The sequence below is a fragment of the Pseudomonas entomophila genome (assembly GCF_013523165.1).
In the GTDB taxonomy this organism is placed as follows: Bacteria; Pseudomonadota; Gammaproteobacteria; order Pseudomonadales; family Pseudomonadaceae; genus Aquipseudomonas; species Aquipseudomonas entomophila_A.
Window position 1 is genome coordinate 114,173 of the sequence record NZ_JAAMQI010000005.1, and the last position, 55,889, is coordinate 170,061.

General features: G+C 65.5%; 56 protein-coding genes and 1 tRNA gene (2 of these 57 running past the window's edge). 36 read left to right on the plus strand and 21 right to left on the minus strand.

Annotation, left to right across the window (positions count from 1 at the left end):
- Positions 1 to 463 carry the 5' portion of a sensor histidine kinase gene (locus tag G7Z99_RS05565; protein ID WP_181092588.1) on the minus strand. The gene continues 917 nt to the left of window position 1, outside the view, so 463 of the gene's 1,380 nt are visible here — the first part of the coding sequence; the start codon lies at positions 461 to 463; its stop codon lies off the left edge, out of view.
- On the minus strand, positions 456 to 1,127 hold the full coding sequence (locus tag G7Z99_RS05570; RefSeq protein ID WP_181092589.1) for a response regulator: 672 nt from the start codon (positions 1,125 to 1,127) through the stop codon (positions 456 to 458). The genes G7Z99_RS05565 and G7Z99_RS05570 overlap by 8 nt, the downstream gene beginning before the upstream one ends.
- 198 nt (positions 1,128 to 1,325) lie before the next feature.
- Here G7Z99_RS05570 and G7Z99_RS05575 point away from each other — a divergent pair, with 198 nt between their 5' ends.
- From G7Z99_RS05575 to G7Z99_RS05595, 5 genes are all read left to right on the plus strand, one after another.
- Positions 1,326 to 2,615 carry an OprD family porin gene (locus tag G7Z99_RS05575; protein ID WP_181092590.1) on the plus strand — a complete coding sequence of 430 codons (1,290 nt, stop codon included), beginning with the start codon at positions 1,326 to 1,328 and terminating at the stop codon, positions 2,613 to 2,615.
- A 32-nt stretch (positions 2,616 to 2,647) separates the two neighbouring features.
- A complete protein-coding gene (locus tag G7Z99_RS05580; protein WP_181092591.1) occupies positions 2,648 to 3,628 on the plus strand; it encodes a Bug family tripartite tricarboxylate transporter substrate binding protein in 981 nt (326 codons plus the stop codon).
- A 93-nt stretch (positions 3,629 to 3,721) separates the two neighbouring features.
- Entirely contained in the window at positions 3,722 to 4,180 is a 459-nt protein-coding gene (locus tag G7Z99_RS05585; protein ID WP_181092592.1) for a tripartite tricarboxylate transporter TctB family protein, read from the plus strand.
- A 3-nt stretch (positions 4,181 to 4,183) separates the two neighbouring features.
- Entirely contained in the window at positions 4,184 to 5,698 is a 1,515-nt protein-coding gene (locus G7Z99_RS05590) for a tripartite tricarboxylate transporter permease (protein ID WP_181092593.1), read from the plus strand.
- A complete protein-coding gene (locus G7Z99_RS05595; protein ID WP_181092594.1) occupies positions 5,691 to 6,725 on the plus strand; it encodes an AbrB family transcriptional regulator in 1,035 nt (344 codons plus the stop codon). The genes G7Z99_RS05590 and G7Z99_RS05595 overlap by 8 nt, the downstream gene beginning before the upstream one ends.
- 150 nt (positions 6,726 to 6,875) lie before the next feature.
- Here G7Z99_RS05595 and ung read toward each other — a convergent pair whose 3' ends face one another.
- The gene (ung, locus tag G7Z99_RS05600; protein ID WP_181092595.1) at positions 6,876 to 7,574 is read right to left on the minus strand and encodes a uracil-DNA glycosylase; all 699 of its coding nucleotides are present in this window, start codon (positions 7,572 to 7,574) and stop codon (positions 6,876 to 6,878) included.
- A 127-nt stretch (positions 7,575 to 7,701) separates the two neighbouring features.
- Here ung and G7Z99_RS05605 point away from each other — a divergent pair, with 127 nt between their 5' ends.
- Positions 7,702 to 8,808, plus strand: coding sequence for an enoyl-CoA hydratase/isomerase family protein (locus tag G7Z99_RS05605; RefSeq protein WP_181092596.1), 1,107 nt, complete (start codon positions 7,702 to 7,704; stop codon positions 8,806 to 8,808).
- Here the strand turns inward: G7Z99_RS05605 and G7Z99_RS05610 are convergent, their stop codons facing one another.
- Positions 8,809 to 9,237, minus strand: a complete 429-nt coding sequence (locus G7Z99_RS05610; protein ID WP_181092597.1) for a hypothetical protein — start codon at positions 9,235 to 9,237, stop codon at positions 8,809 to 8,811.
- A 209-nt stretch (positions 9,238 to 9,446) separates the two neighbouring features.
- Between G7Z99_RS05610 and G7Z99_RS05615 the strand changes: the two genes are divergently transcribed.
- From G7Z99_RS05615 to G7Z99_RS05685, 15 genes are all read left to right on the plus strand, one after another.
- Entirely contained in the window at positions 9,447 to 10,928 is a 1,482-nt protein-coding gene (locus G7Z99_RS05615; protein ID WP_181092598.1) for a sensor domain-containing diguanylate cyclase, read from the plus strand.
- Between the two features lie 8 nt (positions 10,929 to 10,936).
- The gene (locus tag G7Z99_RS05620) at positions 10,937 to 11,152 is read left to right on the plus strand and encodes a cysteine-rich CWC family protein (RefSeq protein WP_181092599.1); all 216 of its coding nucleotides are present in this window, start codon (positions 10,937 to 10,939) and stop codon (positions 11,150 to 11,152) included.
- Between the two features lie 28 nt (positions 11,153 to 11,180).
- Entirely contained in the window at positions 11,181 to 11,873 is a 693-nt protein-coding gene (locus G7Z99_RS05625; protein WP_181092600.1) for a pseudouridine synthase, read from the plus strand.
- Between the two features lie 135 nt (positions 11,874 to 12,008).
- Positions 12,009 to 12,082, plus strand: a tRNA-Gly gene (locus G7Z99_RS05630).
- Positions 12,083 to 12,637: 555 nt separating this feature from the next.
- Entirely contained in the window at positions 12,638 to 14,182 is a 1,545-nt protein-coding gene (locus G7Z99_RS05635) for a Fic family protein (protein ID WP_181092601.1), read from the plus strand.
- A 196-nt stretch (positions 14,183 to 14,378) separates the two neighbouring features.
- Positions 14,379 to 14,888 (plus strand): RNA polymerase sigma factor, encoded by a 510-nt coding sequence (locus G7Z99_RS05640; protein WP_181092602.1) that lies wholly within the window; start codon positions 14,379 to 14,381, stop codon positions 14,886 to 14,888.
- A gap of 246 nt (positions 14,889 to 15,134) precedes the next feature.
- The gene (locus G7Z99_RS05645) at positions 15,135 to 17,735 is read left to right on the plus strand and encodes a TonB-dependent receptor (protein WP_181092603.1); all 2,601 of its coding nucleotides are present in this window, start codon (positions 15,135 to 15,137) and stop codon (positions 17,733 to 17,735) included.
- Between the two features lie 108 nt (positions 17,736 to 17,843).
- Positions 17,844 to 18,452 carry a biliverdin-producing heme oxygenase gene (locus tag G7Z99_RS05650; protein WP_181092604.1) on the plus strand — a complete coding sequence of 203 codons (609 nt, stop codon included), beginning with the start codon at positions 17,844 to 17,846 and terminating at the stop codon, positions 18,450 to 18,452.
- Positions 18,453 to 18,502: 50 nt separating this feature from the next.
- The gene (locus tag G7Z99_RS05655; protein ID WP_181092688.1) at positions 18,503 to 18,931 is read left to right on the plus strand and encodes a YbaN family protein; all 429 of its coding nucleotides are present in this window, start codon (positions 18,503 to 18,505) and stop codon (positions 18,929 to 18,931) included.
- Positions 18,932 to 19,018: 87 nt separating this feature from the next.
- A complete protein-coding gene (locus tag G7Z99_RS05660; RefSeq protein ID WP_181092605.1) occupies positions 19,019 to 19,378 on the plus strand; it encodes a DUF5064 family protein in 360 nt (119 codons plus the stop codon).
- 225 nt (positions 19,379 to 19,603) lie between these two features.
- Positions 19,604 to 21,112 (plus strand): sigma-54-dependent transcriptional regulator, encoded by a 1,509-nt coding sequence (locus G7Z99_RS05665; protein WP_181092606.1) that lies wholly within the window; start codon positions 19,604 to 19,606, stop codon positions 21,110 to 21,112.
- A gap of 481 nt (positions 21,113 to 21,593) precedes the next feature.
- On the plus strand, positions 21,594 to 24,449 hold the full coding sequence (gcvP, locus tag G7Z99_RS05670; RefSeq protein ID WP_181092607.1) for an aminomethyl-transferring glycine dehydrogenase: 2,856 nt from the start codon (positions 21,594 to 21,596) through the stop codon (positions 24,447 to 24,449).
- A 9-nt stretch (positions 24,450 to 24,458) separates the two neighbouring features.
- Positions 24,459 to 25,583, plus strand: coding sequence for a glycine cleavage system aminomethyltransferase GcvT (gcvT, locus tag G7Z99_RS05675; RefSeq protein WP_181092608.1), 1,125 nt, complete (start codon positions 24,459 to 24,461; stop codon positions 25,581 to 25,583).
- A gap of 335 nt (positions 25,584 to 25,918) precedes the next feature.
- Positions 25,919 to 26,131 carry a cold-shock protein gene (locus G7Z99_RS05680; RefSeq protein ID WP_181092609.1) on the plus strand — a complete coding sequence of 71 codons (213 nt, stop codon included), beginning with the start codon at positions 25,919 to 25,921 and terminating at the stop codon, positions 26,129 to 26,131.
- Positions 26,132 to 26,216: 85 nt separating this feature from the next.
- Positions 26,217 to 26,705 carry an RDD family protein gene (locus tag G7Z99_RS05685; RefSeq protein WP_181092610.1) on the plus strand — a complete coding sequence of 163 codons (489 nt, stop codon included), beginning with the start codon at positions 26,217 to 26,219 and terminating at the stop codon, positions 26,703 to 26,705.
- A 231-nt stretch (positions 26,706 to 26,936) separates the two neighbouring features.
- Here the strand turns inward: G7Z99_RS05685 and lptG are convergent, their stop codons facing one another.
- Both lptG and lptF read right to left on the minus strand, forming a co-directional pair.
- Entirely contained in the window at positions 26,937 to 27,998 is a 1,062-nt protein-coding gene (gene lptG / locus G7Z99_RS05690; protein WP_181092611.1) for an LPS export ABC transporter permease LptG, read from the minus strand.
- Positions 27,995 to 29,107, minus strand: a complete 1,113-nt coding sequence (lptF, locus tag G7Z99_RS05695) for an LPS export ABC transporter permease LptF (RefSeq protein ID WP_181092612.1) — start codon at positions 29,105 to 29,107, stop codon at positions 27,995 to 27,997. The genes lptG and lptF overlap by 4 nt, the downstream gene beginning before the upstream one ends.
- 286 nt (positions 29,108 to 29,393) lie before the next feature.
- Here lptF and G7Z99_RS05700 point away from each other — a divergent pair, with 286 nt between their 5' ends.
- The 5 genes from G7Z99_RS05700 (at position 29,394) to rlmF (ending at position 35,832) form a co-directional block, all read left to right on the plus strand.
- On the plus strand, positions 29,394 to 30,887 hold the full coding sequence (locus G7Z99_RS05700; RefSeq protein WP_181092613.1) for a leucyl aminopeptidase: 1,494 nt from the start codon (positions 29,394 to 29,396) through the stop codon (positions 30,885 to 30,887).
- Positions 30,888 to 30,933: 46 nt separating this feature from the next.
- Positions 30,934 to 31,362: a DNA polymerase III subunit chi gene (locus G7Z99_RS05705; protein ID WP_181092614.1), complete on the plus strand. Its 429-nt coding sequence runs from the start codon at positions 30,934 to 30,936 to the stop codon at positions 31,360 to 31,362.
- A 5-nt stretch (positions 31,363 to 31,367) separates the two neighbouring features.
- Positions 31,368 to 31,739 carry a DNA polymerase III subunit chi gene (locus G7Z99_RS05710; RefSeq protein ID WP_181092615.1) on the plus strand — a complete coding sequence of 124 codons (372 nt, stop codon included), beginning with the start codon at positions 31,368 to 31,370 and terminating at the stop codon, positions 31,737 to 31,739.
- A 188-nt stretch (positions 31,740 to 31,927) separates the two neighbouring features.
- Positions 31,928 to 34,774 (plus strand): valine--tRNA ligase, encoded by a 2,847-nt coding sequence (locus tag G7Z99_RS05715; RefSeq protein WP_181092616.1) that lies wholly within the window; start codon positions 31,928 to 31,930, stop codon positions 34,772 to 34,774.
- Between the two features lie 101 nt (positions 34,775 to 34,875).
- Positions 34,876 to 35,832 carry a 23S rRNA (adenine(1618)-N(6))-methyltransferase RlmF gene (gene rlmF / locus G7Z99_RS05720; RefSeq protein ID WP_258196966.1) on the plus strand — a complete coding sequence of 319 codons (957 nt, stop codon included), beginning with the start codon at positions 34,876 to 34,878 and terminating at the stop codon, positions 35,830 to 35,832.
- A 51-nt stretch (positions 35,833 to 35,883) separates the two neighbouring features.
- On the opposite strand, the gene G7Z99_RS05725 is transcribed toward rlmF, so the two are convergent.
- Entirely contained in the window at positions 35,884 to 36,165 is a 282-nt protein-coding gene (locus G7Z99_RS05725; protein WP_181092618.1) for an HU family DNA-binding protein, read from the minus strand.
- Between the two features lie 379 nt (positions 36,166 to 36,544).
- On the opposite strand from G7Z99_RS05725, the gene yejK reads away from it, so the two are divergent.
- Positions 36,545 to 37,552 carry a nucleoid-associated protein YejK gene (gene yejK, locus G7Z99_RS05730; protein ID WP_181092619.1) on the plus strand — a complete coding sequence of 336 codons (1,008 nt, stop codon included), beginning with the start codon at positions 36,545 to 36,547 and terminating at the stop codon, positions 37,550 to 37,552.
- A 147-nt stretch (positions 37,553 to 37,699) separates the two neighbouring features.
- On the opposite strand, the gene G7Z99_RS05735 is transcribed toward yejK, so the two are convergent.
- The 12 genes from G7Z99_RS05735 to G7Z99_RS05790 form a co-directional block, all read right to left on the minus strand.
- The gene (locus tag G7Z99_RS05735) at positions 37,700 to 38,005 is read right to left on the minus strand and encodes a GIY-YIG nuclease family protein (RefSeq protein WP_181092689.1); all 306 of its coding nucleotides are present in this window, start codon (positions 38,003 to 38,005) and stop codon (positions 37,700 to 37,702) included.
- A gap of 49 nt (positions 38,006 to 38,054) precedes the next feature.
- Entirely contained in the window at positions 38,055 to 39,323 is a 1,269-nt protein-coding gene (locus tag G7Z99_RS05740) for a CynX/NimT family MFS transporter (protein WP_258196967.1), read from the minus strand.
- A gap of 99 nt (positions 39,324 to 39,422) precedes the next feature.
- The gene (gene hisC / locus G7Z99_RS05745; protein WP_181092620.1) at positions 39,423 to 40,469 is read right to left on the minus strand and encodes a histidinol-phosphate transaminase; all 1,047 of its coding nucleotides are present in this window, start codon (positions 40,467 to 40,469) and stop codon (positions 39,423 to 39,425) included.
- Between the two features lie 2 nt (positions 40,470 to 40,471).
- Positions 40,472 to 41,797, minus strand: coding sequence for a histidinol dehydrogenase (gene hisD, locus G7Z99_RS05750; protein WP_181092621.1), 1,326 nt, complete (start codon positions 41,795 to 41,797; stop codon positions 40,472 to 40,474).
- A 125-nt stretch (positions 41,798 to 41,922) separates the two neighbouring features.
- Entirely contained in the window at positions 41,923 to 42,558 is a 636-nt protein-coding gene (gene hisG, locus G7Z99_RS05755; RefSeq protein ID WP_181092622.1) for an ATP phosphoribosyltransferase, read from the minus strand.
- An 81-nt stretch (positions 42,559 to 42,639) separates the two neighbouring features.
- Positions 42,640 to 43,905: a UDP-N-acetylglucosamine 1-carboxyvinyltransferase gene (gene murA / locus G7Z99_RS05760; protein WP_181092623.1), complete on the minus strand. Its 1,266-nt coding sequence runs from the start codon at positions 43,903 to 43,905 to the stop codon at positions 42,640 to 42,642.
- Between the two features lie 23 nt (positions 43,906 to 43,928).
- Positions 43,929 to 44,168: a BolA family protein gene (locus G7Z99_RS05765; protein WP_060394833.1), complete on the minus strand. Its 240-nt coding sequence runs from the start codon at positions 44,166 to 44,168 to the stop codon at positions 43,929 to 43,931.
- A gap of 117 nt (positions 44,169 to 44,285) precedes the next feature.
- A complete protein-coding gene (locus tag G7Z99_RS05770; RefSeq protein WP_181092624.1) occupies positions 44,286 to 44,588 on the minus strand; it encodes an STAS domain-containing protein in 303 nt (100 codons plus the stop codon).
- Positions 44,585 to 45,238, minus strand: a complete 654-nt coding sequence (locus tag G7Z99_RS05775) for an MlaC/ttg2D family ABC transporter substrate-binding protein (protein ID WP_181092625.1) — start codon at positions 45,236 to 45,238, stop codon at positions 44,585 to 44,587. Before G7Z99_RS05775 ends, G7Z99_RS05770 begins: the two co-directional genes overlap by 4 nt.
- A gap of 9 nt (positions 45,239 to 45,247) precedes the next feature.
- A complete protein-coding gene (gene mlaD, locus G7Z99_RS05780; protein ID WP_181092626.1) occupies positions 45,248 to 45,715 on the minus strand; it encodes an outer membrane lipid asymmetry maintenance protein MlaD in 468 nt (155 codons plus the stop codon).
- On the minus strand, positions 45,715 to 46,512 hold the full coding sequence (gene mlaE / locus G7Z99_RS05785) for a lipid asymmetry maintenance ABC transporter permease subunit MlaE (protein ID WP_181092627.1): 798 nt from the start codon (positions 46,510 to 46,512) through the stop codon (positions 45,715 to 45,717). The genes mlaD and mlaE overlap by 1 nt, the downstream gene beginning before the upstream one ends.
- Positions 46,512 to 47,321, minus strand: coding sequence for an ATP-binding cassette domain-containing protein (locus tag G7Z99_RS05790; protein WP_181092628.1), 810 nt, complete (start codon positions 47,319 to 47,321; stop codon positions 46,512 to 46,514). Before G7Z99_RS05790 ends, mlaE begins: the two co-directional genes overlap by 1 nt.
- Before the next feature lie 240 nt (positions 47,322 to 47,561).
- On the opposite strand from G7Z99_RS05790, the gene G7Z99_RS05795 reads away from it, so the two are divergent.
- The 9 genes from G7Z99_RS05795 to G7Z99_RS05835 all read left to right on the plus strand — a co-directional run bounded on the left by G7Z99_RS05795 (position 47,562) and on the right by G7Z99_RS05835 (position 54,168).
- Positions 47,562 to 48,536: a KpsF/GutQ family sugar-phosphate isomerase gene (locus tag G7Z99_RS05795; RefSeq protein WP_219854083.1), complete on the plus strand. Its 975-nt coding sequence runs from the start codon at positions 47,562 to 47,564 to the stop codon at positions 48,534 to 48,536.
- A gap of 106 nt (positions 48,537 to 48,642) precedes the next feature.
- Positions 48,643 to 49,215, plus strand: coding sequence for an LPS export ABC transporter periplasmic protein LptC (lptC, locus tag G7Z99_RS05800; RefSeq protein WP_181092629.1), 573 nt, complete (start codon positions 48,643 to 48,645; stop codon positions 49,213 to 49,215).
- On the plus strand, positions 49,202 to 49,726 hold the full coding sequence (gene lptA, locus G7Z99_RS05805) for a lipopolysaccharide transport periplasmic protein LptA (protein ID WP_060394841.1): 525 nt from the start codon (positions 49,202 to 49,204) through the stop codon (positions 49,724 to 49,726). Before lptC ends, lptA begins: the two co-directional genes overlap by 14 nt.
- Positions 49,727 to 50,452 carry an LPS export ABC transporter ATP-binding protein gene (gene lptB / locus G7Z99_RS05810; protein WP_181092630.1) on the plus strand — a complete coding sequence of 242 codons (726 nt, stop codon included), beginning with the start codon at positions 49,727 to 49,729 and terminating at the stop codon, positions 50,450 to 50,452. It abuts the gene before it with no gap.
- 212 nt (positions 50,453 to 50,664) lie between these two features.
- Positions 50,665 to 52,158, plus strand: coding sequence for an RNA polymerase factor sigma-54 (locus tag G7Z99_RS05815; protein ID WP_181092631.1), 1,494 nt, complete (start codon positions 50,665 to 50,667; stop codon positions 52,156 to 52,158).
- 77 nt (positions 52,159 to 52,235) lie between these two features.
- On the plus strand, positions 52,236 to 52,544 hold the full coding sequence (gene hpf / locus G7Z99_RS05820; RefSeq protein ID WP_060394844.1) for a ribosome hibernation-promoting factor, HPF/YfiA family: 309 nt from the start codon (positions 52,236 to 52,238) through the stop codon (positions 52,542 to 52,544).
- Between the two features lie 10 nt (positions 52,545 to 52,554).
- Positions 52,555 to 53,019, plus strand: coding sequence for a PTS IIA-like nitrogen regulatory protein PtsN (gene ptsN, locus G7Z99_RS05825; protein ID WP_181092632.1), 465 nt, complete (start codon positions 52,555 to 52,557; stop codon positions 53,017 to 53,019).
- A 2-nt stretch (positions 53,020 to 53,021) separates the two neighbouring features.
- The gene (gene rapZ, locus G7Z99_RS05830; protein WP_181092633.1) at positions 53,022 to 53,876 is read left to right on the plus strand and encodes an RNase adapter RapZ; all 855 of its coding nucleotides are present in this window, start codon (positions 53,022 to 53,024) and stop codon (positions 53,874 to 53,876) included.
- 19 nt (positions 53,877 to 53,895) lie between these two features.
- On the plus strand, positions 53,896 to 54,168 hold the full coding sequence (locus G7Z99_RS05835; RefSeq protein ID WP_181092634.1) for an HPr family phosphocarrier protein: 273 nt from the start codon (positions 53,896 to 53,898) through the stop codon (positions 54,166 to 54,168).
- Between the two features lie 240 nt (positions 54,169 to 54,408).
- Here G7Z99_RS05835 and G7Z99_RS05840 read toward each other — a convergent pair whose 3' ends face one another.
- Positions 54,409 to 55,020 carry a superoxide dismutase gene (locus tag G7Z99_RS05840; RefSeq protein WP_181092635.1) on the minus strand — a complete coding sequence of 204 codons (612 nt, stop codon included), beginning with the start codon at positions 55,018 to 55,020 and terminating at the stop codon, positions 54,409 to 54,411.
- A gap of 214 nt (positions 55,021 to 55,234) precedes the next feature.
- On the minus strand, positions 55,235 to 55,889 hold the end of the coding sequence (locus G7Z99_RS05845) for a class II fumarate hydratase (protein ID WP_181092636.1). 722 nt of this gene lie beyond the right edge of the window; only the last 655 of its 1,377 coding nucleotides appear in the window; its start codon lies off the right edge, out of view; the stop codon is at positions 55,235 to 55,237.

Below are 55,889 nucleotides of genomic sequence, written 5' to 3' on the forward strand. Positions count from 1 at the left end.
CGGCCACGCGGATCTCCGCCATGCCGTTCATGTTCGGCTCGCTGACGGCCTTGAGCAGGCTGACCACGCGCACATTCTCGCCCAGGTACCTGGCGTTGTAGAACCGCGCCAGGGCGGGGTAGTCATCGGTGCGTGGGCTGTTGGCGGGCGGTGCGGGCAGGTGCTCGTAGCCCGAGATCAGCCGCTGGTGAATGTCCAGCACCTGGTAGTAGATACGGCCGGCACTGTCGTAGGCGAACGTGTCCAGCGCCACGTAGGGCACCTCGGCGCTGAGCGTGCCGTCGCGCTGGGACAACCCGGCGGCGATGGTCCGCGCCGAGGCCAGCAAGGTGCGGTCGTAGGCGGTGTCGGCCGCCTCGCGCCCGTTCCAGTAGGCACTCAGGCCACTGGCGAGCATCAGCACCACCAGCAGCAGTGCCAGGTTCCACAGCAATCGCCCGCGCAGGCTGCCGGTGTCACGCATCGCGGTGCTCGAGCAGATAGCCCAGGCCACGGAAGGTGACGATGGCGACCGGCTGACCGTCGAGCTTCTTGCGCAGCCGGTGGATGTAGATCTCGATGGCGTCGGGGCTGGCCTCCTGGTCCAGGCCGAAGACCTGCGCGGCGAGCTGCTCCTTGCTCATCACCCGGCCCGGGCGAGCGATCAGCGCCTCCAGCACGCTCTGCTCGCGCGAAGTCAGGGTCAAGGTGGCATCGCCCAGGCTGAAGCGCCGGGTATCGAGGTCATAGACCAGCGGGCCACAGCGCTGCTGACGCTCGCCACCCAGCACGCTGCGGCGCAGCAGCGCCTTGACCCGGGCTTCCAGTTCGGTCAGCTCGAAAGGCTTGGCCAGGTAATCGTCGGCGCCCAGGTTGAGCCCGTGGACCCGGTCCCTGACGTCGCTGCGCGCCGTGAGCATCAGCACCGGCAGGTTGCGCCCTCGCCCGCGCAGGCGTGCCAGCACCTCGAAACCGTCCATGCGCGGCAGGCCGACGTCCAGCACCGCCACCGCATAGTCTTCGCTGGCCAGGGCCAGGTCCGCAGCGACGCCGTCGTGCAGCACGTCGACCGTCAGGCCCGTGCTCTTGAGCGCCTGGGCCACGCTTTCCGCCAGTTGCAGGTGGTCTTCGACCAGCAGCACACGCATCGTTGTCTCCCCTCGCCAATCGGTGGATGGCGCGAAGTGTACCCTGCCGGCGCGGTCGTGAAGCCCCTTGTAACAATCCTTTCAAATTGAAAGCTTGGTGAAAGGTTCATTCCCTAGCATCGCACCACGGCACAGCAAAGATGCCGGCTATGCACCTCGACTGTGCGTCCAATAAGAACAAGAAATGGAGTCATCGATATGCTGCCACCGCAGCCCCTGGCGTGCGCGCCACACCGATCCCTTTCCGTCCGCCCGTCCGCCATCACCTGTGCCCTGGCCTTCGCCAGTGCAGCGCCGATGAGCCAGGCTGCCTTCTTCGAAGACAGCACCGCGACCCTCGAAACCCGCAACATGTACTTCAACCGCGACTTCCGCGATGGCACCAGCCGTCAGCAGTCCAAGCGCGACGAGTGGGCCCAGGGCTTCATGCTCAACGTCCAGTCCGGTTACACCGAAGGCACGGTCGGTTTCGGCGTGGACGCGCTCGGCATGCTGGGGGTCAAGCTCGATTCCAGCCCGGACCGGACCGGCACCGGCCTGTTGCCGACCCATGACGACGGACGCGCCGCCGACGAATATTCCAAGCTGGGCCTGACCGGCAAGGTGCGCATCTCCAAGACCGAACTCAAGGTCGGCACGCTGATCCCCGACCTGCCGACCGTGCAGCCCAACGACGGGCGCATCCTGCCGCAGACCTTCGAGGGCGCGCTGGTCAGCTCCGAGGACCTGGAGCGCTTCACGCTCATCGGTGGCCGCCTGGAGAAAGCCAAGGATCGCGACAACACCAACCGTGAAGACATCGCGATCAACAACAAGAACAACCGCTTCGGGGCGACCGTGGCGGGCGAGCATTTCGACCTGGCCGGTTTCGACTATGCGTTCAACGATCGCATCAGCGGCAGCTACCACTTCGCCCAGCTGGACGAAGTCTATCGCCAGCATTTCCTGGGCCTGGTGATCAACCAGCCGTTGGGGCCGGGCATCCTGGGCGCCGACGTGCGCCTGTCGAGCAGCGACGAGCAGGGCCAGGCCCGTGCCGGGCGCATCGACAACACCACCTTCAACGGCCTGGTCAGCTATGGCCTGAACGGGCACAAGTTCAGCGCCGCCTACCAGCAGCTGTCCGGCGACAGCGCCTTCCCCTACCTCGACGGCGCTGACCCCTACCTGGTCAACTTCGTCCAGATCAACGATTTTGCCAACGCCGACGAACGCTCCTGGCAAATGCGCTACGACTACAACTTCGGCAAGCTCGGCATCCCGGGCCTGACCTTCATGACCCGCTACCTGAGCGGCGACAACGTCAGCCGTGCCGCCGGCGGCGAAGGCCGCGAGTGGGAACGCGACACCGAATTCAAGTACGTCGTGCAGACCGGCCCGTTGAAGAACGTCGCCGTGCGCCTGCGCAACGCCACCTTCCGCTCGAACTTCGCCCGCGACGCCGATGAGGTGCGCGTGCTGGTGAGCTACAGCGTGGCCCTGTGGTAATCCGACAACAACAACGCTCACGGAGACCGACCATGACCCCAACCCTACGCCGCCTCGTCCTCGCCACCGGCTGCCTGCTGCTGGCCGGCCAGGCGCTGGCCGCCGAACCCAAGCGCCCCGAATGCATCGCCCCGGCCTCGCCGGGTGGCGGCTTCGACCTGACCTGCAAGCTGGTGCAGAGCGCGCTGGTCAACGAGAAGATCCTCAGCAAGCCCATGCGCGTGACCTACATGCCCGGCGGCGTCGGTGCAGTGGCCTACAACGCGGTGGTCGCCCAGCGTCCGGGCGATGCCGGCACCCTGGTGGCCTGGTCCAGCGGTTCGCTGCTGAACCTGGCCCAGGGCAAGTTCGGCCGCTTCGACGAGAACGCGGTGAGGTGGCTGGCCGCCGTCGGCACCAGCTACGGCGCCATTGCGGTCAAGAGCGACTCGCCCTACAAGACCCTGGACGACCTGGTCGCGGCCCTGAAGAAGGACCCGAGCAAGGTGGTGATCGGTTCGGGCGGCACCGTGGGCAGCCAGGACTGGATGCAGACCGCGCTGATCGCCAAGGCCGCCGGGATCAACCCGCGTGACCTGCGCTACGTGGCGCTCGAAGGCGGCGGTGAAATCGCCACCGCGCTGCTGGGCGGGCACATCCAGGTCGGCTCGACCGACATCTCCGACTCCATGCCGCACATCCAGAGCGGCAACATGCGTCTGCTGGCAGTGTTCTCGGAAAACCGCCTGGACGACCCCGAGATGAAGGACATCCCCACCGCCAAGGAGCAGGGCTACGACATCGTCTGGCCGGTGGTGCGCGGTTTCTACCTCGGGCCGAAGGTCAGCGACGAAGACTACGCCTGGTGGAAGGCCTCGTTCGACAAGCTGCTGGCGTCGGACGACTTCGCCAAGCTGCGTGACCAGCGCGAGCTGTTCCCCTTCGCCATGACCGGCGAAGCGCTCGACGTCTACGTGAAGAAGCAGGTCGCCGACTACAAGGCACTGGCCAAGGAATTCGGCCTGGTCCAGTAATCGCCCCGGGCCGGCGTGCCCCTGCAGCGACTCGCGTGCCGACGCGGTCGCAGGGTGCACGCCGTCAGCCTCATCCTTTTCGAGGATTTCCCCATGATCCTGCAACGCCTCTTCGCGCTGGTGCTGCTGGCGGTGTGCGCCGTGCTGGCGGTGATGGCCTGGCCCTACCAGGCCGCGTTTTCCTACGAGCCGGTCGGCCCCCGCGCCTATCCGCTGCTCATGCTCGGGCTGATGAGCCTGGGCCTGTTGTACCTGGCCATTCGCCCGACGCCGATCGTGCGCAAGGACGACGAACCGCCACTGGACCGTGAGACCCTGATCAAGATCGCCTGCTGCATCGGCCTGCTGCTGGTCTTCGCCGCGACCTTCGAACCGTTGGGCTTCATCCTCAGCGCCATCCTGGCCGGTCTGCCCATGGCCCGTCTCTACGGCGGTCGCTGGCTGCACAGCGCCGTGGTGGTGGTCGGCATGAGCCTGTTCCTGTACTGGCTGTTCGACCGTGTGATGGATGTACCGCTGCCCCTGGGCCTGCTCGACGTTCTGGAGAACTGACACATGGATACCTTGAGTTATCTCGGCCAGGGCTTCGGCGTCGCGCTGACCCCTTACAACCTGGTCACTGCCTTGTCTGGCACCCTCATCGGCACGGTGGTCGGCCTGCTGCCGGGCCTGGGCCCGATCAACGGCGTCGCCCTGCTGATCCCGATCGCCTTCGCCCTGGGCCTGCCGCCGGAGTCGGCGCTGATCCTGCTGGCGGCGGTGTACCTGGGGTGCGAGTACGGCGGGCGCATCAGCTCGATCCTGCTCAACATCCCCGGCGAAGCCTCGACGGTGATGACCACCCTGGACGGCTACCCCATGGCCCGCAAGGGCCTGGCTGGCGTGGCCTTGTCGCTGTCGGCCTGGAGCTCGTTCATCGGCGCCTTCATCGCCACCTGCGGCATGGTGCTGTTCGCGCCGCTGCTGGCCAAGTGGGCGATCGCCTTCGGCCCGGCCGAGTACTTCGTGCTGATGGTGTTCGCCATCGTCGCACTGGGCGGCATGGCCGGCGACAAACCGCTGAAGACCTTCATCGCCGCCCTGATCGGCCTGTTCCTGTCGGCCGTCGGCATCGATGCCAACAGCGGCGTCTACCGCTTCACCGGCGACAGCGTGCACCTGGCCGACGGCATCCAGTTCGTGGTGCTGGTGCTGGGCCTGTTCTCGATCAGCGAGATCCTGCTGCTGCTGGAAAAGACGCACCACGGTCACCAGGCGGTCAAGGCCACCGGGCGCATGCTGTTCAACGTCAAGGAAGCGGCCTCGGTGTTCGCGGTCAACATCCGCTGTGGCCTGCTCGGCTTCGTGATGGGCGTGCTGCCTGGCGCCGGCGCGACGCTGGCCAGTGCCGTGGCGTACATGACCGAGAAGCGCATCGCCGGTGAGAGCGGCACCTTCGGCAAGGGCGACGCCCGCGGCCTGGCTGCGCCGGAAACCGCCATCGGTGCCTCGTGCTGTGGCGCCCTGGTGCCGATGCTGACGCTCGGTGTGCCAGGTTCCGGGACCACGGCCGTGATGATCGGCGCACTGACGCTGTACAACATCACCCCAGGCCCCCTGCTGTTCCAGCAGCAGCCAGACATCGTCTGGGGCCTGATCGCCTCGCTGTTCGTCGCCAACATCATGCTGGTCATCCTGAACATTCCGATGATCCGCATCTTCACCCGCATCCTTGCCGTGCCGAACTGGGCGCTGGTGCCGGTGATCGCGATCATCACCGGGATCGGCGTGTACGCCGTGCATGCGACCACCTTCGACCTGTTCCTGATGGTCGGCATCGGCATCATGGGCTACATCCTGCGCAAGCTGGACTTCCCGCTGTCGCCGATCCTGCTCGGCTTCATCCTGGGTGGGCTGATGGAGCAGAACCTGCGCCGCGCGCTGTCGATCTCCAACGGCGAGCTGGGCATCCTGTGGTCGAGCCCGATCAGCCTGGGGGTGTGGGTGCTGACCCTGTGCATGCTGGCCTTGCCACTGCTGCGCATCTGGCGTCGCCGTGCCCGTCAGCGCCAGGCGGCGGCCGGTGCCTGATCGCACCCTCCCGCTGTACTGGGCCACCGGCCTGGTCGGTCTGGCCGGCGGCCTGCTCGCCAGCCAGATCGGCTGGCCACTGCCCTGGATGGTCGGCTCGTTGCTGGCGATCATCCTGGTGCGCTGCCTGACTCCCTGGCAGCTTCCCGAGATCCCCAACGGCCGCAAGTGCGGCCAGTGGATCATCGGCATCGGCATCGGCCTGCACTTCACCCCCGAGGTGATCGAGCAGGTCGCCAGCCACTTCCTCCTGATCCTGTTCGGTGCGCTCCTGGTCACGGTATCGAGCGTGGTCGGTGTCTGGTTGCTCAGACGGGGCGGCGAAGACCCCGCCACGGCGTTCTTCGCCAGCATGCCGGGCGGCTCGGGCGAAATGGTCAACCTCGGCGCCCGCAACGGCGCAGCGCTTGGTCAGGTGGCCGCAGCACAGAGCCTGCGGGTACTGGCGGTGGTGCTGTGCGTACCGGCGCTGTTCAAGTTTCTGCTCGGTGACGGCGTCCCCTTGACCCATGCCGGCCAGGTGAGCTGGGGCTGGCTGGCGCTGGTCGCCCCGCTCGGCCTGCTGGCAGCGTGGCTCTGGCAACGCCTGCGTCAACCCAACCCCTGGCTGTTCGGGCCGCTGCTGGTCGCGGCCAGCATCAGCCTGGCCGCCGACCTGCGCATCGGCCTGCCAGCGGGCGGCAGCCAGGTCGGTCAATGGCTGATCGGCAGCGGGCTGGCCTGTCATTTCAACCGTGCCTTCTTCCGCCGAGCCCCGGCGTTTCTCGGGCGTACGCTGCTGGCCACGGCGCTGAGCATGTCGATCGCCGGGGGCGCTGCCTGGGCGCTCAGTCGCCTGAGCCAACTGGACCTGCGCTCGCTCACCCTGGGCATGATGCCGGGCGGGATTGCCGAGATGAGCCTGACCGCCGAGACCCTGCAGCTGTCGGTCCCCCTGGTGACCGCGATGCAGGTGATGCGGTTGCTGTTCGTGCTGTTTCTGGCCGAGCCGCTGTTCAGGCGCTGGAATGGACGCCGAGGTGACTGACGCCTGCTGCAGCGTCTGCGCGATCGAATCGCGGGCAAGCCCGCTCCCACACCCGTAGCCACACCGCGATGCTACAGTCTGTCGCACTCCCCCCTGTGGGGCTTGCCCGCCTGCTTCACGAGGTGCCTGGCACCCTCCCCTGAGCAGCCCCTACTCCACCGTTTCCGGCAACGACCAGTCGATCGGCGTCATGCCCCGCTGCTCCAGGAACGCATTGGTCCGGCTGAAATGCCCGCACCCGAAGAACCCGCGGTAGGCCGACAGCGGCGAGGGGTGCACCGACTTGAGAATCAGGTGCTTGGTCCCGTCGATCAGCTTCTGCTTGCTCTGCGCATGGGCGCCCCACAGCAGGAACACGACATGCTCGCACTGCTCGCTGACCACCTGGATAACCCGATCGGTGAAGAACTCCCAGCCCTTCTTGGCATGGGAGGCGGCATTGCCGCGCTCGACCGTCAGGGTGGTGTTGAGCAGCAGCACGCCTTGTTCGGCCCAACGCTGCAGGTAACCGTGGCTCGGGATCGGCAGGTTCAGGTCGCGGTGCAGCTCTTTGAAGATGTTGACCAGCGACGGCGGCGTGGGCACGCCCGGCTGCACCGAGAAGCACAGCCCGTGCGCCTGGCCAGGGCCGTGGTAAGGGTCCTGGCCGAGGATGACCACCTTGACCTGGTCCAGCGGCGTGGAATTGAGCGCGCTGAAGATCAGCGGCCCTGGTGGGTAGATCTGCTTGCCCGCGGCATACTCATGGCGCAGGAACTCGCGCAACTGGTGCATGTAGGGCTGGTCGAACTCGGCACGCAGCGCGGCTTTCCAGCTGGGTTCGAGCTTGATGCGATCGTCGTCGGTCATGGATTCGTCCGTTGGCAAGGTGGCGCGACGGTAGGAAAGCCATCGTGCATTGTCAATCAGTCCGACCACAGCCAGGCGCGTTCGCTCCGAGCAGCCATACTAGAGGCGGTCTTGAAGAGGGAACACCATGTCCATTCATTGTGAAGTGCATACCGGCGCGTTCGGCGCACGCATCGGTATTGCGACGCTCGATGCACCCAGGTCGCTCAACGCCCTTGACCTGGCGATGATCGAAACGCTCGACGGCCACCTGCGGTCTTGGGCAGAGGATCCGAAGGTCGCCTGCGTACTGCTGCGCGGCAATGGCCCGAAGGCCTTCTGCGCAGGCGGCGACGTGCGCAGCCTGGTCCAGGCGTGCCGCGAGCAGCCTGGCAGCGCCCCACCACTGGCCGCACGCTTCTTCGCCACCGAATACCGGCTCGACCATCGCTTGCACACCTACCCCAAGCCCGTGCTCTGCTGGGGCCACGGGCACGTGCTCGGCGGTGGCATGGGCCTGTTGCAAGGGGCGTCCATCCGCATCGTCACACCCAGCAGCCAGTTGGCGATGCCTGAAATCAGCATCGGCCTGTACCCGGATGTCGGTGCCAGCTGGTACCTGAGCCGCCTGCCCGGCCGACTGGGCCTGTTCCTCGGCCTGACGGGCGCCCCGATCAACGCCCATGATGCCCTGGACCTGGGGTTGGCCGATCGCTTTCTCAACGAATCGCAACAGGATTCGCTGATCGACGAACTGCTGCAGCTCGACTGGGACGCGCATGTCGACCTGCAGCTCAACAGCCTGCTCAAGGCCGAGCAGCGTTGCGCGATCGACGCACTGCCTGCGGCCCAGTGGTTGCCACGTCGGGCACGAATCGATGCAGTGCTGGACGTTGCCGACCCCGTCGCCGCCTGGCAGGCCGTGTCGGCGTTGCGTCATGACGACGACCCCCTGCTGGCAGCGGCCGGCCAGCGCCTGCACGAAGGCTGTCCGCTGACTGCGCGCCTGGTCTGGGAGCAGCTCAAGCGCGCCCGTCACCAATCGCTCGCCCAGGCCCTGCGCATGGAATACACCCTGAGCCTGAACTGCTGCCGCCACCCCGAATTCAGCGAGGGGGTGCGCGCACGCCTGCTGGACAAGGACAACGCCCCGCACTGGCACTGGCCCGACATCGCCCGTGTGCCGGATGCCGTCGTGGCAGCGCACTTCCAGGAGGACCGCCAGACGCCCCACCCGCTGGCCGATCTGGTGTGATCACCGCTGCCAGCCGCGTGGCCCCCAGCCCGGGGAACGCGTGCCTGGCACGCCACGTTGATCGAACGCACGCCGCTGCTCCTGGTAGCGGCGGTCGTAGAGGCGGCGGTCGCGATCACCTCCGTAGTCGTAGCGACGACGCTGCCCGATGAACCGACGGTCCTGGGCATCACCGCCCTGCCAGTGCGGGTTCAGGCCTGGCGGCGGGTACGGCACGAAGCGTGGCGGCCGCGCATGCCGGTGATAGGCGCGTGGCGGCACCGCGTAGTACCCCGGGGGCGTCACCACTTCATAGCGGTCGACTTGATAATAGGTCGGATAGACAGGGCGGTCGGTGCTGTAGTACTGGGTAGTGTAGGAACCGACATAGGGTGTACACGCCGTGGTCAACAGCCCCAACCAGGCAATCAGCAGCAGTCGTCTGTACATGGCGGCCTCCTGGACCGCTGAGGTTCCGGCCAGCGACGCTGGCAGGCGCGATCGCCACACGGGGATCGACCCTGAATCAGACTGACGAACAGGCGTGCAGTGCCGTCCTTGCAATAAATTGAAACAAAGCTTTACGCCGCTCACATATTCGACTCATTTCGCCACGATCGCTCTAAACTGGCGCCACAGGCACACATCACAGGAAGATCATGCCGTCACGTTCCGTTCTGCTTTCGCAACGCTCGCTGATCTTCACGCTTCTGCTCTTGCTGGCCTGCGGCTTCCTGGCGACTTCGTTCCTGAGCTATTTCGCCTCACGCAGCGCCTTGCGCGACAATCTGCTGAACACCGAACTGCCGCTGACCTCGGACCGGGTGTACGCCGAGATCCAGAAGGACCTGGTGCACCCCATCCTGGTCGCCGCGATGATGGCGCGCGACACCTTCCTGCGCGACTGGATCCTGGGTGGCGAACAGGCCCCCCAGCGAGTGACCCGTTACCTGGAGGAGATCGTGAGCGAACAGGCGGCGTGCACCGCCTTCTTCGTGTCCGACCGCAGCCAGCGCTACTACCAGGCCAAGGGCGTGCTGAAGCAGGTGTCGCCCACGGCCTGGCGGGATGCCTGGTATTTCCGGCTCAAGGACACCAAGACGCCCTACGAGATCAACGTCGACCTGGACATGGCCAACCAGGACGCGCTCACGGTGTTCGTCAACTACCGCGTACTCGACTACCAGCAACGCTTCATCGGCGCCGCCGGTGTGGGCCTGAGTGTCGATGCGGTGGTCGCGCTGATCGATGAATACCAGCAACGCTATCAGCGCTCGGTGTTCTTCACCGATGCGCAGGGGCGCGTGCTGCTGACCGGCTCCACAGGCGGCCCCCACGGGTTGCGGGCCAACCAGTCGCTGGACCGGCAGGCGCCGTGGAACGCGCTGCTGACCGATCGGCCCATTCCCAGCGAGGGCAGCCACGAATACCGCGACGCGGCAGGTCAGCGTCACTTCATGAACGTGCGCCTGGTCCCTGAGCTGAACTGGTACCTGATGGTCGACAAGCGCGAGGACGGTACCCTGGACCGTATTCGCCAGTCGCTGTACCTCAACCTGGCGATCTGCGCCATGATCACCCTGGTGGTGCTTTCGCTGCTCCATGCCATGCTCAAGCGTCACCAGCACGACACCGAGGCCCTGGCCGGCCTGGACAGTCTCACCGGCCTGCCGAACCGCCGCAGCTTCGACCGTACGGCAGGCCAGGCCCTGGACGATGCCCAGCGCGAGCATGAGCCGCTGGTCGCCCTGCTGATCGACCTGGACCACTTCAAGGCGCTCAACGACACCCATGGCCACCTGGCCGGCGACGAAGTGCTGCGCGAGTTCGCCCTGGTCCTGCGCAGCAGCCTGCGGCAGACGGACATCCTGTGCCGCTGGGGTGGCGAAGAGTTCATCGTGCTGCTGCGCGGGGTCGAACCGGCGCGGGCGCACGAGGTGGCCGAGAAGATCCGTCGCCGCACCGAACAGCTGGCCTTCGCCTTCACCGACCATCCCCTGCGCCTGACCACCAGCATCGGCTTGAGTTACCGGCGACCCGACGATACCCTGCACAGCCTGATCAGCCGCGCCGACGATGCGCTGTATCAGGCCAAGCAGCGCGGACGCAACCGGGTCTGCGCCGAACCCAGCGATGCCTGACCTCGACCATGACCGACACACGACGCTGCCCCGCCTGCGGGGGCCTCAACGACTGCGCCCTGGCCGACCCTGCCACTGCCACGCAGGCCTGCTGGTGCTTCGCGGTGAAGATCGACCCGGCCGTGCTCCAGGCCCTCGCCGCCGACCTGCGCGACCGTGCCTGCCTGTGCCCGCGCTGTGCGCAGGGCCTTGATCAGGCACCGCGCGACACACCCGTGGCATGACCCTTTCCTTCCCGCGATCGGACTGACCATGCGCCTGGACCGCTTTCTCGGCAACCTGCCGTGTTTCAACCGCCAGCAGGTGCGCCTGTTGCTGGCCCAGCGGCATGTGCGCGTCAATGGGCAGGTGGCCGACGACCCGCGGCACGACGTCAGCGTCTTCGATCGCATCGAGGTCGAGGCGCGTGTGGTGCAGGTCGGCGAGCCTGCGCACTACTGGATGCTGCACAAGCCGGCAGGTTGCGTCAGCGCCACCCTCGACCCGGAACACCGCACGGTGATCGACCTGCTGCCAGCCGGCATGGGCCACGGCCTGCACATCGCCGGCCGGCTCGACTACAACACCACCGGCCTGATGATCCTGACCAACGACGGGCAATGGTCACGCCGCCTGACCCAACCGGCCACCAAGCTGCCCAAGGTGTACCTCGTCGAGACGCAAGACGAAATCACCGACCAGTATGCGCAGGCGTTTCGCCAGGGCATCTACTTCGCCTTCGAAGACCTCACCACCCTCCCGGCCGACTTGACCGTGCTGGGCCCGCGCCTGGCGCGGCTGAGCATCGTCGAGGGGCGTTATCATCAGGTGAAACGGATGTTCGGGCACTTCGACAACAAGGTGATAGCGCTGCACCGGGAACGGATGGGGAACATCGTGCTGGATGAGGGATTGGCGCCTGGGCAGTATCGAGCCTTGACGGCTGCGGAGATCGCGCAGGTTTGAAAGGCGGGCGCCTTCAGGTTTTTTTGAGCCTCAGGCTTCTCATCGGGCCGAGGTTCTGGTAAAACGTTCAGCTCCGAAGCGAGTGCTGGTCATAACCAGGCGGCATAAGGCAAGACGCGGCGGAGCGCTCGACAAGCGGGTATAGTTTAGTGGCAAAACGAAAGCTTCCCAAGCTTTAGTTGAGGGTTCGATTCCCTCTACCCGCTCCATCTCTTCCTTTCCAAAAAACGCAGAAAACCTCCATCGAGCCTCTCGAGCCATTGAAGATAAACGGTTTGCGCCCGACTCGATTAGGTGATGCTCGTCGCCTTCAAGCCAAGGCGTCTTGATCCATCGTCCGACCGATCTTTAGCACCTGCGACCTTCATTGTTGCCGGTAACGGACCGCTCGTGATCGGCATCTGGTTGCCTGCCCGCGTTTAGCAACCTGCCATTATTTCGACATCCGCTGAGCCCAGCGTCAAAACCGCTGACAAGGCATACACGTCCTCCAATTTGGATTGACGCTCTCTGCCCGTAGCGCAAGGCAAAGGCAATCCTGGCACTTGCGCTATCCATGGGCAGCAAGCAAAAGCAGATGTTATTGCCAGCCACCCATCGAGCAGCGAAAACGCGATCAAGCCTGTCTTTTCGAAAAGGCGTGCCCGCTCGGAGCTTCACCTTTGACGAAGACATAATCGCTTGGGCAAAGCTGCTTGTTAACGTTTTGGGGTAAAATTGCCGAATCGTTAGCGTTTTTGAGTCTTCGTTAAAGGATTTCCACCATGCAGATCGGTTTCAAGGCGCTTGCCGCGCAATACGACATCGCACTGGCGCAACCCTTACGCGTCGACTCTGCGATCGGTGCAAGTCGCATCAGCCGCGACATTGGAAACCAGGTCGAAAATCGCTATCCGGCGGCCTACCATCCAGATGACACCTTTGCCGGCCACTTCGAGTTCGGCCTCAAGTATGAAGAAATCCATCTGGAATTCTTCGCACGCCTGTTCGCCGTGACTGGCCCACAGCCGATCGAGGCCTGGTGCAGAAATGAGCCTTTTGGTCAGTACGCCCGCCGCACGGGTTTCCTCTACGAATGGTTGACCGGACAGCAATTGGACATACCCGACGTAGCCAACGGTGGGTACGTCGATGCCATTTCAGCAGACCACTACCTCACGCGGACGCAGCCGACACGTGTACGCCGCTGGCGCATCAACGACAACCTGCCTGGAACCGTGAGCTTATGCCCCATGGTGCGCCGTACGTTGGCGATTCGGGAGGCGCTGCAGTTCGATCTTGGCGCCGAGCTGAACGAACTGGACCGCACCTACGGTGCCGACACGCTGCTTCGTACAGCCAGTTGGCTGACCTTCAAGGAATCGCGTGCGAGCTTCCTGATCGAGAAGGAAGCGGACCAGGCAGACCGTATCCAGCGATTTGCCCATGTCATCGCCCAATACTGCGGCCATATCCAAGATCCGCTGAGCGACAAGAGCCTGCACACGTTGCAAGCCGCAATCCTGGGCCACGATGCATTCGGGCTCGGGCTGCGGCGTTCACCCGTCTTCGTGGGCCAGGCCACCATGCGGGAGAACATCGTGCACTATATTGCGCCGCACTTCGACGACCTGTCATCGATGCTCAAAGGACTGAGCGCGTTCGAGCAGGCAACGCGAGGAGCCGAGTCGCTTGCCCGTGCCGCAGTCCTTGCCTTCGGGTTCGTCTACATTCATCCGATGCGGGATGGCAATGGGCGGATCCACCGTTTCCTGATCAACGATACCCTCGTACGCGACAAGGCCATGCCGGACGGTGTGATCTTGCCAGTCTCGGCTAGCATCACGAGTTCGGCCGAGTTTCGCTCAGGCTATGACCGTGCCCTGGAAGCGTTCTCTCGGCCATTCATGAGACGGTACGCGACCTCCTATCGCTTTGGTGAGGTCGTGACCTATGAGGACGGCACACCGAGCAATTTCATCTTCGATGACTACGACAACGCACGATATGCTTGGCGTTACCCGGACCTGACCGAACACGTGCTGTACACCGCTCGCGTCGTCGCCCATACGGTCCGAGCGGAAATGGCCGAGGAAGCCAAAGTCCTGATGGTCTTTCAGCGTGCACTGGAACGGCTCAAGGAAGTCGTCGAGATGCCTGACCAAGATGCCAATCGAATCATTCGGTCCGTCAAGGACAACAACTGGACGATCTCAGGAAAACTCAAGAAACAGTATCCTCGACTCGAAGACGAATGCCGGGCCGCTCGCATTCTGGAGGCAGTTCGGTCGGCATTTGAGGAACGGGAGGTCGACGACACCGACGAATGAGGTCGACTGTCCCAGCGTTGCTTCGGTCAATCGCGCTGCGCCCCTCTTCACCCGTCCTGCCAAAGCGCGATGCCTACGCCCTGCCTCCCTCTTCTACACGTATACATACAGACACACGATGCCCCTGGCGCATCGCTTGACCGGTCTATTGATGACAACCATTATCATTAACTGGTCGTCGGCCCAGGTCTTTTACGTGATTCACTCTCGCTTCAACGCCTTCTTTCTCAACCAGCGCAGCACCCTGCTGCGCACCTTGCAGCGCCTGGTCGACAACCCCAGTACCGCCGAGGACCTGCTTCAGGACACCTACCTGCGCGTTGCCCGTGCGTTGCGCAAGCGTCCCGTCGAGCACCTGGAGCCGTTCGTGTTCCAGGTGGCGCGCAACCTGGCCCTGGACCATCTGCGGGCACGCAAGCTGCAGGCGCGAACGCTGCTCGACGATGTGCCCGAGGAGGTGCTGCACAACGTGCCCGCACCGATCAGCACCTGCGAGGACGCCGCCCATGCCGAGCGGCTGCTGCGACGCCTCGGCACGCGCCTGACGCTGACCCCGCGTCAGCGACGCATCTTCACCCTCAGCCGCGTCCAGGGCGCCAGCTACCTGGAAATCGCTGCGCGCGTGCAGGTCTCGCCCAGCACCGTGCAGAAGGAGCTGAAGTTGATCATGGGCCTCTGCCAGGAAGTCGCCGGGCGCTTGCGGTAAAGGTCGGTGACAGCGGCCATGTGCAAGATCGCGCCCCTGCCGGCTCGAACGCGCTTTCCGGGCGATCGCCTTGTCGCGTTGCTCCACCCTGTCGATGACGACGCCGACGCCTGTGCACGGCCTCGACGGTTTTTTTTACGCAATTCCGAGGGCTCGTGCGTCTTGTTATAGCCAATGCAACTGATTCCCATTCATCAAGGGAGCAGTGATCCACCTATAACGATTCGCGCGACAGGGAGCGCCTCGATGTACACAGGTCCACTTCACGCCTCCATCCCCCCACGCCGCCTGGGTCGGCTGTCCTTGCTGACGCTGGCGTTGCTGGCCAGCGGCCTGTACGGCCCCTTCGTCATGGCCGAGCAGCCTGCCCATGCCCGCCCCTCCCCGGCCGGCCAGTCCACCTTCGCCATCGAGCAACAGCCCCTGGCCTCGGCGATCGAGGCCTTCATCCAGGTCACAGGTTGGCAGGTCGGTTACCCGGCCGCCCTGGCCACCGACGTGTCGTCACCCGGCGTGCAGGGCGCCTTGCCGGCCGAGCATGCCTTGCACCGCCTGCTGCAAGGCACGGGGTTGCGTCATCGTCTGGTCGAACGTGGCAACGTGGTGCTCGAACGCGACCCGACCGGTGTCGCCATCGCCCTGCAACAGCTGACCGTCAGCGCCACGCGTACGCCCCAGGACATCGCGTCGGTGCCGAGCACGGTCAGTGTGCGCACCCGCGAGCAGCTGGACCGGGAGAACGTCAACGACATCAAGCAACTGGTGCGGCACGAGCCCGGCGTCACCGTCGGTGGCGTCGGCCAGCGCAGCGGCCTGAAGGGCTACAACATCCGCGGCATCGACGGTGAGCGCGTGCTCACGCAGGTCGACGGGGTGACCGTTCCCGACGGGTTCTTCTACGGCCCCTACGCGCACACTCAACGCAACTACGTCGACCCGGAGATCGTCAAGCGCGTCGAGATCCTGCGCGGGCCGGCCTCGGTGCTGTACGGCAGCAACGCGATCGGTGGCGCGGTCAGCTACTTCACCCTCGACCCCGACGACATCCTCAAGCCCGGCCAGGACGTCGGCGCACGCCTCAAGACCGGCTACGATTCCTCCGATGACAGCTGGCTGACCTCGGCTACCGTCGCCGGTCGCCAGGGCGACGTCGAGGGCCTGCTGCACCTGAGCCAGCGCAACGGCCACGAAACCGAATCCCACGGCCACCGCGGGGGCACCGGCCTGGCACGCACCGAAGCCAACCCTCAGGACGTGCGCACCACCAACGTGCTCGCCAAATTGGGCTGGCACCTGGCCGACGATGCGCGCCTGGGGCTGACCTACGAGCACTACAAGGACGACCGCGACCAGAACCAGCTCAGCGCCGTGGGAGGGCCGTTCGGCAACGGTCGCCCGCGGGGCTTTTACCGCAGCCGCACCGGCAACGACACGGTGTTTCGCGAGCGCGTGGGGCTCGACAACCAGTTCGCGCTCGACACACGCCTGGCCGACCACGTGAAGTGGAGCCTGAACTACCAGTTGGCCAAGACCGACCAGTCCACCGAAGAAGACTACTTCCCGTTCAGCTACCGGGTGCTGCGCACGCGCACCACCGCCTACCAGAACCGCCAGTGGGTCTACGACCTGCAGCTGGACAAGGCCTTCGACCTCGCCGCGACGCAGCATCGGCTGACCTACGGGGCGACCTGGCGACACGAACGCATCACCGGCTCGCGCCACGGCACCGCCACCTGCCTGACCGTCGGCGCCAAGTGCCCCCGCCCGGGCGCCGACCGGCCGGACAGCGCCCAGCCACGGGTGAGCGACTTCCCGGACCCGACCTATGACACCTACAGCCTGTTCGCGCAGGACGAGATCCGCTGGCACGACTGGACGTTCCTGCCAGGCGTGCGCTACGACTACACCCACCTGGCACCGACGATGACCGATGCCTACCTGCGCGCGCTGCAAGGCAGCGATGGCCTGCCCAGCCGCATCGACGACGCGAGCAAGACCTGGCATCGCCTGTCGCCCAGACTGGGCGTGACCTACGCGCTCGACGGGCACAACACGTGGTACGCGCAGTATGCCGAAGGCTTTCGCACGCCCACGGCCAAGTCGCTGTACGGGCGTTTCGAAAACCTCGAGAAGGGGTATGTGGTCGAGCCCAACCCTGGCCTGCGGCCGGAGACCAGCAAGGGCCTGGAAACAGGCTTGCGTGGCCGCTACGACGCCGGCGAGTTCGACCTGGCGGTGTTCTACAACACCTACCGCGACTTCATCGACGAGAACGGTGTGCAAGCGGCGAACCTGGATGCCACGTTCCGCGCCAACAACATTCGGCGCGCGACCATTCAGGGCGCCGAATTCAAGGGCCGCCTGAACCTGGACCGCTTCGGCGGCTTCGAGGGGCTGTACGCCCTGGGCTCGGTGGCCTACCAGCGTGGCCGCAACGACGACACCGGCCAGCCGCTGAACAGCATCGCACCGCTGACCGGCGTGCTGGGCCTGGGCTACGAGCAGGTCCGGCATGGCGCGCAGCTGAGCTGGACCTTGGTCCAGCGCAAGCGCCGCGTGGACGACACCCAGTTTTATGCACCCGATGGCAGCAGCACGGGCGTGCGAACCGCTGGCTACGGCGTGCTCGACCTGACCGGCTTCTACACGCTCACCGACGACCTCACGCTCAATGCCGGGCTCTACAACCTCGCGGACAAGACCTACCGCCAGTGGGAGGACGTGCGCACGTACGCCACCGTCGGCAGCAACGGCCAGAGCGAAGCGGCCGTGACCCAGCCGGCGAACCTGGACCGCCTGACCGCGCCAGGGCGCACGGTCGCCGTCAACCTGGTGTGGGACTTCTGACCGCCTGCCCTGCCTTCTGATTCATTGGCCGGCCAGGGCGATCGTCACGCACGCGATCGCCCTGGCTCATCGTGCTGGATACCTGTTCATTCGCCTGGAGACCTCGCCATGACCCACACCCCACCTGCCGACCGACCCAGCCTGCGCTCGCAACGGCTGAACCACGTGACCCATGCCCCTCACACCGTGCTGGACGCCCTGGTCAAGGCCCACGCGCCCTTCGACAGCCGGGCGCGCTTCGCCCGTTTCGTCGCGGCCCAGTACCTGTTCCAGTCGGAGCTGCAACCGCTGTACGACGATCCACGCCTGATCGCGCTGTTTCCCGATCTGCCCCGACGCTGCCGTGCCGAGCAGGCGCGCCTGGACCTGGGCGATCTGGGCCTGCCTGTCCCGGCCGCCGTCGAGGGCGCGCCGACCGCGCTCGACCTGGGCAATGCACTGGGCTGGATCTTCGTCTCGGAAGGCTCCAAACTGGGCGCTGCGTTCCTGATCCAGCGCGTCGAGGCCCTGGGCCTGTCGGCGCACTTCGGCGCACGTCACCTGGGCGAACCCGACGGGGGCCGTGCCGAAGGCTGGAAGCGCTTCGTGCGTACGCTCGATGCGCTGACACTGAACGTCGACCAGGAGGTCGCCGCCGAGCACGGCGCGGTCGCGGCCTTCGAACGTTTCACCGTTTTGCTCCAGCATGCCTACGCGATCGACACCGCGTACGCCTGACCCGTACTCGACCGCTGATGCCGGCGGTCGAACCACCGTTGCTCGAGACCATGACCCAGCCCGCCCGATCCAAACTGTCCCGCCTGCTCTACGCGCTCCTGGCCTACACCAGCCTGGGCATCGGCCTGATCGCGATCGTCATCCCCGGGCTGCCGACCACCGAGTTCATCCTGCTCGCGGCCTGGGCGGCGACGCGCAGTTCACCCAAGCTCAGCGCCTGGCTGGAAACGCATCGGGTGTTCGGGCCGATCCTGCACAACTGGCGTAATGGCAAGGTCATCCAGCGCCGGGCCAAGGTCAGCGCGACCCTCAGCATGCTCGTCTGCGCCGTCGTGATGCTGGTCTGGCTCGAACACCGCTGGCCGGTGTTCCTGGCCATCGGCGGCATGGCGCTGGGCAACCTGTGGATCTGGTCGCGTCCTGAACGCGTCGTCATGACGCCGCCCCCTGCCCCCTCTTCGCAGGACCGCAAGTCGTGAGAGGGTTGACCTGCATCGCGACCTGTCATGCACTGCTCGGCAGGCAAAGACGCCTGTTCGCATTCACGTCACCCTGAGGAGATCGACATGGCCCGTTTCGTACCTGGTCACCTGCACATCGAGCGTCATGCGCTGAACAAGGACGATCACAGCTATGACCTGAACCTGGACTACGCGCTCGCCCAGGACCCTCAGGAGGGTCAGGGCATGCAGTTCCGGTTGCACGGTACGGTTCAGGAGGCGGCCCTGGACGAGACGTTCTTCCTGCCCAAGGACCAGGCGTTCGACTTCGCTCGTCACGCCACCCGCATCGCGCACCGATATGGGCTGCCCAGCAGTGCCGGCATCGTGTCGGCGCATGCGTCCTACGATGCGATGTTCGAGGACGTCCGCGCCCAGCTGGATGTACACCCGGGCGACCCGGTCAAACCGGAACACCTGGTGTAACCGCAGCCGACGGGAAAGGCGCGGCCCTGTGCAGAGCCGTGCCCGAACTGACTGCCATGGGTCCTGTCGGACCTGCGACCGGCGAGGGCGTGGCACCTCCGGCAGAGCGAATCGCCCAGCGGATACGCCGCACGGCCTGCCAGGCCGGCCAAACCCCACCGATTCCTCCACACCGCCGTCAGACCCCAGGCATACTGCGCGCTTCTACCCTGCGGCCACTCCCCCATGCGCATCCACGTCAGCTTCATCGACCGCGTCGGCATCACCCAGGAAGTCCTGGCGCTGCTTGGCGCCCGCCACCTCAACCTCGATGCCGTGGAGATGGTCCCGCCCAACGTCTACATCGATGCCCCCACCCTGAGCCCCGCCGTGCTCGAGGAGCTGCACGACGCGCTGTTCGAGGTGAACGGCGTGCAGGCCGTGGAAGTGGTCGACATCCTGCCGGGCCAGCGCCGTCACCTGCAGCTCGACGCCCTGCTGGCAGCCATGAGCGACCCGGTGCTGGCAGTCGATCGCGCAGGGCTGGTACTGCTCGCCAACCCGGCGTTCATCGCCTTGTGCGGACGCGAATCGGCCGGGCGCTCGATCGCCGAGCTGTTCGGTGACCCGGCTTTGCACCAGGCGCTTCTGGACAACAACTTTCGCCTGCCGATGCGCGAGATGCAGCTCGATGGCCAGAGCCTGCTGCTCGATGCCACGCCGATCACCGACGCCGGCGGGCTGCTGACGTTGTACCCGCCGCAACGCATGGGCGAACGGCTGTCGGCCCTGCAGCATGGCCATGCCGAGGGGTTCGACGCCTTGCTCGGCGAGTCGACCGCCATCCGCACCCTCAAGGCACGGGCCCTGCGAGTGGCCGTGCTGGAAGCGCCCTTGCTGGTGCAAGGCGAGACGGGGACCGGCAAGGAACTGGTGGCGCGTGGCTGTCATGCCGCCAGCAGTCGTCGCAATGGCCCTTTCCTGGCGCTCAACTGTGCGGCGCTGCCCGAAAGCCTCGCCGAGAGCGAGCTGTTCGGCTATGCGCCCGGCGCCTTCACCGGAGCCCAGCGCGGCGGCAAGCCGGGGTTGATGGAGCTGGCCAACCACGGCACGGTGTTTCTCGACGAAATCGGCGAGATGTCGCCCTACCTGCAGGCCAAGCTGCTGCGCTTTCTCAGCGATGGGACGTTTCGCCGGGTAGGGGGCGACCGCGAGATCAAGGTCGATGTGCGCATCGTCAGCGCGACCCATCGTGACCTGGAGGCCATGGTGGCGCAGGGCAGTTTCCGTGAAGACCTGTTCTACCGCCTGAACGTCCTCAACCTTCAGGTGCCGCCCCTGCGCGATCGCGGCCAGGACATCCTGTTGCTGGCGCACATGTTCATGCAGCAGGCCTGCGCCCAGATCCAGCGCCCCGCCTGCCGCCTGGCCACGGCGACCCACGCTGCGCTGGCCGCCAACCCGTGGCCGGGCAACGTGCGGCAGTTGCAGAACGTGATCTTCCGGGCGGCCGCCATCTGCGAAGGCCCGTGGGTGGGAATCGACGACCTGGACATCGCCGGCACGTCGGTCGCCGGCCGACAGGAAGCCGAAGTCGTCAGTCTCGAGCAGGCCGTGGAGGCCTTCGAACGCGAACTGCTGCAAAAGCTCTACGCCAGCTTCCCGTCCACACGCCTGCTGGCTGCCCGCCTGGAGACGTCGCACACGGCAATCGCGCATCGCTTGCGCAAGTACGGCATTCGGAACCTCGGCTGATCGTAACGATTTCGCTACGATGTAGCGATATCGTTACAAGCCTGTGAAAGTGGTGGTTCTAAGGTTAGCGCCGAAGCGCCTAAGGGCTGACTTTCGTCAAGAGGCGCAAACACTGCAACGTTTTCGTTACAGCCTGTGCACTACGACTGTCTTCACGGCCGATACCGCTCGTCCTGGCGACCGTTTCCTCAGTGAAAACAAAATAAAGCACGTGCCCTGCCAGGATGCTTTTGGGCGCTGGCCAGGCATGCACATGGCCTGCATGCCTCGCTCGAGCGTCACTGACGTCGCAGGATCACGCTGAACCCCGTCAGGCCTGTGCCTGCCCACCCGGCATCGTCCAGGCAGGTTGGCCGCGTTATTGCTACGCAGTCACTCCGAGCACTTCACGTGGCACGACGCACCGCCTTCCTGACCCGTCGGCACCCCTGGACGCCGTGCGCTTCATCGAACGATCACCACAGGTCGAGGCTAACAGCACATGCCCTATACACTTGGCACCGCCAACGAATTCGTCAACCGCCACATCGGGCCTGACCACGATGAGGAGCTGGTCATGCTCCAGACCCTGGGCTTCGACTCGCTCGAGGCGCTGACCGATGCCGTCATTCCTGCAGGCATCAAGGGCAGCAGCGTCCTGCCCGCTGGCGATGGGCAGAGCGAAGCCCATGCCCTGGCTGCACTCAAGGCCATCGCCGAGCGCAACCAGCTGTTCAAGAGTTTCATCGGCCAGGGCTACCACGGCTGCCACACCCCGGCGCCGATCCTGCGCAACCTGCTGGAAAACCCGGCGTGGTACACCGCCTACACGCCCTACCAGCCGGAGATCTCCCAAGGCCGCCTGGAGGCGCTGCTCAACTTCCAGACGCTGATCAGCGACCTCACCGGGTTGCCCATCGCCAACGCGTCCCTGCTCGACGAAGCCACTGCGGCGGCCGAAGCCATGACCTTCTGCAAGCGCCTGTCGAAGAACAAGGCCAGCGAAGCGTTCTTCGTCTCCTGCCACTGCCACCCCCAGACCGTGGACGTGCTGCGCACACGGGCAGCGCCGATGGGCATCGAGATCGTGGTGGGCGACGAGCAGGCCTGGCCGGCTGATGCCTCGTTCTTCGGCGCCTTGCTGCAGTACCCGGCCAGCCAGGGCGATGTGGTCGACCACCGCGCGCTGGTGGAGCGCCTGCACGGTGCCAATACTCTGGTAGTGGTCGCCGCCGACCTGCTGGCGCTGACCCTGCTGACGCCACCGGGCGAGTTCGGCGCCGACGTGGCCATCGGCACGGCCCAGCGCTTCGGCGTGCCCCTGGGGTTCGGCGGCCCGCATGCGGCCTACTTCGCCACCCGTGACGCCTTCAAGCGCGACATGCCGGGGCGGCTGGTCGGCGTGTCGGTCGACCGCTTCGGTGCGCCTGCGCTGCGCCTGGCCATGCAGACCCGCGAGCAGCACATCCGGCGCGAGAAGGCCACCAGCAACATCTGCACGGCGCAGGTTCTGCTGGCCAACATCGCCAGCATGTACGCGGTGTACCACGGCCCGGCCGGCCTGACGCGCATCGCCCAGCGTACCCACACGCTGACCAGCGTCCTGGCGGCCGGCTTGCGTCAGCTGGGCGTGAACGTGACCACGCAGGTGTGGTTCGACACCCTGACCCTGGCCACGGGCGCTGCCACGGCGCAGGTGCACGAACGCGCCCGGGCGCAGCGGATCAACCTGCGGGCGATCGACGATCGGCATGTGGGCCTGTCACTGGACGAGACCACCACGCCTGCCGACGTCGAGACGCTCTGGGCCCTGTTCGCCGAGCAGCAGCCTTGCCCGGACTTCGAGGCCCTGGCCGACACGGCGACTTCGCCGCTGCCGACGCACCTGCTGCGCCAATCGGCCTTCCTGCAGCACCCGGTGTTCAACCGTCACCACAGCGAAACCGAACTGATGCGCTACCTGCGGCGCCTGGCCGACAAGGACCTGGCCCTGGACCGCAGCATGATCCCGCTGGGCTCGTGCACCATGAAGCTCAATGCCGCCAGCGAGATGATCCCGGTCACCTGGCCGGCGTTCGCCGACGTGCACCCGTTCGTACCCGCCGAGCAGAGCCAGGGGTACCGTCAGCTCACCGACGAACTCGAGGCGATGCTCTGCGCCGCGACGGGCTACGACGCCGTGTCGTTGCAGCCCAACGCCGGTTCACAGGGTGAATATGCGGGCCTGCTGGCGATTCGTGCCTACCACCGCAGCCGTGGCGAGGCGCACCGTGACGTCTGCCTGATCCCGTCTTCGGCCCACGGCACCAACCCGGCCACCGCCCACATGGCAGGCATGCGTGTGGTGGTGACCGCCTGCGATGCGCGTGGCAACGTCGACCTCGCCGACCTGCGTGCCAAGGCCGAACAGCATGGCCCGAACCTGGCTGCGTTGATGATCACCTACCCGTCCACCCACGGCGTGTTCGAGGAGGCGATCAAGGACATCTGCACCTTGATCCACACCCATGGTGGCCAGGTGTACATCGATGGCGCCAACATGAACGCGATGGTCGGGCTGTGCGCACCGGGCCAGTTCGGTGGCGATGTCTCCCACCTGAACCTGCACAAGACCTTCTGCATCCCCCATGGCGGCGGTGGGCCGGGCGTCGGCCCGATCGGGGTCAAGGCACACCTGGCACCGTTCCTGCCGGGCCATGCGCGCCTGGGCAATGCGGACGGCGTGGTGTGCGCCGCACCATTCGGCAGCGCCAGCATCCTGCCGATCACCTGGATGTACATTCGCATGATGGGCGGCAGCGGCCTGAAGCGCGCCTCGCAGGTGGCCATCCTCAACGCCAACTACATCGCCCGTCGTCTGGAGGCGCATTACCCGGTGCTGTACGCCGGCAGCAACGGCCTGGTGGCGCATGAATGCATCCTCGACCTGCGTCCCCTGAAAGAGACCAGCGGCATCACGGTGGACGACGTGGCCAAGCGCCTGATCGACTTCGGTTTCCACGCTCCGACCATGTCGTTCCCGGTGGCGGGCACCTTGATGATCGAGCCTACCGAGAGCGAGTCGTTGCACGAGCTGGAGCGCTTCTGCGAAGCGATGATCCGCATTCGCGAGGAGATTCGCGCCGTCGAGACCGGCCACGCGGATCGGGAGGACAACCCCCTGAAGAACGCGCCGCACACGGCTGCCGAACTGGTGGGCGACTGGCCGCACGGCTACGGGCGCGAGCAGGCTGTGTACCCGGTGCCGAGCCTGGTGCAGGACAAGTACTGGCCGCCGGTAGGTCGAGTCGACAACGTCTTCGGTGATCGCAACCTGGTGTGCGCCTGCCCCTCGATCGAAAGCTATCAGGAGGCGTGAGGAATCAGTATGAACGACACACTACACACGACCCCGCTGCATGCCCTGCACGTCGAGCTGGGCGCACGCCTGGTGCCGTTCGCCGGCTACGAGATGCCCGTGCAGTACCCCCTGGGCGTGCTCAAGGAACACCTGCACACCCGTGCGCAGGCCGGGCTGTTCGACGTGTCGCACATGGGGCAGATCCTGTTGGTCGGCGAGCGGGCCGCCGCGGCGCTGGAGACCCTGGTGCCCGTGGACATCATCGACCTGCCGCAGGGCCTGCAGCGCTATGCGCTGTTCACCGACTCCAATGGCGGCATCCTCGATGACCTGATGGTGGCCCGACTGGGGCAGGACCGGTTGCTGCTGGTGGTCAACGCCGCCTGCAAGGCGCAGGACCTGGCGCACCTGCAGCACCATCTGGAAGGGCAATGCGACATTCACGCCCTCTTCGAGGAGCGCGCCTTGCTGGCCCTGCAAGGGCCGGCGGCCGTGCAGGTGCTGGCGGACCTGGCGCCCGAGGTGGCGTCGATGACGTTCATGCAGGTGCGCGAAGTGCGTCTGCTGGGTGAGAACTGCATCGTCAGCCGCTCGGGCTACACCGGTGAAGACGGCTTCGAGATCTCGATACCCAGCCCGGCGGCAGAGGCGCTCGCCCGGCGCCTGCTGACCTACCCGCAGGTCGAGGCGATCGGCCTGGGCGCCCGCGATTCGCTGCGTCTGGAGGCGGGTCTGTGCCTGTATGGGCACGACATGAGCGTCGACACCACGCCGCTGGAAGCGGGGCTGGGCTGGGCGATCTCCAAGGTCCGTCGCACCGGGGGCGCACGTGCCGGGGGTTTCCCGGGCGCCGACCGTGTGCTGGCGCAGTTTACCCAAGATGTGGCGCGCAAACGGACGGGGCTGCTGGTCCAGGAACGGACACCCGTGCGCGAAGGGGCCGAGATCGTCGATGACCAGGGGCGTGTCATAGGTACCGTCTGCAGCGGTGGTTACGGCCCGACATGCAGTGCGCCGGTGGCCATGGCCTACCTCGAGACCCGGACACCGCCGCAGACACGCCCGTTGTTCGCGGTGGTACGGGGCAAGCACGTGCCCGTGACACCGAGCACGATGCCCTTCGTGGAGACGCGTTACTACCGGGGTCGATGACGACGACAGGGCGGTTCGGCGTGTTCGTTTTCGAACCCGCCGGCAGCCCGCTCGATGGGGCATCAGCCCAGGCGCCATGCGGCTTCCAAGCTGTCGCGGACGGTCGATGAAGGGCGCATGGCAAGGGGGTTGGGAGGGCTTGTATTTGTCGCCGAAGTTGGCGTAGAGTCGGCTCACTGTGTTTGCGTGGGTCGCAACAGTTCGTGACCTGGGCCAGTAGCCATAACCTGCTACAACCCGTTCGTCGTCCTACTTTCCGCACCCCGGCCCAGTGCACTTTCATACCTGTATGAAAGCAACTGTCATCTCATCCAAGCTTCATAGGAAACAAGACAATGGCTAACCGTCAGAACGGTACCGTCAAGTGGTTCAACGACGAGAAAGGTTACGGCTTCATCACCCCAGAATCCGGCGCGGACCTGTTCGTGCACTTCCGTGCCATCGAAGGTAACGGCTTCAAGAGCCTGAAAGAAGGCCAGAAGGTCACCTTCGAAGCCACGCAAGGCCAGAAAGGCCTGCAGGCCGACAAAGTACAAGTCGTCGAGTGATCGCGACGCGTCGAAGGAACCCTCGCCCGGTGCGGGGGTTTTTTTCGCCTTCACGAAATGCCTGTCCTGCACGAGCGCACCGGTCATGACCCGTCCACTTCTGCGCCCTGCTGGGGATTTTCCACCTGCCGGGCTTGCCGTGCGGTTGGCAGCCATGGCCTATGACGGTCTGCTCTGCCTCGCCCTGCTGATGGTGACCTCAGGCCTCTACACGCTGGCGCGAATGGCCGTCGTGGGCGAAGCGCGTCTACGCGCGTTGAGCGAGGCCGGCGCCCTGGATGGCGATCCTTGGCTGAGGGTCGTGTTGCTGGGAGTGCTGTTCGGATTCTTCGCCCTGTTCTGGATGCGCGGCGGACAGACCTTGGGGATGCAGGTGTGGCGGGTGCGCGTTCAGGACGCAGGCGGCGGCGGCCTCAGCCTGCGCCAGGCCGCGGTGCGCTTCGTGGTCGCGGTCGTCTCGTGGGGATGTCTCGGGCTTGGGTTCGCCTGGGCGCTGCGTGACGGACAGCGGCGCTGCTGGCACGACCTGTGTTCGGGCAGCCGACTGGTGCGGTTGCCCAAGCGCCTGGCCTGAGGCGCATCGAGAGAGCCGATCGCCTGCTGAATGTCGAGGGTTCAGGTCGTCGTCGAGGACCCTATCGCGGGCAAGCCCGCTCCCACAGGACCGCGATGGCCTGCATCGCCGCAGTGGGGCTACGGGTGTAGGAGCGGCCCCTGTGCCGCGATAGATCCTGCAGCGCCGCACGGGTGCAGGGCTGCACGGTCCGGCAAGCGGCCGTGGAGACCGCTTGCCGGGCACTGCCGCTCAGCCGGCCCGGCGCAACAGCCAGACCCCGGCCAGGGCGCAGATACCGGCCGGCAACAGCACGGCCAGCAATGGCGGGAAGCCGAACACCTGGCTCGAGGGCCCGAGCAGGTCCTGGGCGATGCGGAACACGAAGCCCACCAGCACGCCGGTGAAGACCCGCTGCCCCAGCGTCACCGAGCGCAGTGGCCCGAAGATGAACGAAATCGCCATCAGTACCAGCGCCGCCGTCACCGCCGGCTGCAGGATCTTGGTCCAGAACGCCAGCCAGTACCGCGCGTTGTTCAGGCCCTGGTCGCTGAGGTAGTGGATGTAGTCCCACAGCCCGGTGATGGACAACGACTCCGGCGCCAGGATCACGGTGTTCAGCAACTCGGGCGTGACCGACACGTCCCAGCGCTCTTCGTCGGCCTTGACCACTTCGGTGTGATCGCCACGGAACCAGGTCGTGCTGACCTCGTTGAGCGTCCAGTGATCGGTCGCATAGGTCGCGCGTCGGGCGAAGCTGGCGCTGAGGATCTTGCGCTGATCGTCGAAGCGGTAACGCGTCACCCCCAGCAGCAACCCGTTGGGCTGGACCGAGTTGATGTGCACGAACTCTTCGCCCTGGCGGTGCCACATGCCGTGCTTGGAGCTCTGCGATTCGCCCGCGCCCTGGGCCAGCGACCGACGTGCCTGCGCCGCGTTCTCGGTGGCCGGCGCCACGTACTCGCCGATCAGCAGGCCGGCCAGCATCAGCACCAGCATCGGTTTCATGACCGCCCAGACGATTCGCCCGATCGACACGCCCGCGGCGCGCATGATGGTCAGTTCGCTGCTGCTGGCCAGCGTGCCCAGGCCGATCAGGCAGCCGATCAGCGCGGCCATCGGCAGCATGTCGTACAACCGCCGCGGAGCGGTGAGCAGTACGTACCAACCGGCTTCCCACACGGTGTAGGTGTCGCTCAGGTCGCCCATCTCGTCGATGAAGGCGAACAGCGAGGCCAGGCCGAGGATGATCCCCAGCACCGCCAGAATGGCCAGCAGCACGCTGGTGCCGATGTAGCGATCCAGCTTGGTCATTGGGTCACCCCCGCACGGCGGGCGGCACGCTTGAGCTTGAGCGGCTCCCAGTACAACAGTGCCAGGCCGATCAGCAGGAACACCCCGTGGACCCACCACATGCCCAGGCCGATGGGCAGCTTGCCCTTCTCCAGGGCGCCACGCACGGAAATCAACATCGTCAGGTACGCCATGTACAGGAGGATCGCCGGCAGCAGCTTGAGGAAGCGGCCCTGGCGCGGATTGACCCGCGACAGCGGCACGGCCATCAGGGTCACGATGAACACCAGGATCGGCAGCGACAGGCGCCACTGCAGCTCGGCCCGCTCGCGCAACCCTTCCTGGCCGATCAGTTGCATCGTCGGGATCGCTTCGCGCTCGGTGACTTCCTCGCTGACTTCCGGCTTGGGCAGCAGCACGCCGTAGGTGTCGTACTGGATGGCGCGGTAGTCGGCCTCGCCTGGGTTGCCGTCGTAGCGGTAGCCGTTCTCCAGGATCAGGTAGCGGTTGCCGTCAGGACGGACTTCCTGGTGGCCACGTTCGGCGACCAGCACCGAAGGGCCACGTTCCTTGGTCTTGTCCTGGTTCAGGCGCTTTTCGGAAATGAACACACCGCCCAGGTTGGCCCGGTCATCGGACAGCTCCTCGGTATAGGTCACCCGCGTGCCGTCGCGCAAGGTCTGGAAGCGGCCTGGCACCAAGGTGTCGAACTCGGTCAGCGCATCCTGCTGGCTGATGATCTTCTGCACCTGCGCCACGCCGACCGGCGCCAGGCTCAGGCTCAGCCAGGCCACCAGCACGGCGATCAGCGCTGCCGGGGCCATGGTCAGGGCCAGCAGGCGCTGCTGGCTCATGCCGGTGGCCGACAGCACCGTCATCTCGCTTTCCAGGTACAAGCGTCCATAGGCCAGCAGGATGCCAAGGAACAGCCCCAGTGGCAGGATCAGTTGCAGGAAGCCGGGCAGGCGGAAGCCCATGATCAGGAACAGCACGCCAGGATCGAGCGCGCCCTGGGCCGCCTGGGCCAAGTACTTGATGAAGCGCCCGCTCATGATGATCACCAGCAGCACGGCGCTGACGGCGCTCAAGGTCACCAGGACCTCGCGGGAGAGATAACGGAAGACGATCAAACCAGACACTCCTGGGTTGTCAGGGACGAACAGCCGGACAATGGGTACAGACAGCGGCTACCAAGGCCGGTTCGCCAGCGGCGGGCCGCCTCGTGAAGTGCGCGCATTATCCTGTGATTGACCGCGCCTGTCACTTCACGACGCGCGACCTGTCATGCCGGGGTTGTCAGCGCGCCTGCCGCAGGCTCAAACTGGCAGCTTTTCGACTGGCCTGCCTTCGCACGGCCAGCTCCGCCGGGCGGGCTCGAACGGGCCGCCCACTGATCGAACATTCGGGGATCCTGACATGGAACTGGTTGTAAAGAGCGCAGCGGCTGCATCGGTGAAAACCGCCACCCTGGTCCTGGCGATCGGCGAAGGCCAGGTGCTGGGCAACAGCGCCCAGGCCATCGATTCGGCCAGCGGTGGCGAACTCGGCCGTGTGCTGGCCCGCGGTGACCTGGCCGGCAAGCCGGGCCAGACGCTGCTGCTGCAGGGCCTGTCCGGGGTCAAGGCCGAGCGCGTGCTGCTGGTGGGGCATGGCAAGGAAAACGCACTCGGCGATCGCGCCTGGCGCAAGCTGGTCACGGCCGTGGCCGGTGCCCTGAAGAACCTGGCCGGCAGCGATGCGACCCTGGCCTTCGACGACCTGCGTGTCGAGGGCCGCGAAGGCCACTATGGCAAATACCGCCTGCTGGCCGAGACCCTGCTCGACAGCGAGTACGTGTTCGACCGCTTCAAGCTCACCAAGGCCGAGCCGCGCGCCCTGAAGAAGCTCGCCCTGCTGGTCGACGACGTGGCCGTGGACGACGCCGAACGTGCCGTGCGCCACGCCCGCGCCATCGCCGGTGGCATGGCGTACACCCGCGACCTGGGCAATCTGCCGCCGAACATTTGCCACCCCAGCTTCCTCGCCGAGCAGGCCAAGGACCTGGGCAAGGCCCACAAGAAGCTCAAGGTCGAGGTCCTCGACGAGAAGAAGATCAAGGACCTGGGCATGGGCGCCTTCTACGCCGTCGGCCAGGGCAGCGACCAGCCGCCGCGCCTGATCGTGCTCAACTACCAGGGCGCGAAGAAGTCCGAGCAGCCCTTCGTGCTGGTGGGCAAGGGCATCACCTTCGACACCGGCGGCATCAGCCTCAAGCCGGGCGCCGGCATGGACGAAATGAAGTACGACATGGGCGGCGCCGCCAGCGTCTTCGGCACCCTGCGTGCGGTCCTGGAGCTGGAGCTGCCGATCAACCTGGTGTGCCTGCTGGCCTGTGCCGAGAACATGCCCAGCGGCGGCGCCACCCGCCCGGGCGACATCGTCACCACCATGAGTGGCCAGACCGTCGAGGTCCTCAACACCGATGCCGAAGGCCGCCTGGTGCTGTGCGACACCCTGACCTACGCCGAGCGCTTCAAGCCGCGTGCGGTGATCGACATCGCCACGCTGACCGGCGCCTGCATCGTGGCCCTGGGCAGCCACGTGTCGGGCCTGATGGGCAACGACGACGCGCTGGTCGAGCAATTGCTGTCCGCCGGCAAGCGCGCCGACGACCGCGCCTGGCAGCTGCCGCTGTTCGACGAATACCAGGAACAGCTGGACAGCCCGTTCGCCGACATCGCCAACATCGGCGGCCCCAAGGCCGGCTCCATCACGGCGGGCTGCTTCCTGTCGCGCTTCGCCAAGACCTATGCCTGGGCGCACCTGGACATCGCCGGCACCGCCTGGATCAGCGGCGGCAAGGACAAGGGCGCCAGCGGTCGCCCCGTGCCCCTGCTGACCCAGTACCTGCTCGACCGCATCGAGGCCTGAGGCCCAGGGCCGACACCCTCACCGGGTGTCGGCCTGCCGTATTCCCATGAGCCAAGTCGACTTCTACATCCTGCCCACCCCCGCCCTGGCGGCGCGGCTGGCGTTCGCCTGCAAGCTCTGCGAGAAGGCCTGGCGGCTCGGCCACCCGGTCTATCTGCACTGTCAGGACGCCGAGCAGCGCGACGCCCTGGACCAGCAACTCTGGCAGTTCAAGGGCGAGGCCTTCGTGCCCCATGATCGGGCCGAGGAGAACGCCGACGGCCCGGTGGTGCTGGGCCTTGGTGCCCAGATCGGACCGCGTGCCGGGCTGCTGATCAACCTGGGCGCCGAGGTGCCGGCCTTCGTCGGCCAGTTCGAGCGCATCGCCGAGATCGTCGTCGAAGAGCCAGGCAGTCGCGAGGCGGCGCGAGAACGGTTCCGTTTCTACCGTGAACAGGGCTATGCTCTGCACAACCACCGCCTACAACGACTCTGACGCCGATGGACAAGCCTGCGCACCTGCCCCGCTCCACGCACCTGCTGGATGACCTGGAATCGATTCGCCAACTGCTCGGCGACCACGACCTCCAGCCACCCTTGCTGACCGAGACCGTCGAGCACGCCGTGCCCGCACCCATCGCCGTGGCCGCCGACCCCGTCGTCACTGACCTCGTTCCTGCCAGTGCCACGTCCCCGGCCGACACGGCCCAGGCCCGCCGCCAGGACACCCTGTTGCACCTGGACGCCGACCTGCGCGCCGCGGCTCAGCAGATCATGCAGGACGTGATCAACGACTTCACCCCTCACATCGAAACCGAAATCAAGCGCCGCCTCGATGCGCGCCTGGAGCGCCTGCTCAAGCGGACCGAGTGAGCTGCACGCTGCACATCAGCACGTCAGCCCCGCCTCGACGTCCTGCGACGCCCTGCACATCCATGACTCATCGCGCTATCGTCCGCTCGTAGCTGACCGCTTGCCGCTTGCCGCCTGTGGCCTGCCCCACCCCCCTCGGCTATACTGCTCGGCTTTTCCCGGACAAATGCCATAGGGTCCCGCCGCGCATGGATAAGACCTACCAGCCGCACGCCATCGAAACTTCCTGGTACAACACTTGGGAGTCGGAAAACTACTTCGCCCCACAAGGTGCAGGCGAGCCCTACACCATCATGATCCCGCCGCCGAACGTCACCGGCAGCCTGCACATGGGCCACGGCTTCAACAACGCGATCATGGACGCCCTGATCCGTTTCCGCCGCATGCAGGGCCGCGACACGCTGTGGCAGCCAGGTACCGACCATGCCGGCATCGCGACCCAGATGCTGGTCGAGCGTCAGCTCGAGGCCAAGGGCCAGAACCGTCATGACCTGGGGCGCGAGCAGTTCCTGGACAAGATCTGGGAATGGAAGGCCGAGTCCGGTGGCAACATCAGCCGGCAGATCCGTCGCCTGGGCTCCTCGGTGGACTGGAGCCGTGAGCGCTTCACCATGGACGACGGCCTGTCCGAAGCGGTCAAGGAAGCCTTCGTGCGCCTGCATGAAGACGGCCTGATCTACCGCGGCAAGCGCCTGGTCAACTGGGACACCAAGCTGCACACCGCCATCTCCGACCTCGAAGTGGAAAACCACGACGAGAAGGGCCACCTGTGGAACCTGCGCTACCCGCTGGCCGATGGCGCCACCACGGCCGACGGCCAGGACCACCTGGTGGTCGCCACCACGCGCCCGGAAACCCTGCTGGGCGATGCCGCCGTCGCGGTCAACCCCAACGACGAGCGCTACCAGGCCCTGATCGGCCAGTTCGTCGTGCTGCCGCTGGTCGGCCGCCGCATCCCGATCATCGCCGACGACTACTGCGACCCTGAGTTCGGGACCGGTTGCGTCAAGATCACCCCGGCCCACGACTTCAACGACTACGAAGTCGGCAAGCGCCACGCCCTGCCACTGCTGAACATCTTCGACAAGAACGCCACGGTGCTGGCCAGTGCCCAGGCGTTCAACCTCGACGGCTCGCTCAACGAAGCCTTCGACACCACCCTGCCCGCCCAGTACGCCGGCCTGGACCGCTTCGCCGCGCGCAAGCAGATCGTCGCCGACCTCGACGCCGCCGGCCTTCTGGTCAGCATCGACGACCATGCCCTGAAGGTGCCCAAGGGCGACCGCTCCGGCACCGTCATCGAGCCGTGGCTGACCGACCAATGGTACGTGTCGACCAAGCCGCTGGCCGAACCGGCCATCGCTGCCGTCGAGAACGGGCAGATCCAGTTCGTGCCCAAGCAGTACGAGAACATGTACTTCTCCTGGATGCGCGACATCCAGGACTGGTGCATCAGCCGCCAGCTGTGGTGGGGCCACCGCATCCCGGCCTGGTACGACGAGGCCGGTCAGGTCTATGTCGGCCGTAGCGAACAGGACGTCCGCGCGCGTCACGGCCTGGGCGACGACGTCGCGCTGCGCCAGGACGACGACGTGCTCGACACCTGGTTCAGCTCCGGTCTGTGGACCTTCTCGACGCTTGGCTGGCCCGAGCAGACCGAGTTCCTGAAGAAATTCCACTCCACCGACGTGCTGGTAACCGGCTTCGACATCATCTTCTTCTGGGTCGCGCGCATGATCATGCTGACCCTGCACCTGGTGAAGAACGAGGACGGCACGCCGCAGGTGCCGTTCAAGACGGTGTACGTCCACGGCCTGGTGCGCGATGGCCAGGGCCAGAAGATGTCCAAGTCCAAGGGCAACGTCCTGGACCCGCTGGACATCGTCGACGGCATCACCCTCGACGCGCTGCTCGAGAAGCGCACCAGCGGCCTGATGCAGCCCAAGCTGGCCGACAAGATCGCCAAGCAGACCAAGGCCGAGTTCCCCGAGGGCATCGCCAGCTACGGCACCGACGCCCTGCGCTTCACCTTCTGCTCGCTGGCCTCCACCGGTCGTGACATCAAGTTCGACATGGGCCGCGTCGAAGGCTACCGCAACTTCTGCAACAAGATCTGGAACGCCGCCCGCTACGTGCTGGACAAGGGCGAGGACTGCGGCCAGAACGGCGAACCGGTCGAACTGTCGCTGGCCGACCGCTGGATCATCTCGCAGCTGCAGCGCACCGAGGCCGAAGTCACCCGCCAGCTCGAGCAGTTCCGCTTCGACCTGGCCAGCCAGGCGCTCTACGAGTTCATCTGGAACCAGTACTGCGACTGGTACCTGGAGCTGTCCAAGCCGGTGCTGTGGGACGAGCACGCACCGGTCGAGCGTGCCCGCGGCACCCGTCGCACCCTGGTACGGGTCCTGGAAGTGGCGCTGCGCCTGGCGCACCCGTTCATGCCGTTCATCACCGAAGAGATCTGGCAGCGCATCGCGCCGCTGGCCGGTGTGCAGGGCAAGACGCTGATGCTGCAGCCGTGGCCGGTGGCCAACGACAGCCGCATCGACAGCGCCGCCGAAGGCGACATCGAATGGCTCAAGGAGCTGATGGTCGGCCTGCGCAACATCCGCGCCGAAATGAACATCGGCCCGGGCAAGCCGCTGCCGCTGTTCCTGAAGAACGCCAGTGCCGAAGACCAGCGTCGCCTGCAGGAGAACGAAGCACTGCTCAAGAAGCTGGCCAAGGTCGAGTCCTTCACGGTGCTGGGCGAGCAGGACGAGGCGCCACTGTCGGCCACGGCCCTGGTCGGCGACCTGCAGGTGCTGGTGCCGATGGCCGGGCTGATCGACAAGGATGCCGAGCTGGCTCGCCTGAACAAGGAGATCCAGCGTCTGCAAGGCGAAGTGCAGCGCGTGGGCGGCAAGCTGTCCAACGCCGCCTTCGTCGACAAGGCACCGCCGGCGGTGATCGACAAGGAGCGTGCCAAGCTGGCGGAAGCCGAGCAGGCGCTGGCGAACTTCACCGAGCAGCACGCCCGGATCGCTGCTTTGTAAAGTGACGATACGCAACACGATCTGACTGGAGGGGCTGCCTGGCAGCCCCTTCGTCGTATCCGCTCCGCCTCCGGCAGGCCATGCTTCTTCAGGACCCTCCCTTGACCCAGAAACCGACCCTCCATCCCCGCAATCGCCACACCGGCCGATACGACTTCCCCAGCCTCATCGCGGCGCACCCGGACCTGGCCCGCTTCACCCTGGTCAACCCGTACGGCAACCCGAGCATCGACTTCGCCAACCCCGAGGCGGTGCGGGTCTTCAACCGCGCACTGCTCAAGGCGCAGTACGGCATCCAGCACTGGGACATTCCGGCGGACTACCTCTGCCCGCCGATTCCCGGTCGCGCCGACTACGTGCACGTGCTGGCCGACCTGCTCGCCGAGGACAACGGCGGCCAGATCCCACGTGGCGCCCAGGTGCGTGCCCTGGACGTCGGGGTCGGTGCCAACTGCATCTACCCGCTGCTGGGCAATGCCGACTACCGCTGGCGCTTCGTCGGCTCGGACATCGACCCGGTCGCGCTGGCTGCAGCGGCGACCATCGTTCAGGCCAACGGGCTGGGCAGGTTCATCGAGCTTCGCCAGCAGACCGAGCGCCGCCATATCCTGCTGGGGCTGCTCAAGCCCGAGGAGCGCCTGGACCTGACCCTGTGCAACCCGCCCTTCCATGCGTCACGGGAGGAAGCGACACGGGGCAGCCAGCGCAAATGGAAGAACCTCGGCAAGCAGGACCCCAAGCGTGCCTTGCCGGTCCTGAATTTCGGCGGTCAGAACAACGAGTTGTGGTGCGAGGGGGGAGAGATCCGCTTCGTCACCCAGCTGATCGGCGAAAGCGTGGCCGTGGGCCAGCAGGTGCTGTGGTTCTCCAGCCTGGTGTCCAAGGCCAGCAACCTGCCTGGCATCGAGGCGGCGCTGAACAAGGCCGGCGTAGCGGCACGGCGGGTGATCGAGATGGGCCAGGGGCAGAAGCAGAGTCGCGTGGTGGCCTGGAGCTTTCAGGACGATGCCCGACGTCGCGCCTGGCAGGCGCATCGCTCGGACAAACCGCAGGCATGAAAAAGCCGCGCCGGGGGACACCGGGCGCGGCTTTCAGTCACGCGTCGACAATTACTTGTTGACGGCGTCGGTCAGGCTCTTGGCCGGCACGAACTTGACGACTTTCTTGGCAGCGATTTCGATGGCAGCGCCAGTCGAAGGGTTGCGGCCGGTACGGGCAGGACGCTCGGAAACTTTCAGCTTGCCGATGCCAGGCAGGGTGATCTCGGCGCCGTTTTCCAGCTGATCAGCGACGATCTGGCCCAGTTGCTCCAGAGCGTTGCGCGCGGTGGTCTTCGGCGCATCGATCGCTTCGGCGATGTCGGCAATCAGTTGGTCTTTGGTCAATGCCATGGTGGTGTTCCTTCCCTATCAATTCAGAGGTTATGCAACGTTCTACATGGGTCATCGAGCCAGGCCCCTCAGGCCCCGGCGTACCGCGTCGTTCGCGTATGTAGATACGCAAACCCGCGTTTGGTTCGACCTCATGCGAGCACGCTGCCAGCAATGCGCTACCCGAAGGACGCACGACCGGCCAAAGCTACCACAGCAGCGCACAAATATCCGCAGACGCAGCGCTTTTGTGCAGGTTTTTCGGGGGTTTGCGGGCAAAAAATCCGCATTTCGTACAAAAAACGAACAACTCCCCAACGCCCGACCATCGCCCTGCCGAGACCGGCGTCGGGTGCGGTAAACTGGGCCCTTTGCCGCGCTCAACCCAGCCGAGATCTCCATGCCCATTCGTCACTGCATCGTCCACCTGATCGACAAGAAGCCCGACGGCAGTCCGGCCGTGCTGCACGCACGCGATTCGGAGCTGACCGAGTCCGACGCCATCGAACACCTGCTGGCCGACCTGAACGACAGCTACAACGCCAAGCAAGGCAAGGCGTGGGGTCTGTTCCATGGCGAGTCCGGTGCCTACCCCTTCAGTGGCTGGCTGAAACAGTACCTGGAAGGGCAGCAGGACTTCACCGCCTTCAGCAAGCAAGCCGTGGAGCACCTGCAGGCGCTCATGGAAGAGTCCAACCTCTCCACTGGCGGTCATGTGCTGTTCGCCCACTACCAGCAAGGCATGACCGAGTACCTGGCCATCGCCCTGCTGCATCACAGCGACGGCGTGGCCGTCAGCGACACGCTCGACGTGACCCCGTCGCGCCACCTGGACCTGGGGCAATTGCACCTGGCGGCGCGCATCAACCTGTCCGAGTGGCAGAACAACCCTCAGTCCAAGCAGTACATCTCCTTCATCAAGGGTCGCAACGGCAAGAAGGTCTCGGAGTATTTCCGGGACTTCATCGGCTGCCAGGAAGGCGTCGATGGCCCCGGCGAAACCCGCACCCTGCTCAAGGCCTTCAGCGACTTCGTCGAGCAGGAGGACCTGCCCGAAGAAACCGCCCGGGAGAAGACCCAGACGTTGGTGGACTACGCCACCAGCCAGACCAAGCGCGGCGAGCCGGTGACGCTGGAGGAGCTGTCCAGCCTGATCGACGAAGACCGGCCCAAGGCGTTCTTCGAGCACATCCGCAACCAGGACTACGGCCTCTCGCCAGAGATCCCGGCGGACAAGCGCACCCTGAACCAGTTCAAGCGCTTCACCGGGCGTGCCGAAGGGTTGTCGATCAGCTTCGAGTCGCACCTGCTGGGCTCGAAGATCGAATACGACGAAGAGGCCGGTACCCTGGTGATCAAGGGGTTGCCGACGCAGCTGGTGGATCAGCTGAAGCGGCGCAAGGACTGACACCGGACAGATGTGCCTGGGCGGAAGGAGACCGCAGCGGCGAGCAGCTCAGACCTGTGTGGGAGCGGGCTTGCCCGCGATGCAGGCGGTGACGGATCGGACGCTGTCGCGGGCTGGACGTCCTTTCACCTGTAGCACAATGGCCGTTCAGCCAGCCCGCTCGATTTCACTCGCATAAGAACGCACCAGCGCCTCCTTGGCCGACTTGCGCAGCTTCTTCACCAGCCGCTCCTGCCGCAAGGCCTCGGATTTGTCCGGCCAGCGCTCGACGTACACCAGCGCCTGGGCCGGGCTGGTCTTGAAATAGCGTGCGCCCTGCCCTTTGCAATGGGCCAGGAAGCGCCGCTGCGGGTCGTCGCTGATGCCGCAATACAGCGAGCCATTGGCCGCCCGCACCAGGTAGACATACCACGGCTTGCCAGCCGCAGTGGCCTGGACGGCCTGTACGCCCAGCGCCTGCGTGGATGCGTGACCGGCTTCGGGTTTCACCTGTGACACCGTTTCAGACCCGCTCGCTGGTGACCTGCACGTGCAACGCACGCCCTGCCTTCAGGCCGAACAACAGCGCACCGATCCCCAAGGTGGCGAAGACCCAGCCCAGGACCGTCCAGCCACCGGTCAGGTCATGCAGCACACCCACTGCGAACGGCCCCATGGAGGCCAGCGTGTAGCCGACGCCCTGCGCCATGCTCGACAGGTTGGCCGCCACGTGTGCGTCCCTGGAGCGCAGCACGATCAGGGTCAGGGCCAGTGCGAAGGTGCCGCCCTGCCCCAGCCCCAACAGGATGGCCCAGCCCCACAGCCCTTGCAGCGGCGCATACAGGCAGCCGAACAGACCCAGCAAGGTGGTCGACATCGCCACGACGATGATCAGCCGCTGGTCCTTGCTGCGTGAGGCCAGCCACGGCAGGCTCAAGGAACTGACCAGTTGCGTCACCACCGAGCCGGACAGCACCAGCCCGGCCTCGGTCGGCGTCAGCCCACGGCCGATGAGGATCGACGGCAACCAGCCGAAGACGATGTACGCCAGCGACGACTGCATGCCCATGTACAGGGTGACCTGCCAGGCCAGCCGGTCACGCCACAGGCCACGCACACGGTACACCGCCCGGTGAGCACCATGGCCCTGTCGGGCCTGGGGCATCCATACCAGCATCGCCAGTACGGCCGGAATGGCCCAGCAGCCCAGGCCGATTTCCCAACTGTTGCCGAAGCGCTGGCTGATGGGCACTGTGGCACCGGCCGCCAACGCCGCGCCCAGGCACAGGGCCATGGTGTAGACGCCGGTCATGGTACCGGCCTGCTGGGGGAAGTCGCGCTTGACGATACCAGGCAGCAGCACGCCGATGATGCCAATGCTGGCGCCCGCCAACAGGCTGCCGAGAAACACGCCCACGGTTCCCAGGCTGCTGCGCAGCAGGATGCCACCGGCCAGCACCAGCAAGATCCCCAGCACCACGCGTTCGGCACCGAACCGGCGGGCCAGCACGGGCGCCAACGGCGCGAACAGGCCCAGGCAGAGCACCGGCAGGGTCGTCAGCAGCCCGGCCTGGGACGCGTTGAGCCCCAGGCTGTCGGACACCTGACCGAGCATGGGCGCCAGGCTCGACAACGCCGGGCGCAAGTTCAGCGCCACCAGCACCAGGCCCAGCAACAGAAGCCATGGCTTCATCGCAGGCGCGGGCGCGGCCTGGAGCGAGTCGTCTTCGGCGTCGATCAGCAGGGTGTCGACCGGGTGCGGCGTGGCGGGGTTCGGGTCTTTCATGGTCATCGAAGCTCACGGTCTGTCGAGGCACGCCGAGGCGGCGGCCTGAAAAGCGCCGGGGCCGCATTGCGGCCCCGGCGTCAGGGATCACGGTTCGACCCGCGATCAGTCCAGCGCGTTCAGCAGGGCCTGGTTCTGCTCGGGCGTGCCGATGGTGATGCGCAGGTACTGGGCGATTCGCGTCTGCTTGAAGTGACGCACGATCACCCCCTGGCCACGCAGGTGGGCAGCCAGCGCGGCCGCATCCTGCTGCGGATGGCGGGCGAAGATGAAGTTCGCCGCCGACGGCAGCACTTCGAAACCACGCTCGACCAGGGCCTGCACCAGCGCCTCGCGGCTCTCGATCACCTGGCCACAGGTCTGCTCGAAATACGCACGGTCCTCGAACGCTGCCGCTGCCCCGACGATCGCCAGGCGGTCGAGCGGATAAGAGTTGAAGCTGTTTTTGATCCGCTCCAGCGCCTCGATCAGGTCCGGGTGCCCGACCGCCAGGCCGACCCGCAACCCCGCCAGCGAGCGCGACTTGGACAGGGTCTGGGTCACCAGCAGGTTGTCGTAGCGGTCGATCAGGCTGATCGCGGTCTGGCCACCGAAATCGATGTAGGCCTCGTCCACCACCACCACCGAGTCGCGGTTGTGCTGCAGCAATTGCTCGATGGCCTCCAGCGGCAACAGGACGCCCGTCGGTGCATTGGGGTTGGGGAAGATGATGCCGGCATTGGGCGTGCGATAGTCTTCGATGCGGATGCGGAACTGCTCATCCAGCGCCACCGGCGTGAAGGGAATGCCGTACAGCCCGCAGTAGACCGGGTAGAAGCTGTAGCTGATGTCCGGGAACAGCAACGGCCCTTCATGCTGGAACAGCCCATGGAAGATGTGCGCCAGCACCTCGTCCGAGCCATTGCCGAGGAACACCTGGTTCGGGGCGATGCCGTAGTGATCGGCCACGGCCTGCCTGAGTACGTCGCTGTTCGGGTCGGGGTACAGGCGCAGGCCCTCCCCCAGCTCGCCACGCATCGCCTCCAGGGCCTTCGGCGAAGGGCCGTAAGGGTTCTCGTTGGTGTTGAGCTTGACCAGCCGTGCCAGCTTGGGTTGCTCACCCGGCACGTAGGGCACCAGGTCCTTGACGAACGGGCTCCAGAATCGACTCATGCTCACTCTCCCTGCCGCGTGTCGCGGATGCGGTATTCGGCGCTGCGGGCGTGGGCCGTCAGCGATTCGCCACGGGCCAGCACCGAGGCGGTCTGGCCCAGCTCGGAGGCGCCGGCCTCGGAGCAGAAGATGATCGACGAGCGCTTCTGGAAGTCGTACACGCCCAGGGGCGAGGAGAAGCGCGCGGTGCCCGAGGTGGGCAGCACATGGTTCGGCCCGGCGCAGTAGTCGCCCAGCGCCTCGCTGGTGTGGCGGCCCATGAAGATCGCACCGGCATGGCGGATCTGCGGCAACCAGGCCTGCGGGTCGGCGACCGACAGCTCGAGGTGCTCCGGCGCGATGCGATTGGCCACTTCGATGGCCTGTTGCATGTCGCGCACCTGGATCAGCGCACCACGGCCGTTGATCGACTTCTCGATGATCTCGGCGCGCTCCAGGGTCGGCATGAGCTTGTCGATGCTGGCGGCGACGCGATCCAGGAAGTCGGCATCCGGGCTGACCAGGATGGCTTGCGCGTCTTCGTCGTGCTCGGCCTGGGAGAACAGGTCCATGGCGATCCAGTCCGGATCGGTCTGCCCATCGCAGACCACGAGGATCTCCGACGGCCCGGCGATCATGTCGATGCCCACCTGGCCGAACACGTGGCGCTTGGCGGTGGCGACATAGATGTTGCCGGGGCCGACGACCTTGTCCACCTGCGGCACGCTCTCGGTCCCGTAGGCCAGGGCCGCGACCGCCTGGGCGCCGCCGATCGTGAAGACCCGGTCGACGCCGGCGATGCAGGCGGCGGCCAGGACCAGCTCGTTGATCTCGCCACGGGGGGTCGGCACCACCATGACCACCTCGGCCACGCCGGCCACCTTGGCCGGCAGCGCGTTCATCAGCACCGACGACGGATAGGACGCCTTGCCACCGGGCACGTACAACCCGGCGCGGTCCAGCGGGGTGACCTTCTGCCCCAGCACGGTGCCATCGGCTTCGGTGTACTGCCAGGAGTCCTGCTTCTGCCGCTCGTGGTAGCGACGAACGCGATCGGCGGCGGTTTCCAGTGCCTGACGCTGCGCCGGCGTGATCCGCGTCAGCGCCAGTTCCAGGCGCGCGCGGTCGAGGATCAGGTCGTCGATGGTGGTGGCCTGGACGCCATCGAAGCGCTGGGTGAACTCCACCAGTGCCGCGTCGCCGCGCTCACGCACGGCCTTGATGATGTCCAGCACGCGCTGATTGACCGCATCGTCGGACACGCTCTCCCAGCTCAGCAGACGATCCAGATGTCGGGCGAACTCCGGATCAGCGGCATTGAGACGAGCAATTGCAGTGGGCAGAGTCATGACGAGGGCCTCGATGATTGGCGAATGCTCAGGCGCCCAGGGCTACCGATCGATCCGCGCGGGCACCCGAGAAGAAGGCTGTGACGCGGAAGGACGGGCGCGACGGCGGACGTCGCGCACGGGAATCAGCCGCGGTGTCGCGATTGCACGGCGTGGCGCAGGGTGTCGATCAGGCGCTGGATGCGCGCGTGCTGCATCTTCATCGACGCCTTGTTCACCACCAGGCGCGAGCTGACGTGGGCGATCAGCTCCTGGGGCTCCAGGCCGTTGGCGCGCAAGGTGTTGCCCGTGTCGACCACGTCGATGATCTTGTCAGCCAGGCCGATCAGCGGGGCCAGTTCCATCGAGCCGTACAGCTTGATGATGTCGACCTGGCGGCCCTGCTCGGCGTAGTAGCGCTTGGCGACGTTGACGAACTTGGTGGCCACGCGCAGGCGACCGGCAGGTTCGGGTGCACCGACGGCGCCTGCGGTCATCAGCTTGCACTGAGCGATCTGCAGGTCGAGCGGCTCGTACAGGCCCTGGCCGCCGTATTCCATCAGCACGTCTTTGCCGGCCACGCCGAGGTCGGCCGCGCCATGCTCGACGTAGGTCGGCACGTCGGTGGCCCGCACGATGAGCAAGCGCACGTCATCCTGAGTGGTCGGGATGATCAGCTTGCGGCTCTTGTCCGGGTTCTCGGTGGGCACGATGCCGGCATCGGCCAGCAGCGGCAGGGTGTCATCGAGAATACGGCCCTTGGATAGCGCAATGGTCAACATGGAACGTGAATCCTTCAGCAGTTCTGACCGGCCGGGTCTGGCCCGACCGGAGGGGTGACGGCTGGCGCACGCCGCTCGGGTTCAGCCCGGAACGCGACGGATCTTGGCGCCCAGCATCTGCAGTTTTTCCTCGATGCACTCGTAGCCACGGTCGATGTGGTAGATGCGGTCGATCAGGGTGTCGCCCTCGGCGACCAGGGCCGACAGCACCAGGCTGGCCGACGCACGCAGGTCGGTGGCCATGACGGGTGCGCCCTTGAGCGTGTCGACGCCGGTGACGATGGCGGTGTTGCCTTCGACCTGGATCTGCGCGCCCATGCGGTGCATCTCGTACACGTGCATGAAGCGGTTCTCGAAGATCGTCTCGATCACCGCACCGGTGCCTTCGGCCACGGCGTTGAGCGAGATGAACTGCGCCTGCATGTCGGTGGGGAACGCCGGGTACGGCGCGGTGCGCAGGTTGACGGCCTTGGCCCGGCGCCCGTGCATGTCCAGCGAGATCCAGTCTTCGCCCGTGGTGACGTCGGCGCCGGCTTCCCGGAGCTTCTCCAGGACCGCCTCGAGGATGGTCGGATCGGTGTCCTTGACCTTCACGCGCCCGCCGGTAATGGCGGCAGCGACCAGGTAGGTGCCGGTCTCGATACGGTCGGGCATGACGCGGTAATGGGCCGAGTGCAGGCGCTCGACACCGTCGATGGTGATGGTGTCGGTACCGGCGCCCTGGACGTTGCCGCCCATGGCGTTGATGAAGTTGGCCAGGTCGACCACTTCCGGTTCACGGGCGGCGTTCTGCAGGACGCTGCGGCCCTTGGCCAGGGCCGCGGCCATCATGATGTTCTCGGTACCGGTCACGCTGACGGTGTCGAAGAAGAAGTGCGCGCCACGCAGGCCGCCCTCGGGCGCCTGGGCCTTGATGTAACCGCCTTCGACCTCGATCTGCGCACCCATGGCCTCGAGGCCGCGGATGTGCAGGTCGACCGGACGCGAACCGATCGCGCAACCGCCTGGCAGGGCGACCTCGGCCTTGCCGAAGCGGGCGACCATCGGGCCGAGCACCAGGATCGAGGCGCGCATGGTCTTGACCAGCTCGTACGGGGCCACCAGGGTCTTGATGGTGCGCGGGTCGATCTCGACCGCGAGCTTCTCGTCGATCACAGGCTCGATGCCCATGCGCCCGAACAGCTCGATCATGGTGGTGATGTCGTGCAGGTGCGGCAGGTTGCCGACCGTGACCGGGCCATCGGCCAGCAGGGTCGCGGCCAGAATCGGCAGGGCGGCGTTCTTCGCCCCGGAAATGCGGATCTCGCCGTCGAGACGCGCGCCGCCAGTGATAATCAGTTTGTCCATTGGAATCTCGCCGCCAAGTTGGCTCAGGTGCGCTCAGCCCAGGCTGCGCTGCTGAAGAATTTCATGGTTACCGCATGGATGCTGCCGTCAGCGATCCAGGGATTCAGGTGGGCGTAGATCGCCTGCTGACGCTTGACCGGGCTTTGGCCAGCCAATTCGTCGCTGATCACGTTCAGCTGGAAGTTGCAGCCTTCGCCCTCGACTTCGACCCGGGCGCCTGGCAGTTTTTCTTCAAGGAACTTCTTAACGTCTACGGCGTGCATGCTCAACCTCAATCGGCGCTCTGTGCGCGCGGGGTCGGTCATCATACAAAAAAGCCCCCCGCCTGCGAAGCCCATGAACGAGCACGCTGACCGAGGGGCGTCGAAGGCCGGCGCGTCTCAGCGCGTCAGCACATCGTCCAGGTCGTAGACATCGGCGATTTCTCGCATGTCGGCGGGCATGTCGCGCAGCTCGCAGGTCTTGCCGGCCGCCTGCGCATCGCGCATGAACGCCAGCAGCAACGACAGGCCGACGCTGCTGGAGCGCCGGACCGCCGAGCAGTCCAGGACCAGGCGCGGTTCACGACAGGCCGCGATCAGCGCCTTGCCCTGCTTGCGCAGCGAGGGACCGCTGCGGTAGTCCAGGATGCCTGCCAGGCACAGGGTGCCCGGCTGTGGCATGCCGATGCTGGCATCACTCATTGCACCGCCTTCTCGGGAGAGCTGTCGGCAGTCTGCTTGGCCTTGGCCACTTCGCCGGCCCAGCCGTCGATGGTCTTGTCCAGATCGTTGCCGTTGCGCTGCATGGCGTCGGAGAACTGGTCACGGAACAGCTTGCCGATGTTGATGCCGTTGACGATCACGTTGCGCACCTTCCACTCGTTGCCGAGCTTCTCCAGGGTGTAGGAGACCGGGTACACCGCACCGTTGTTGCCGCTGACCTTCATGCCGACGCTGGTGCGCTTGCCGTCCTCGGCCTTGGCCGGGTCGAGCTTGATGCCCTGGTTGTCGTAGTCCAGCAAGGCGTTGCCGTAGAACTGCAGCAGGCTGCGCTTGAAGTTTTCCTGGAAGCGCTGCATCTGCGCCGGGGTCGCCTTGCGCGAATACTTGACGGTCATGATGCTGCGGGAGATGCCGTCGGCGTCGACCACCGGGCCCAGGATGCGGTTGAGCGACTGGTAGAACGCCTCGCGGTCGTTGCGGTAACGGTCGCGGTTGTTCTTCAGGTCGGTCAACAAGGCGTCGGTGGTGCCCTGGATCACTTCATGGGCCGATTGCCCGGGGGCGGCGTTGGCCAGCATCGGGAGAGCCGCCAGCAACACCAGCAGGCCACGTCGCAGGATCGAAATCATGAAAACTCCTTATTTAGCTTCTTTGCCAACGGAATTGAGCAGGAACTTGCCGATCAGGTCTTCCAGCACCAGTGACGACTGCGTGTCGTGAATGGTTCCGCCTTCCTTGAGCACGTCCTCTTCACCACCGACGCTGATGCCGATGTATTTCTCGCCGAGCAGGCCGGCGGTGAGGATCGACGCCGTGGAGTCGGTCGGCAGGTTGTCGACGTCGCTGTCCAGCTGCAGGGTGACCCGGCCGGTGTAGCTGTCGCGGTCCAGGTCGATCGCGGTGACCTTGCCGATGGTCACCCCGGCCATGGTGACCTTGGCGCGCACGGTGAGGCCGGCGATGTTGTCGAAGTAGGCATAGACCTTGTAGGTCTCGGTGGTCGGGCTTGCCGAGAGGCCGCTGACACGCAGCGCCAGCAGCAGCAGGGCCAGGATCCCAGCCAGAAGGAACAGGCCGACACCGATTTCCAGGGTGCGGTTTTGCATCAGAAATCTCCAAACATCAAGGCGGTCAGAATGAAGTCCAGGCCCAGGACTGCCAAAGAGGCATAGACCACGGTTCTGGTGGTGGCGCGACTGATCCCTTCCGAGGTCGGCTCGCAGTCGTAGCCCTGGAACACGGCGATCCAGGTGACGACGAAGGCGAACACCAGACTCTTGACCAGGCCGTTGAGGACATCGTCGGTGAAGGAAACGCTGTTCTGCATGTTGGACCAGAAGGAACCCTCATAGACTCCCAGCCAGTCCACGGCGACCCACGAGCCGCCCCAGATCCCGACCACGCTGAAGATCAGCGCCAACAGCGGCAGGGAGATGAAGCCGGCCCACAGCCGCGGCGCGACGATGTACTTGAGCGGGTCGACACCGATCATCTCCAGGCTCGAGAGCTGCTCGGTGGATTTCATGTTGCCGATCTCGGCGGTCAGCGCCGAACCAGCGCGCCCGGCGAACAGCAGGGCGGTGACCACCGGTCCCAGCTCGCGCAGCAGGGTCAGGGCGATCATCTGCCCGACCGCCTGCTCGGAGCCGTACTTGGTCAGGATGCTGTAGCCCTGCAGCGACAGCACCATGCCGATGAACACACCGGACACCGCGATGATCGCCAGCGACAGCACGCCGACCGAATACAGCTGCCTGACCAGCAGCTGGAAACCACCGCCGATACCGCCACGCCCGACCAGGGCATGCATCAGGAACAGGCAGGAACGGCCCAGCACCGCGACGATGTCGATGGCCGCGCGGCCGAACAGACGGACGCGCTCAAGCAAGGATCTTCTGCGCATCAACGCGCTCCCAACAAATCGGCGCGGTAATCGGGCGCGGGGAAATGAAATGGCACGGGGCCGTCAGGGTCGCCCTTCATGAACTGGCGAATGCGCGGGTTGTCCGACCCCATCAGCTCCTCGGGGGTGCCCTGGCCCAGCACCTGACCATCGCCGACGACGTAGAGGTAGTCGGCGATGCTGGCGGTTTCGGCCAGGTCATGGGAGACCACGATGCTGGTGATCCCCAGGGCGTCGTTGAGCAGCCGGATCAGCCGCACCAGCACGCCCATGGCGATCGGGTCCTGGCCCACGAACGGTTCGTCGTACATCAGGATCTGCGGATCCAGGGCGATCGCCCGGGCCAGGGCCACGCGGCGCTTCATGCCCCCGGACAGCTCGTCGGGCATCAGCTCGATGGCGCCACGCAGGCCGACGGCCTGCAGCTTCATCAGCACGATGTCGCGAATCATCTCTTCAGGCAGGTCGGTGTGCACGCGCAGCGGGAACGCGACGTTCTCGAACACATCCAGGTCGGTGAACAGCGCGCCGCTCTGGAACAGCACGCCCATCTGCTTGCGCGCATCGAACAGGTCGGCACGCGACAGGGCCGGCAGGTTCTGACCGTTGACCCACACCTCGCCGCCGGCCGGACGCAACTGCGCGCCCATCAGCCGCAAGAGGGTCGTCTTGCCGCACCCGGAGGGCCCCATGATGCCCGTGACCTTGCCACGCGGGATGCGGATATCCACATCCTTGAAAATGCTGCGCGAACCGCGCTTGAAGGAGACGCCCTTCAACTCGACCGCGTAGTCGCTGTGCACACTCATCTAGACTCCTTGCGATGCGACTTTCGTCAGTTGGACGCCCACCTTCACAGTGAAGGCACACACCTTGGGCCGTCCAGACAGCGGCGGACTATACCATCGGGCATGGGCCCGGCCAAAGGCGCGGGCACCTGGGACAGGGGTTTGCGCACCTCGGCGCGCACGGCAACGCAATCACAGGGTGAGGCTTTCGCCCATACCCGGTATAATCGACAGCTCCAAATCAGATATGCCTCAATCGACATGAGCCCAACCCGCGAGCTGATCCTTTCCGCCCAGCGCACCCTGCAGTTGGAACGCGACGCCATTGGCGATCTGCTGGCCCGTATCGACGACACGTTCGTGCAGGCCTGCCAGCTCATCCTGGGCAGCCGTGGCCGGGTCGTGGTGCTCGGCATGGGCAAGTCCGGCCATGTCGGCAACAAGATCGCCGCAACCCTGGCCAGCACCGGTACGCCGGCCTTCTTCGTGCACCCGGCCGAGGCCAGTCACGGCGACATGGGCATGATCACCCGGGACGACGTGATCCTGGCCCTGTCGAACTCCGGCACCACCGCCGAGATCGTCACGCTGCTGCCGCTGATCAAGCGCCTGGGCATCCGTCTGATCGCCCTCACCGGCAATCCGGACTCGACCCTGGCGCGTGCGGCCAACGTCAACCTCGACGTCAGCGTGGTCCAGGAGGCCTGCCCGCTGAACCTGGCGCCGACCTCCTCCACCACCAGCGCGCTGGCCCTGGGCGATGCCCTGGCCATCGCCCTGCTCGAAGCGCGTGGCTTCACCGCCGAGGACTTCGCCTTCTCGCATCCTGGCGGCGCCCTGGGTCGACGGCTGCTGCTCAAGGTCGAGGACATCATGCATGCCGGTGACGCCCTGCCCTGCGTACGTCGCGCCACTGCGCTGAAGGATGCCCTGCTGGAGATGTCGCGCAAGGGCCTGGGCATGACCGTGGTCGTGGACGACGAAGGGCACCTGGCCGGCATCTTCACCGACGGCGACCTGCGCCGCAGCCTGGACCATGACCTCGACATGCGCCACGCGCGCATCGACGACGTCATGACGGTCCATGGCAAGACCGTGCGCGCCGACATGCTGGCGGCCGAAGCCCTGAAGATCATGGAGGACTTCAAGATCAACGCGCTGGCCGTGGTGGACGCTGCCGACCGTCCGATCGGCGCGCTCAACATGCACGATCTGCTGCGCGCCGGGGTGCTTTGATGCACACGGTCGCCGAGCAATGTGGCGGGCGCGCCTGTCACACGTCTATGCTGCACGTCCGGGATGACCGGGACCGTGTCATCGCCAACCTTCTGTAGAGCTTCGTATGTTCAGCAAGAAAGCCCGCAACATCGCCATGCTGGTCGCGATCGCCGCCGTGCTGGGCGCGATCGGCTACTGGAACGTGAGCCCCGAGAGCTTCCTGGAGAAGCCGGCGGCCCAGGTCGACGAGAGCGCCATCGACTACTACGCGATCAACGCGCACAGCGTCCAGTACCTGCCGGACGGCAAGATGCAGTACGACATGACCGCCGACAAGGTCGAGCACATGAAGGCCAGCGAGGTGACCCTGCTGACCCGCCCGGACCTGCAGATGTACCGCGGCACCCCCTATCCCTGGCACGTCACCAGCGAGCGCGCCGAGGTCAATCCGGACGGTACCGAGGTCGAACTGATCGACAAGGTGCGCGTTGCGCGTACCGACGAACGCAAGCGCGACACCATCATCACCACCACGCGCATGACCGTGTTCCCGCAGAAGCAATATGCGCAGACCGAGCAAGCCGTTAGAATCGACGGCGCCGGTGGCACGACTACGGGCACAGGCATGAAAGCCTATTTGAAAGACGGCAGGATGGACCTGCTGTCCAACGTAAGAGGACAGTATGAGGCTCGTTAAAACCCTCCCCTTTTTGCTCAGCCTGAGCGCGGCACTGGGAAGCGCGAGCGCCTGGGCCCTGCCGACCGACCGTGACCAGCCTATCCGCATCCAGGCCGACGACGCCCACCTCGACGACAAGCAGGGCGTGGCGACCTATACCGGCGACGTGGTGATCACCCAGGGCTCCATGGTCATCAAGGGCAACAAGGTCACCATCACCCGCGCCAGCTCCGGCGACATCGACGTGGTCACCTCGGTCGGCAACCTGGCCTACTTCGAGCAGCGCCAGAGCGCGGCCAAGCCCGACAAGATGCAAGGCTGGGCGGTCACCATCCAGTACCAGGCCCTCAAGGACACGATCGTGCTGACCGACCGCGCCAAGGTCACCAACGAAGGCAACAGCACCGAAGGCGAGAAGATCGTCTACAACACCAAGACCCAGGTCGCGACCGCCGGCCGGGGTGGCAACGTGACGTCGCCCCGCCAGCGCATCGACATGGTGATCCAGCCGAAGAAGAAGGCCGAGTAAATGGCAACCCTCAAAGCCCAGCATCTGGCCAAGAGCTACAAGGGCCGCCAAGTGGTTCGCGACGTCAGCCTGTCGATCGAGAGCGGGCAGATCGTCGGCCTGCTCGGCCCCAACGGCGCCGGCAAGACCACCTGCTTCTACATGATCGTCGGCCTGGTGCAGGCCGACCAGGGCCGCGTCCTGATCGACACCCTGGACGTCAGCCACCAGCCCATGCACGGCCGCGCACGCGCCGGGATCGGCTACCTGCCCCAGGAAGCCTCGATCTTCCGCAAGCTGTCGGTGGCCGACAACATCATGGCGATCCTCGAGACCCGCAAGGAACTCGACCAGGAAGGCCGTCGCAAGGAACTCGAGGGGTTGCTCCAGGAGTTCCACATCACGCACATCCGCGACAACCTCGGCATGAGCCTGTCCGGGGGCGAACGACGCCGCGTCGAAATCGCCCGAGCCCTGGCCACCGCACCCAAGTTCATCCTGCTGGACGAACCCTTCGCCGGTGTCGACCCGATCTCGGTGGGGGACATCAAGCAGATCATCCATCACCTCAAGGCCAAGGGCATCGGGGTGTTGATCACCGACCACAACGTTCGCGAAACGCTGGACATCTGCGAGACGGCCTACATCGTCAACGATGGCCAGCTGATCGCCGAAGGCGACGCCCAGACCATCTTGTCGAACGACCTGGTCAAGGAAGTCTACCTGGGGCACGAGTTCCGCCTGTGATCCCGATCCGGGGGGCCAGTGCCTCCTGGGCGGTACAGGCACGAGCGGTGGCGCGCCAGCGTGCCATGGCACGCCATGCCTTTACACGTCAAGCCTAGGCAAACGCGGCAAATTCAGGCATATGACCTCTTCGTGATCGGCGCTCCGGCGCCCTGGCATATGTGTAGTGGATGGCGCAGGCGCGCCGGCGAACAAGGTATTAAGCCCCAGCCATGAAAGCATCGCTCGTCCTAAAAATGGGCCAGCAACTGACGATGACCCCGCAGTTGCAACAGGCCATTCGTCTGCTCCAGCTTTCCACCCTGGACCTCCAGCAAGAGATCCAGGAGGCGCTGGAATCGAACCCGATGCTCGAACGTCAGGAAGACGGCGAGGATTTCGACAACAGCGACCCGATGGCCGACAACGCCGAAAGCAAGCCGGTTGCCGAAATCCAGGACACCAGCCACCAGGACAACGCCTTGAGCGCCGACAACCTGGAAGACGGCGAATGGAACGAACGCATCCCCAGCGAACTGCCTGTCGACACGGCCTGGGAGGACATCTACCAGACCAGCGCCAGCAGCCTGCCGGCGGGCGATGACGACGAGTGGGACTTCACCACCCGCACCTCGGTCGGTGAGAGCCTGCAGAGCCACCTGCTCTGGCAGCTGAACCTGGCGCCGATGTCCGATACCGACCGCCTGATCGCCGTCACCCTGATCGACTCGATCAACGACCGTGGCTACCTGGAGGAGACCCTCGAGGAGATCTGCGCCTCGTTCGACCCTGAGCTGGACATCGAGCTCGACGAAGTCGAGGCGGTGCTGCACCGCATCCAGCAGTTCGAGCCGGCCGGCATCGGGGCACGCACCCTGGGTGAATGCCTGCTGCTGCAGTTGCGCCAGCTGCCGGCCAGCACACCGTGGATGGGCGAGGCGCAGCGCCTGGTCACCGACTACATCGACCTGCTCGGGGCACGCGACTACAGCCAGTTGATGCGGCGCATGAAGCTCAAGGAAGACGAGCTTCGCCAGGTCATCGAACTGGTGCAGCGTCTGAACCCCCGTCCTGGCCTGCAGATCGAGTCGAGCGAGCCCGAGTACGTGGTCCCGGACGTGATCGTGCGCAAGCACCACGACCGCTGGCTGGTCGAGCTCAACCAGGAAGCGGTGCCCCGGCTGCGCGTCAACGCGCAGTACGCCGGTTTCGTGCGCCGCGCCGACACCAGCGCCGACAACACCTTCATGCGCAACCAGTTGCAGGAGGCGCGCTGGTTCATCAAGAGCCTGCAGAGCCGCAACGAAACCCTGATGAAGGTGGCCACCCAGATCGTCGAACACCAGCGCGGGTTCCTCGACCATGGCGACGAGGCGATGAAGCCGCTGGTGCTGCATGACATCGCCGAGGCCGTCGGCATGCACGAGTCGACCATCTCCCGCGTGACCACCCAGAAGTACATGCACACCCCGCGTGGCATCTACGAGTTGAAATACTTTTTCTCCAGCCACGTCAGCACGGCCGAAGGCGGTGAATGCTCGTCCACGGCGATCCGCGCGATCATCAAGAAACTGGTGGCGGCGGAAAATCAGAAAAAGCCATTGAGCGACAGCAAGATCGCTGGTTTACTGGAGGCACAAGGCATCCAGGTCGCGCGTCGAACGGTCGCCAAGTACCGTGAGTCGCTCGGCATCGCACCGTCGAGCGAACGCAAGCGACTGATGTAGCCTGGATGTGCCACAGCGTTCTGGTGGCAGGTGCAACACCTGCCGCTTTATGCACGGGCAACACAAGGAGAAGCTGTATGCAAGTCAACATCAGTGGACACCATGTCGAAGTCACTCAGCCACTGCGCGACTACCTCGACCAGAAGCTCAAGCGCCTGGAGGGTCATTTCGACAAGATCACCAACGTGCAGGTCATCATGAAGGTCGAAAAGCTTCAGCAGAAAGTCGAAGCGACCTTGCAGATTCCTGGTGGCGAGGTGGTCGCCAATGCCGAACACGAAGACATGTATGCAGCCATCGACGCCCTGGCCGACAAGCTCGACCGCCAACTGAAAAAACACAAGGAAAAACAGCAGAGTCTGCTGCAAGGTGCCGCAGCTCGCTGATCCCCACTTCATGATCCGACTCGAAACCATCCTGACCCCCGGCCGTTCCCAAGTGAACGCGCCGGGAGGCAGCAAGAAAAGCGCCCTCCAGAACGTCGCCCGCCTGATCGCCCACGAGGTGTCCGAACTGCGCGAGGACGACGTGTTCGCCAAGCTGTTCGCCCGCGAGAAGCTGGGCTCCACCGGCTTCGGCAACGGTATCGCCATCCCCCACTGCCGCCTGGCCGGTTGCAACACACCGGTCAGCGCCCTGGTCAAGCTGGAAAAGCCCATCGACTACGACGCCATCGACGGCGCACCGGTGGACTTGCTGTTCGTGCTGCTGGTCCCGGAGGCGGCCACCGAAGCGCATCTGGAGCTGCTGCGCCAGATCGCCAGCATGCTGGATCGCCAGGACATCCGTGACCGCCTGCGCAATGCGCAGAGCAGCGAAGCCCTTTACCACGTGGTTCTGGACACACAGAAAGAGGCTTGAGCATGCGCCTGATCGTCGTCAGTGGCCGGTCTGGTTCCGGCAAGAGCACGGCCCTGAACGTTCTGGAAGACAACGGCTTCTACTGCATCGACAACCTGCCAGCGGCCCTGTTGCCGCAACTGGCGGAGAACGCCCTGCTCAACACCGACATGATGCAACCGAAGGTCGCGGTGTCGATCGATGCCCGCAACCTGCCCACGCACCTGCTCCAGTTTCCCGAATTGCTCGAGAGCACCCGTGCCCGGCACATCCAGTGCGACGTGCTGTACCTCGATGCGGACGAAGACGTGTTGCTCAAGCGTTTCTCGGAGACACGTCGACGCCATCCGCTGACCAACGCCAACCGCTCGCTGGCCGAGGCGATTCGCGTCGAGACCGAGCTGCTGGGGCCGATTGCCGACCTGGCCGACCTCAAGATCGACACCACCCGCCTGAACCTGTACCAACTGCGCGACTCCATCACCCTGCGGCTGCTCGACAAGCCCGAGCCCGGCACGGCGTTTCTGGTCGAATCGTTCGGGTTCAAGCGCGGCATGCCGGTGGACGCCGACGTGGTATTCGACGTGCGCTGCCTGCCGAACCCGTACTGGAAGCCTGAATTGCGCGACCATTCTGGGCTGGAGCAGCCCGTCATCGACTACCTGGCGGCCCAGCCCGACGTCGAAGACATGTTCCAGGACATCTCGGGCTACCTGGTCAAGTGGCTGCCACGCTTCGCCGCCAGCAACCGCGCCTACGTGACCATTGCCATCGGCTGCACGGGCGGTCACCATCGCTCGGTCTACTTGACCGAACGGCTCGGGCGACTGCTCCAGCAGACCTTGAAAAACGTTCAGGTTCGCCACCGCGACCTCTAGCCACAGGATCCACCCTACGATGCCCGCCCGCGAAATCACCATCATCAACAAGTTGGGCCTGCATGCCCGCGCGGCCGCCAAGTTCGTTGGCGTGGCCGGTCGCTTCCCGTGCCAGGTCAGGATCGGGCGAACCGCGGACGCCTTGATCGACGGCAAGAGCATCATGGCCGTGATGATGCTGGCCGCCGGCAAGGGCACCCAGGTGCATCTGTACACCGACGGTGAGCAGGAGCAGGAGGCGATGGACGCCGTGGTGGCACTGATCGAGAATCGCTTCGACGAAGGCGAGTGACACCCGGCTTCCCTACCTGACAGTGCGGGGTTCGCTCAATGACGGGCGGCGCGGGGCCATGCCCGAAGGGAGCAGGACGCTCCCTCGAACACGGATCACCTGTACTGTCAGAAGCCCAGCCAGGCGAGCCCACGCGCCATCAGGAGCACGGTGCCGGCCAGCAGCAGCGCAGTACCGAGCACGAACCTGAACTGCCGCAGGCTACTGGTCGACATCGCTCCGAGGCGCATGATCAATGGCTCACTTCACGGCTTCAGCATAACGGCGTTCCACTTCGGCCCAATCGACCACGTTGTAGAAGGCGCCAATGTACTCGGGACGACGGTTCTGGTACTTGAGGTAGTACGCGTGTTCCCAGACGTCCAGCCCCAGGATCGGCGTGTTGCCATGCATCAGCGGGCTGTCCTGGTTACCGCTGCTTTCGACGACCAGCTTCTTCTCGGGCGTAACACTCAGCCAGGCCCAGCCGCTGCCGAAGCGGCTCAGCGCGGCCTTGGTGAAGGCCTCCTTGAACGCCTCGAAACCGCCCAGTTGCGCGTCGATGGCCTTGGCCACCTCACCTTGTGGCTGACCACCGCCCTGTGGCGACATCACGGTCCAGAACAGGGTGTGGTTGGCGTGGCCGCCGCCTTGGTTGATCACCGGGCCCTGCAGCTTTTCAGGCAGCTGCTTGACCGAGGCGACCAGCTTCTCGAGCGGCCATTCGGCGTACTCGGTGCCATCGATGGCAGCGTTGAGGTTGTTGATGTAGGTCTGGTGATGCTTAGTGTGGTGGATTTCCATGGTCTTCGCATCGATGTGCGGTTCCAGGGCATCGTAGGCGTAGGCCAGTTCAGGCAAGCTATGGGACATGACAATGGATTCCATGTGGTGGGGTTATTAAGTCCGACAGCAGGTGACTACATGAGTGCGCTCGCCTGCCGTCTCGATCGGACGAGCAGACGTTCGGTACACCCAGGCATCGACCGTGCTTGCCGGTCACGTTCTGCGCCAGCAGGCGTGCTGGCGCCATGAGGCATGACGGTGACACGCAGCGGCATCGCCGCCACGCAGGGTCGATGACCGGTCAGATACCGCCTGCCGTGAGCTTTTCAGGGTCGAGCAGGGTGTCGAGCTGCTCACGGGACAGGTCGGTGTGCTCGAGGGCCACCTCGATGATCGGCCGGCCTTGGCGATAGGCCGTCTTGGCGATCTCGGCGGCCTTCAGGTAACCGATGATCGGGTTCAGCGCGGTCACCAGGATCGGATTGCGCGACAACGCCTCCTTGAGCTTGCCTTCATTGACCTTGAAGCTGGCGATGGCCTTGTCGGCCAGCAGGCGGCTGGCATTGGCCAGCAGGGCGATGCTTTCCAGCAGGTTGCGCGCGATCACCGGCAGCATCACGTTCAGCTCGAAGTTGCCCGATTGCCCGGCCACGGCGATGGTCGCGTCGTTGCCGATCACCTGGGCGGCGACCATGGCCGTGGCCTCCGGGATCACCGGGTTGACCTTGCCAGGCATGATCGACGAGCCAGGCTGCAGGGCCTCCAGCTCGATCTCGCCCAGGCCGGCCAGCGGGCCGGAGTTCATCCAGCGCAGGTCGTTGGCGATCTTCATCAGCGCGACGGCAGTGGTCTTGAGTTGCCCGGACACGGCCACGGCGGTGTCCTGCGAGCCGATCAAGGCGAACAGGTTGTCACCCGGCGCGAAGTCCACCTGGGTCAGGTCGCTGAGCTGGCGG

Excerpts from the sequence above, each read along its gene's own strand:
- G7Z99_RS05710 (WP_181092615.1), top strand. The coding sequence starts at position 31,368 with ATGGACAAGCCTGCGCACCTGCCCCGCTCCACGCACCTGCTGGATGAC.
- lptG (WP_181092611.1), bottom strand. The coding sequence starts at position 27,998 with ATGACCAAGCTGGATCGCTACATCGGCACCAGCGTGCTGCTGGCCATT.
- mlaE (WP_181092627.1), bottom strand. The coding sequence starts at position 46,512 with ATGCGCAGAAGATCCTTGCTTGAGCGCGTCCGTCTGTTCGGCCGCGCG.
- G7Z99_RS05665 (WP_181092606.1), top strand. The coding sequence starts at position 19,604 with ATGCGCATCCACGTCAGCTTCATCGACCGCGTCGGCATCACCCAGGAA.
- G7Z99_RS05700 (WP_181092613.1), top strand. The coding sequence starts at position 29,394 with ATGGAACTGGTTGTAAAGAGCGCAGCGGCTGCATCGGTGAAAACCGCC.
- G7Z99_RS05605 (WP_181092596.1), top strand. The coding sequence starts at position 7,702 with ATGTCCATTCATTGTGAAGTGCATACCGGCGCGTTCGGCGCACGCATC.
- hisD (WP_181092621.1), bottom strand. The coding sequence starts at position 41,797 with ATGACTCTGCCCACTGCAATTGCTCGTCTCAATGCCGCTGATCCGGAG.
- rapZ (WP_181092633.1), top strand. The coding sequence starts at position 53,022 with ATGCGCCTGATCGTCGTCAGTGGCCGGTCTGGTTCCGGCAAGAGCACG.
- G7Z99_RS05840 (WP_181092635.1), bottom strand. The coding sequence starts at position 55,020 with ATGTCCCATAGCTTGCCTGAACTGGCCTACGCCTACGATGCCCTGGAA.
- lptB (WP_181092630.1), top strand. The coding sequence starts at position 49,727 with ATGGCAACCCTCAAAGCCCAGCATCTGGCCAAGAGCTACAAGGGCCGC.
- G7Z99_RS05650 (WP_181092604.1), top strand. The coding sequence starts at position 17,844 with ATGACCCACACCCCACCTGCCGACCGACCCAGCCTGCGCTCGCAACGG.
- G7Z99_RS05740 (WP_258196967.1), bottom strand. The coding sequence starts at position 39,323 with ATGACCATGAAAGACCCGAACCCCGCCACGCCGCACCCGGTCGACACC.
- G7Z99_RS05680 (WP_181092609.1), top strand. The coding sequence starts at position 25,919 with ATGGCTAACCGTCAGAACGGTACCGTCAAGTGGTTCAACGACGAGAAA.
- G7Z99_RS05705 (WP_181092614.1), top strand. The coding sequence starts at position 30,934 with ATGAGCCAAGTCGACTTCTACATCCTGCCCACCCCCGCCCTGGCGGCG.
- G7Z99_RS05725 (WP_181092618.1), bottom strand. The coding sequence starts at position 36,165 with ATGGCATTGACCAAAGACCAACTGATTGCCGACATCGCCGAAGCGATC.
- yejK (WP_181092619.1), top strand. The coding sequence starts at position 36,545 with ATGCCCATTCGTCACTGCATCGTCCACCTGATCGACAAGAAGCCCGAC.
- G7Z99_RS05615 (WP_181092598.1), top strand. The coding sequence starts at position 9,447 with ATGCCGTCACGTTCCGTTCTGCTTTCGCAACGCTCGCTGATCTTCACG.
- G7Z99_RS05610 (WP_181092597.1), bottom strand. The coding sequence starts at position 9,237 with ATGTACAGACGACTGCTGCTGATTGCCTGGTTGGGGCTGTTGACCACG.
- G7Z99_RS05645 (WP_181092603.1), top strand. The coding sequence starts at position 15,135 with ATGTACACAGGTCCACTTCACGCCTCCATCCCCCCACGCCGCCTGGGT.
- G7Z99_RS05790 (WP_181092628.1), bottom strand. The coding sequence starts at position 47,321 with ATGAGTGTGCACAGCGACTACGCGGTCGAGTTGAAGGGCGTCTCCTTC.
- hpf (WP_060394844.1), top strand. The coding sequence starts at position 52,236 with ATGCAAGTCAACATCAGTGGACACCATGTCGAAGTCACTCAGCCACTG.
- lptA (WP_060394841.1), top strand. The coding sequence starts at position 49,202 with ATGAGGCTCGTTAAAACCCTCCCCTTTTTGCTCAGCCTGAGCGCGGCA.
- ptsN (WP_181092632.1), top strand. The coding sequence starts at position 52,555 with ATGATCCGACTCGAAACCATCCTGACCCCCGGCCGTTCCCAAGTGAAC.
- gcvP (WP_181092607.1), top strand. The coding sequence starts at position 21,594 with ATGCCCTATACACTTGGCACCGCCAACGAATTCGTCAACCGCCACATC.
- G7Z99_RS05835 (WP_181092634.1), top strand. The coding sequence starts at position 53,896 with ATGCCCGCCCGCGAAATCACCATCATCAACAAGTTGGGCCTGCATGCC.
- gcvT (WP_181092608.1), top strand. The coding sequence starts at position 24,459 with ATGAACGACACACTACACACGACCCCGCTGCATGCCCTGCACGTCGAG.
- G7Z99_RS05765 (WP_060394833.1), bottom strand. The coding sequence starts at position 44,168 with ATGCACGCCGTAGACGTTAAGAAGTTCCTTGAAGAAAAACTGCCAGGC.
- G7Z99_RS05815 (WP_181092631.1), top strand. The coding sequence starts at position 50,665 with ATGAAAGCATCGCTCGTCCTAAAAATGGGCCAGCAACTGACGATGACC.
- murA (WP_181092623.1), bottom strand. The coding sequence starts at position 43,905 with ATGGACAAACTGATTATCACTGGCGGCGCGCGTCTCGACGGCGAGATC.
- hisC (WP_181092620.1), bottom strand. The coding sequence starts at position 40,469 with ATGAGTCGATTCTGGAGCCCGTTCGTCAAGGACCTGGTGCCCTACGTG.
- G7Z99_RS05570 (WP_181092589.1), bottom strand. The coding sequence starts at position 1,127 with ATGCGTGTGCTGCTGGTCGAAGACCACCTGCAACTGGCGGAAAGCGTG.
- G7Z99_RS05585 (WP_181092592.1), top strand. The coding sequence starts at position 3,722 with ATGATCCTGCAACGCCTCTTCGCGCTGGTGCTGCTGGCGGTGTGCGCC.
- ung (WP_181092595.1), bottom strand. The coding sequence starts at position 7,574 with ATGACCGACGACGATCGCATCAAGCTCGAACCCAGCTGGAAAGCCGCG.
- G7Z99_RS05775 (WP_181092625.1), bottom strand. The coding sequence starts at position 45,238 with ATGATTTCGATCCTGCGACGTGGCCTGCTGGTGTTGCTGGCGGCTCTC.
- G7Z99_RS05715 (WP_181092616.1), top strand. The coding sequence starts at position 31,928 with ATGGATAAGACCTACCAGCCGCACGCCATCGAAACTTCCTGGTACAAC.
- G7Z99_RS05620 (WP_181092599.1), top strand. The coding sequence starts at position 10,937 with ATGACCGACACACGACGCTGCCCCGCCTGCGGGGGCCTCAACGACTGC.
- G7Z99_RS05660 (WP_181092605.1), top strand. The coding sequence starts at position 19,019 with ATGGCCCGTTTCGTACCTGGTCACCTGCACATCGAGCGTCATGCGCTG.
- mlaD (WP_181092626.1), bottom strand. The coding sequence starts at position 45,715 with ATGCAAAACCGCACCCTGGAAATCGGTGTCGGCCTGTTCCTTCTGGCT.
- G7Z99_RS05575 (WP_181092590.1), top strand. The coding sequence starts at position 1,326 with ATGCTGCCACCGCAGCCCCTGGCGTGCGCGCCACACCGATCCCTTTCC.
- G7Z99_RS05635 (WP_181092601.1), top strand. The coding sequence starts at position 12,638 with ATGCAGATCGGTTTCAAGGCGCTTGCCGCGCAATACGACATCGCACTG.
- G7Z99_RS05685 (WP_181092610.1), top strand. The coding sequence starts at position 26,217 with ATGACCCGTCCACTTCTGCGCCCTGCTGGGGATTTTCCACCTGCCGGG.
- G7Z99_RS05770 (WP_181092624.1), bottom strand. The coding sequence starts at position 44,588 with ATGAGTGATGCCAGCATCGGCATGCCACAGCCGGGCACCCTGTGCCTG.
- G7Z99_RS05625 (WP_181092600.1), top strand. The coding sequence starts at position 11,181 with ATGCGCCTGGACCGCTTTCTCGGCAACCTGCCGTGTTTCAACCGCCAG.
- G7Z99_RS05590 (WP_181092593.1), top strand. The coding sequence starts at position 4,184 with ATGGATACCTTGAGTTATCTCGGCCAGGGCTTCGGCGTCGCGCTGACC.
- hisG (WP_181092622.1), bottom strand. The coding sequence starts at position 42,558 with ATGTTGACCATTGCGCTATCCAAGGGCCGTATTCTCGATGACACCCTG.
- G7Z99_RS05580 (WP_181092591.1), top strand. The coding sequence starts at position 2,648 with ATGACCCCAACCCTACGCCGCCTCGTCCTCGCCACCGGCTGCCTGCTG.
- G7Z99_RS05795 (WP_219854083.1), top strand. The coding sequence starts at position 47,562 with ATGAGCCCAACCCGCGAGCTGATCCTTTCCGCCCAGCGCACCCTGCAG.
- G7Z99_RS05655 (WP_181092688.1), top strand. The coding sequence starts at position 18,503 with ATGACCCAGCCCGCCCGATCCAAACTGTCCCGCCTGCTCTACGCGCTC.
- lptC (WP_181092629.1), top strand. The coding sequence starts at position 48,643 with ATGTTCAGCAAGAAAGCCCGCAACATCGCCATGCTGGTCGCGATCGCC.